The sequence below is a fragment of the Acutalibacter sp. 1XD8-36 genome (assembly GCF_009917525.1).
In the GTDB taxonomy this organism is placed as follows: Bacteria; Bacillota; Clostridia; order Oscillospirales; family Acutalibacteraceae; genus Acutalibacter.
On the sequence record NZ_QZDU01000003.1, the window covers coordinates 1 to 56,480 of the forward strand.

Annotated in this window: 60 protein-coding genes, 2 tRNA genes, 1 pseudogene and 1 other annotated feature (1 of these 64 running past the window's edge); of the genes and pseudogenes, 53 read left to right on the forward strand and 10 right to left on the reverse strand. The window is 56.3% G+C overall.

The window, feature by feature from the left end:
- Positions 1–150: 150 nt before the first annotated feature.
- The 12 genes from D5270_RS06510 (at position 151) to D5270_RS06560 (ending at position 7,677) form a co-directional block, all read left to right on the forward strand.
- Entirely contained in the window at positions 151–768 is a 618-nt protein-coding gene (locus D5270_RS06510) for an ATP-dependent DNA helicase (protein WP_166543342.1), read from the forward strand.
- A 13-nt stretch (positions 769–781) separates the two neighbouring features.
- Positions 782–1,249, forward strand: a complete 468-nt coding sequence (locus D5270_RS06515) for a hypothetical protein (RefSeq protein ID WP_166543343.1) — start codon at positions 782–784, stop codon at positions 1,247–1,249.
- Complete coding sequence (locus tag D5270_RS06520) at positions 1,236–1,913, forward strand: hypothetical protein (RefSeq protein WP_166543344.1); 678 nt, start codon at positions 1,236–1,238, stop codon at positions 1,911–1,913. Before D5270_RS06515 ends, D5270_RS06520 begins: the two co-directional genes overlap by 14 nt.
- Before the next feature lie 17 nt (positions 1,914–1,930).
- Positions 1,931–2,287 carry a hypothetical protein gene (locus D5270_RS06525; RefSeq protein ID WP_166543345.1) on the forward strand — a complete coding sequence of 119 codons (357 nt, stop codon included), beginning with the start codon at positions 1,931–1,933 and terminating at the stop codon, positions 2,285–2,287.
- Positions 2,288–2,311: 24 nt separating this feature from the next.
- The gene (locus D5270_RS06530) at positions 2,312–3,373 is read left to right on the forward strand and encodes a DUF3854 domain-containing protein (RefSeq protein ID WP_166543346.1); all 1,062 of its coding nucleotides are present in this window, start codon (positions 2,312–2,314) and stop codon (positions 3,371–3,373) included.
- A gap of 119 nt (positions 3,374–3,492) precedes the next feature.
- The gene (locus D5270_RS06535; RefSeq protein ID WP_166543347.1) at positions 3,493–4,410 is read left to right on the forward strand and encodes a ParM/StbA family protein; all 918 of its coding nucleotides are present in this window, start codon (positions 3,493–3,495) and stop codon (positions 4,408–4,410) included.
- Between the two features lie 3 nt (positions 4,411–4,413).
- Positions 4,414–4,761 carry a hypothetical protein gene (locus D5270_RS06540; protein ID WP_166543348.1) on the forward strand — a complete coding sequence of 116 codons (348 nt, stop codon included), beginning with the start codon at positions 4,414–4,416 and terminating at the stop codon, positions 4,759–4,761.
- A gap of 380 nt (positions 4,762–5,141) precedes the next feature.
- Positions 5,142–5,459 (forward strand): RNA polymerase sigma factor, encoded by a 318-nt coding sequence (locus D5270_RS06545; protein WP_166543349.1) that lies wholly within the window; start codon positions 5,142–5,144, stop codon positions 5,457–5,459.
- Positions 5,449–5,676 (forward strand): helix-turn-helix domain-containing protein, encoded by a 228-nt coding sequence (locus D5270_RS06550; protein ID WP_166543350.1) that lies wholly within the window; start codon positions 5,449–5,451, stop codon positions 5,674–5,676. Before D5270_RS06545 ends, D5270_RS06550 begins: the two co-directional genes overlap by 11 nt.
- A gap of 398 nt (positions 5,677–6,074) precedes the next feature.
- Positions 6,075–6,287 (forward strand): helix-turn-helix domain-containing protein, encoded by a 213-nt coding sequence (locus D5270_RS06555; protein WP_166543351.1) that lies wholly within the window; start codon positions 6,075–6,077, stop codon positions 6,285–6,287.
- A gap of 105 nt (positions 6,288–6,392) precedes the next feature.
- Complete coding sequence (locus D5270_RS16720; protein WP_243150238.1) at positions 6,393–6,626, forward strand: hypothetical protein; 234 nt, start codon at positions 6,393–6,395, stop codon at positions 6,624–6,626.
- Complete coding sequence (locus D5270_RS06560) at positions 6,619–7,677, forward strand: tyrosine-type recombinase/integrase (protein ID WP_330587420.1); 1,059 nt, start codon at positions 6,619–6,621, stop codon at positions 7,675–7,677. Before D5270_RS16720 ends, D5270_RS06560 begins: the two co-directional genes overlap by 8 nt.
- A 204-nt stretch (positions 7,678–7,881) precedes the next feature.
- Here the strand turns inward: D5270_RS06560 and D5270_RS06565 are convergent.
- A tRNA-Arg gene (locus tag D5270_RS06565) sits at positions 7,882–7,956 on the reverse strand.
- A gap of 168 nt (positions 7,957–8,124) precedes the next feature.
- On the opposite strand from D5270_RS06565, the gene D5270_RS06570 reads away from it, so the two are divergent.
- The 5 genes from D5270_RS06570 to D5270_RS06590 all read left to right on the forward strand — a co-directional run bounded on the left by D5270_RS06570 (position 8,125) and on the right by D5270_RS06590 (position 12,452).
- Complete coding sequence (locus D5270_RS06570) at positions 8,125–9,126, forward strand: glycoside hydrolase family 130 protein (protein ID WP_166543352.1); 1,002 nt, start codon at positions 8,125–8,127, stop codon at positions 9,124–9,126.
- A gap of 90 nt (positions 9,127–9,216) precedes the next feature.
- On the forward strand, positions 9,217–10,113 hold the full coding sequence (locus tag D5270_RS16585) for a DUF3795 domain-containing protein (RefSeq protein ID WP_207709318.1): 897 nt from the start codon (positions 9,217–9,219) through the stop codon (positions 10,111–10,113).
- 77 nt (positions 10,114–10,190) lie between these two features.
- Entirely contained in the window at positions 10,191–11,027 is an 837-nt protein-coding gene (locus D5270_RS06580) for a serine/threonine protein kinase (protein WP_207709319.1), read from the forward strand.
- A 49-nt stretch (positions 11,028–11,076) separates the two neighbouring features.
- Positions 11,077–11,640 (forward strand): hydrolase, encoded by a 564-nt coding sequence (locus D5270_RS06585; protein WP_166543353.1) that lies wholly within the window; start codon positions 11,077–11,079, stop codon positions 11,638–11,640.
- An 11-nt stretch (positions 11,641–11,651) separates the two neighbouring features.
- A complete protein-coding gene (locus D5270_RS06590) occupies positions 11,652–12,452 on the forward strand; it encodes an NYN domain-containing protein (protein WP_166543354.1) in 801 nt (266 codons plus the stop codon).
- A gap of 21 nt (positions 12,453–12,473) precedes the next feature.
- Here D5270_RS06590 and tagD read toward each other — a convergent pair whose 3' ends face one another.
- From tagD to yfbR, 4 genes are all read right to left on the reverse strand, one after another.
- Positions 12,474–12,863 carry a glycerol-3-phosphate cytidylyltransferase gene (tagD, locus tag D5270_RS06595; protein ID WP_166543355.1) on the reverse strand — a complete coding sequence of 130 codons (390 nt, stop codon included), beginning with the start codon at positions 12,861–12,863 and terminating at the stop codon, positions 12,474–12,476.
- 24 nt (positions 12,864–12,887) lie between these two features.
- Complete coding sequence (polA, locus tag D5270_RS06600) at positions 12,888–15,455, reverse strand: DNA polymerase I (RefSeq protein WP_166543356.1); 2,568 nt, start codon at positions 15,453–15,455, stop codon at positions 12,888–12,890.
- A 206-nt stretch (positions 15,456–15,661) separates the two neighbouring features.
- Positions 15,662–16,636: a tRNA dihydrouridine synthase DusB gene (gene dusB / locus D5270_RS06605; RefSeq protein WP_166543357.1), complete on the reverse strand. Its 975-nt coding sequence runs from the start codon at positions 16,634–16,636 to the stop codon at positions 15,662–15,664.
- 11 nt (positions 16,637–16,647) lie between these two features.
- Positions 16,648–17,295, reverse strand: coding sequence for a 5'-deoxynucleotidase (gene yfbR / locus D5270_RS06610; RefSeq protein ID WP_166543358.1), 648 nt, complete (start codon positions 17,293–17,295; stop codon positions 16,648–16,650).
- A 191-nt stretch (positions 17,296–17,486) separates the two neighbouring features.
- Between yfbR and D5270_RS06615 the strand changes: the two genes are divergently transcribed.
- The 12 genes from D5270_RS06615 (at position 17,487) to D5270_RS06670 (ending at position 30,765) form a co-directional block, all read left to right on the forward strand.
- Positions 17,487–20,150 (forward strand): YfhO family protein, encoded by a 2,664-nt coding sequence (locus D5270_RS06615; RefSeq protein ID WP_166543359.1) that lies wholly within the window; start codon positions 17,487–17,489, stop codon positions 20,148–20,150.
- Positions 20,147–21,121 (forward strand): glycosyltransferase family 2 protein, encoded by a 975-nt coding sequence (locus tag D5270_RS06620; protein ID WP_166543360.1) that lies wholly within the window; start codon positions 20,147–20,149, stop codon positions 21,119–21,121. Before D5270_RS06615 ends, D5270_RS06620 begins: the two co-directional genes overlap by 4 nt.
- Before the next feature lie 182 nt (positions 21,122–21,303).
- Entirely contained in the window at positions 21,304–21,837 is a 534-nt protein-coding gene (gene infC / locus D5270_RS06625) for a translation initiation factor IF-3 (RefSeq protein WP_202612323.1), read from the forward strand.
- Positions 21,838–21,893: 56 nt separating this feature from the next.
- A complete protein-coding gene (gene rpmI / locus D5270_RS06630; protein WP_066539144.1) occupies positions 21,894–22,097 on the forward strand; it encodes a 50S ribosomal protein L35 in 204 nt (67 codons plus the stop codon).
- 85 nt (positions 22,098–22,182) lie between these two features.
- Positions 22,183–22,536 (forward strand): 50S ribosomal protein L20, encoded by a 354-nt coding sequence (gene rplT, locus D5270_RS06635; protein ID WP_161472250.1) that lies wholly within the window; start codon positions 22,183–22,185, stop codon positions 22,534–22,536.
- A 126-nt stretch (positions 22,537–22,662) separates the two neighbouring features.
- Positions 22,663–23,466, forward strand: coding sequence for a TrmH family RNA methyltransferase (locus tag D5270_RS06640; RefSeq protein ID WP_166543361.1), 804 nt, complete (start codon positions 22,663–22,665; stop codon positions 23,464–23,466).
- A gap of 1 nt (position 23,467) precedes the next feature.
- Complete coding sequence (locus D5270_RS06645; protein WP_166543362.1) at positions 23,468–24,628, forward strand: DNA-processing protein DprA; 1,161 nt, start codon at positions 23,468–23,470, stop codon at positions 24,626–24,628.
- 4 nt (positions 24,629–24,632) lie between these two features.
- A complete protein-coding gene (topA, locus tag D5270_RS06650) occupies positions 24,633–26,717 on the forward strand; it encodes a type I DNA topoisomerase (RefSeq protein ID WP_166543363.1) in 2,085 nt (694 codons plus the stop codon).
- Between the two features lie 3 nt (positions 26,718–26,720).
- Entirely contained in the window at positions 26,721–28,028 is a 1,308-nt protein-coding gene (gene trmFO / locus D5270_RS06655; RefSeq protein ID WP_166543364.1) for a methylenetetrahydrofolate--tRNA-(uracil(54)-C(5))-methyltransferase (FADH(2)-oxidizing) TrmFO, read from the forward strand.
- Positions 28,016–29,020: a phosphate acyltransferase PlsX gene (plsX, locus tag D5270_RS06660; protein WP_166543365.1), complete on the forward strand. Its 1,005-nt coding sequence runs from the start codon at positions 28,016–28,018 to the stop codon at positions 29,018–29,020. The genes trmFO and plsX overlap by 13 nt, the downstream gene beginning before the upstream one ends.
- A gap of 18 nt (positions 29,021–29,038) precedes the next feature.
- Positions 29,039–29,719, forward strand: coding sequence for a ribonuclease III (rnc, locus tag D5270_RS06665; RefSeq protein WP_207709320.1), 681 nt, complete (start codon positions 29,039–29,041; stop codon positions 29,717–29,719).
- The gene (locus D5270_RS06670) at positions 29,719–30,765 is read left to right on the forward strand and encodes an elongator complex protein 3 (RefSeq protein WP_166543366.1); all 1,047 of its coding nucleotides are present in this window, start codon (positions 29,719–29,721) and stop codon (positions 30,763–30,765) included. The genes rnc and D5270_RS06670 overlap by 1 nt, the downstream gene beginning before the upstream one ends.
- Before the next feature lie 52 nt (positions 30,766–30,817).
- On the opposite strand, the gene D5270_RS06675 is transcribed toward D5270_RS06670, so the two are convergent.
- Complete coding sequence (locus D5270_RS06675; RefSeq protein WP_166543367.1) at positions 30,818–31,252, reverse strand: pyridoxamine 5'-phosphate oxidase family protein; 435 nt, start codon at positions 31,250–31,252, stop codon at positions 30,818–30,820.
- 71 nt (positions 31,253–31,323) lie between these two features.
- Here D5270_RS06675 and D5270_RS06680 point away from each other — a divergent pair, with 71 nt between their 5' ends.
- The 21 genes and pseudogenes from D5270_RS06680 (at position 31,324) to D5270_RS06775 (ending at position 51,323) form a co-directional block, all read left to right on the forward strand.
- On the forward strand, positions 31,324–31,839 hold the full coding sequence (locus D5270_RS06680; protein ID WP_207709321.1) for an AAA family ATPase: 516 nt from the start codon (positions 31,324–31,326) through the stop codon (positions 31,837–31,839).
- Entirely contained in the window at positions 31,829–32,368 is a 540-nt protein-coding gene (locus D5270_RS06685; protein WP_166543369.1) for a GNAT family N-acetyltransferase, read from the forward strand. The genes D5270_RS06680 and D5270_RS06685 overlap by 11 nt, the downstream gene beginning before the upstream one ends.
- Positions 32,319–35,882 carry a chromosome segregation protein SMC gene (gene smc / locus D5270_RS06690; protein ID WP_166543370.1) on the forward strand — a complete coding sequence of 1,188 codons (3,564 nt, stop codon included), beginning with the start codon at positions 32,319–32,321 and terminating at the stop codon, positions 35,880–35,882. Before D5270_RS06685 ends, smc begins: the two co-directional genes overlap by 50 nt.
- 26 nt (positions 35,883–35,908) lie before the next feature.
- A pseudogene (gene ftsY / locus D5270_RS06695) lies at positions 35,909–36,811 on the forward strand (signal recognition particle-docking protein FtsY); the annotation flags it as partial.
- A 313-nt stretch (positions 36,812–37,124) separates the two neighbouring features.
- Entirely contained in the window at positions 37,125–37,700 is a 576-nt protein-coding gene (rdgB, locus tag D5270_RS06700) for an RdgB/HAM1 family non-canonical purine NTP pyrophosphatase (protein WP_166543372.1), read from the forward strand.
- A gap of 7 nt (positions 37,701–37,707) precedes the next feature.
- Positions 37,708–38,004, forward strand: coding sequence for a YhbY family RNA-binding protein (locus D5270_RS06705; protein WP_166543606.1), 297 nt, complete (start codon positions 37,708–37,710; stop codon positions 38,002–38,004).
- On the forward strand, positions 38,001–38,603 hold the full coding sequence (gene nadD / locus D5270_RS06710) for a nicotinate-nucleotide adenylyltransferase (RefSeq protein WP_166543373.1): 603 nt from the start codon (positions 38,001–38,003) through the stop codon (positions 38,601–38,603). The genes D5270_RS06705 and nadD overlap by 4 nt, the downstream gene beginning before the upstream one ends.
- Positions 38,604–38,606: 3 nt before the next feature.
- Entirely contained in the window at positions 38,607–39,551 is a 945-nt protein-coding gene (rsfS, locus tag D5270_RS17110) for a ribosome silencing factor (protein ID WP_166543374.1), read from the forward strand.
- Positions 39,541–40,056 carry a hypothetical protein gene (locus tag D5270_RS06720; protein ID WP_166543375.1) on the forward strand — a complete coding sequence of 172 codons (516 nt, stop codon included), beginning with the start codon at positions 39,541–39,543 and terminating at the stop codon, positions 40,054–40,056. Before rsfS ends, D5270_RS06720 begins: the two co-directional genes overlap by 11 nt.
- Positions 40,053–40,607 (forward strand): DUF2441 domain-containing protein, encoded by a 555-nt coding sequence (locus tag D5270_RS06725; protein ID WP_166543376.1) that lies wholly within the window; start codon positions 40,053–40,055, stop codon positions 40,605–40,607. Before D5270_RS06720 ends, D5270_RS06725 begins: the two co-directional genes overlap by 4 nt.
- A gap of 87 nt (positions 40,608–40,694) precedes the next feature.
- Positions 40,695–40,835, forward strand: coding sequence for a hypothetical protein (locus D5270_RS17235; RefSeq protein WP_442858596.1), 141 nt, complete (start codon positions 40,695–40,697; stop codon positions 40,833–40,835).
- Positions 40,836–41,049: 214 nt separating this feature from the next.
- On the forward strand, positions 41,050–43,581 hold the full coding sequence (leuS, locus tag D5270_RS06730) for a leucine--tRNA ligase (RefSeq protein ID WP_166543377.1): 2,532 nt from the start codon (positions 41,050–41,052) through the stop codon (positions 43,579–43,581).
- Positions 43,582–43,724: 143 nt separating this feature from the next.
- Positions 43,725–43,800: transfer RNA gene (locus D5270_RS06735), tRNA-Pro, on the forward strand.
- A 349-nt stretch (positions 43,801–44,149) separates the two neighbouring features.
- A complete protein-coding gene (locus D5270_RS06740; RefSeq protein ID WP_166543378.1) occupies positions 44,150–45,049 on the forward strand; it encodes a hypothetical protein in 900 nt (299 codons plus the stop codon).
- 209 nt (positions 45,050–45,258) lie between these two features.
- Positions 45,259–45,446 (forward strand) — a sequence feature (ribosomal protein L10 leader region).
- Between the two features lie 20 nt (positions 45,447–45,466).
- Complete coding sequence (gene rplJ, locus D5270_RS06745) at positions 45,467–46,003, forward strand: 50S ribosomal protein L10 (RefSeq protein WP_166543379.1); 537 nt, start codon at positions 45,467–45,469, stop codon at positions 46,001–46,003.
- 84 nt (positions 46,004–46,087) lie between these two features.
- On the forward strand, positions 46,088–46,468 hold the full coding sequence (rplL, locus tag D5270_RS06750) for a 50S ribosomal protein L7/L12 (RefSeq protein ID WP_161472268.1): 381 nt from the start codon (positions 46,088–46,090) through the stop codon (positions 46,466–46,468).
- A 228-nt stretch (positions 46,469–46,696) separates the two neighbouring features.
- Complete coding sequence (locus tag D5270_RS06755; RefSeq protein ID WP_161472269.1) at positions 46,697–47,047, forward strand: Trp biosynthesis-associated membrane protein; 351 nt, start codon at positions 46,697–46,699, stop codon at positions 47,045–47,047.
- A gap of 338 nt (positions 47,048–47,385) precedes the next feature.
- Entirely contained in the window at positions 47,386–48,537 is a 1,152-nt protein-coding gene (locus tag D5270_RS06760; protein ID WP_161472270.1) for an ABC transporter ATP-binding protein, read from the forward strand.
- Positions 48,527–49,354, forward strand: a complete 828-nt coding sequence (locus D5270_RS06765) for an ABC transporter permease (RefSeq protein WP_161472271.1) — start codon at positions 48,527–48,529, stop codon at positions 49,352–49,354. Before D5270_RS06760 ends, D5270_RS06765 begins: the two co-directional genes overlap by 11 nt.
- Positions 49,351–50,166 carry an ABC transporter permease gene (locus tag D5270_RS06770; protein WP_161472272.1) on the forward strand — a complete coding sequence of 272 codons (816 nt, stop codon included), beginning with the start codon at positions 49,351–49,353 and terminating at the stop codon, positions 50,164–50,166. The genes D5270_RS06765 and D5270_RS06770 overlap by 4 nt, the downstream gene beginning before the upstream one ends.
- Positions 50,163–51,323 (forward strand): ABC transporter substrate-binding protein, encoded by a 1,161-nt coding sequence (locus D5270_RS06775; RefSeq protein WP_330587424.1) that lies wholly within the window; start codon positions 50,163–50,165, stop codon positions 51,321–51,323. The genes D5270_RS06770 and D5270_RS06775 overlap by 4 nt, the downstream gene beginning before the upstream one ends.
- 61 nt (positions 51,324–51,384) lie before the next feature.
- Here D5270_RS06775 and D5270_RS06780 read toward each other — a convergent pair whose 3' ends face one another.
- Both D5270_RS06780 and dtd read right to left on the reverse strand, forming a co-directional pair.
- On the reverse strand, positions 51,385–52,272 hold the full coding sequence (locus D5270_RS06780) for an acyltransferase domain-containing protein (protein WP_166543380.1): 888 nt from the start codon (positions 52,270–52,272) through the stop codon (positions 51,385–51,387).
- Entirely contained in the window at positions 52,269–52,727 is a 459-nt protein-coding gene (gene dtd, locus D5270_RS06785; protein ID WP_166543381.1) for a D-aminoacyl-tRNA deacylase, read from the reverse strand. The genes D5270_RS06780 and dtd overlap by 4 nt, the downstream gene beginning before the upstream one ends.
- A 127-nt stretch (positions 52,728–52,854) precedes the next feature.
- On the opposite strand from dtd, the gene D5270_RS06790 reads away from it, so the two are divergent.
- Positions 52,855–54,042, forward strand: a complete 1,188-nt coding sequence (locus tag D5270_RS06790; RefSeq protein WP_166543382.1) for an aldose epimerase family protein — start codon at positions 52,855–52,857, stop codon at positions 54,040–54,042.
- A gap of 2 nt (positions 54,043–54,044) precedes the next feature.
- Positions 54,045–54,899 carry an HAD-IIB family hydrolase gene (locus D5270_RS06795; RefSeq protein ID WP_166543383.1) on the forward strand — a complete coding sequence of 285 codons (855 nt, stop codon included), beginning with the start codon at positions 54,045–54,047 and terminating at the stop codon, positions 54,897–54,899.
- Here the strand turns inward: D5270_RS06795 and D5270_RS06800 are convergent.
- Positions 54,868–55,482 carry a flavin reductase family protein gene (locus tag D5270_RS06800; protein WP_166543384.1) on the reverse strand — a complete coding sequence of 205 codons (615 nt, stop codon included), beginning with the start codon at positions 55,480–55,482 and terminating at the stop codon, positions 54,868–54,870. The genes D5270_RS06795 and D5270_RS06800 overlap by 32 nt on opposite strands.
- A 38-nt stretch (positions 55,483–55,520) precedes the next feature.
- Positions 55,521–55,952 carry a MarR family transcriptional regulator gene (locus D5270_RS06805; RefSeq protein WP_166543385.1) on the reverse strand — a complete coding sequence of 144 codons (432 nt, stop codon included), beginning with the start codon at positions 55,950–55,952 and terminating at the stop codon, positions 55,521–55,523.
- A 179-nt stretch (positions 55,953–56,131) separates the two neighbouring features.
- On the opposite strand from D5270_RS06805, the gene D5270_RS06810 reads away from it, so the two are divergent.
- Positions 56,132–56,480, forward strand: the beginning of a protein-coding gene (locus D5270_RS06810; RefSeq protein ID WP_243150242.1) for a hypothetical protein. 455 nt of this gene lie beyond the right edge of the window; the window shows 349 of its 804 coding nt (coding positions 1–349); its start codon is at positions 56,132–56,134; the stop codon falls past the right edge of the window.

Below are 56,480 nucleotides of genomic sequence, written 5' to 3' on the forward strand. Positions count from 1 at the left end.
TGGATATATTTCCATCACAAATGACGGTCATTTTTTTGTGTCTCCTGTTAGCCATATGTAAGGTAACACACGGGAAGCCGGATCGCGGTCAACGCGAAAGCTATCCGCAAGGGCGTTCGTAGTCTGGAGTTCGGTGACGATTTCCAGTTTGTGGACTCGCCTGACATAGCAGCGTCCGCAGACAAGGTGGTAACGCTATATCTGCAGGAGGTCAAGAAATATGGCCTGGACAATGTTGCTCTGCTTACCCCCTACCGCAAAAAGACGGAGACCGGGGCCAACGCACTCAACCTCCGTCTGCGCGACTTGGTGAACCCGCCCGCGCCCGGCAAGCCTGAGGCTGCACATGGCAAGCGGGTATTCCGGGTTGGCGACAGAGTGATGCAAACCAAAAATCTGGGCGAAGTGAACAATGGCGACGTGGGTTATATCAAGGATATATTCCGCGATACCGATGGTACCACTATCCGGGTCAACTTTGGCGGCGGCAGAGAGATGGAGTACGACTCCACTCAGCTTCCCATGCTGGACTTGGGATATGCCTCCACTGTCCACAAGTCCCAGGGCTCGGAGTACCAATCGGTCATTGTCAACCTACAGCGCTCCCACTACATCATGCTGACCCGCCCACTGGTCTATACGGCCATTACCCGGGGTAAGAGCCGGGTGATTCTGGTGGGAGAAAAGCGGGCGCTGTACACTGCCATCAGCCGGACGGACGCGGAAAAGCGCGGCACCTGCCTTGCAAAAAGAATCCGAAATTCATAAAGGAGAGTCGAAAATGAGTGTTCTCACAACCTTCAAGGAGAAGCAGTCTGAGTACAATTCGCGGATTGCGGCGCATATCATCCAGCCCAGAGAAAACCTGGTCCTGCAGGAGCTGAACTACCGTATTTGCGTGCTTGAGACGTTCCAGGCGTTTTCCAAAAGCGCCCCCATGGGCATGAAAGGGGACGCTCTGAGCTATCACTATCAGTTGGTGGATGCCTATGTTAAGTCTGTGCTCAGCGAGCGGCAGTTTGGAGCCAAAACGGATGCCGATGGCAAGAAGCGCCGGGAGGCGGCTCACCAGTCCCTGGAAAAGGTGGTAGAGTCCGGGCGCAAGCAGTTCTCCAGTTTCTCCCCCAGTAAGCCCGAGCAGTACAGCCAAGCGGTTAGCAAGTATATCAACGCGCTGCTGCCGGTCTGGATGCAGTACCGGGACACATACATCAATCTGCAGGAGGTTTTCCAGAATGGAAAGCAATAGTATTCTATACACAATCAATGCCGTGGAAGGCTTCGACCCGACACCCTATGCGGTGGATTATACCGATTTGACCACCAACGAAACCCGCAAGCGCCTGCCTGTTATGGCGCAGATAGCCTGGTTCCGCTTGAGGTATCCAGAGGGGAAAATCTCTGTGCAGGCTAATCCTGGCAAGGACTGCTTCGTGGCGACGGCTAAGGTATACCCCAGTTACAAAGACCCCGCAGACTGCTTTCTGGCAGAGGCCACGGCTTCCCGGGGGTTTTTGGAGGACAAGCCGTCCGTTTCGCCCAGAGAGTGGGCACAGACTGCGGCAGTTGGTATTGCCCTGAGAAATGCGGGCTTTGGCCTGCAGTTCTCCATGGCTGGGGACGAGTTCCCGGACACGGTTTCCGAGGGTGCGCCAATGACTAATGCGGCGGCACCCGCCGAGCCCTATGCCGTTGAGGAACCCACTCCTCCTGAGCTGACCCCGGAGGAAAAGCTGGCGCAGGCCATGAAGGTGCCTTGCCCCATTACCAAGTTCAAAGGCAAGACCCTGGGCGAGGTTCTTCAGCTTGACCCCGGAGCCATAAAGTGGGTCGCGGAGAAGTTCCCCGCAACAGAGAAAGTGGGGGCAGCCGCCCAGCTCATCCGGGACTTTGCTCTGCAGCAGTCTGCATAACATAGGAGGAAATCAAAATGGGTCTTAGAATAAAAGATAATATACCGATAGGTCGGCTTCGTGAGTTCGGGTTTGCGCCCGGCAAAGAGCTTGCGCAAAATCGGATGTTCCAGGGTGAGTTCGAGGGCGCTGCGTATAGTCTGACATGGTGGCACAAATTTGCGTGCGATGGCGGTGAGATCTGCCGGAACGAGAATGAAATTCCCATGGTCCATGCTTGGATTGATACCCGGAACGGAAAAAATTTGCTTTGGTTTGATGTAGCCCCATGCTGTACTTACCACATTGAGATGGAGGAGCTGGATATGGTGACAGAAACTGTCTTTGAGCTTACAAAAGCTGGACTACTGGAGAAAAGCGAGCATAAATACTAAAGAATAGGAACGGGGGTATTTTGCATGGAACGAATCCGTATGACGGACGTGGTGTCCCTGCTGGGCCTGCCCCAGCCCCCTGCCAGCCGGAGATCCTACTATGTCCGCTGCCCCTGCTGTGACGGAGAGCATAACAGGCACCTGAACATCAACCTGAAAAAGGAGGTGTTCCGGTGCGCGAAATGCGGGGTGTCAGGCGGAATTTTTGACCTGTATGCCCTGTTCACCGGCACAGACCGTGACAGGGTATGGCGGGAGCTGACAGAGCGGCTGCGTCTGAACGAGCGGCCCCCGCTGCCGGAGCAGAGAGGTTATCAGCGGCACGCTGATACTGTCCTGGCAGACGCCGGCGCCCGCCACCGTACCTACTCGGCGCTCCTCTCCATGCTGGGGCTGGCGAATGCTCACCGGGATAATCTTCACAGGCGCGGCCTTAGTAACCGTGATATAGCCCAGCTGGGCTACAAGTCCATGCCAATGGTGAACAACTCCGAGCTGGTTCAGCATGTGCTGGAAACCGGCGCTGACCCTCAAGGGGTGCCGGGATTCTTCCGCACGAAAGCCGGATGGTGGTCGTTCGTCCATCAGCGGTCGGGGGTTCTCATTCCGGTCAGAGATATGCGGGGAATGATTCAAGGCTTACAGCTGCGGCTGGATAACACAGAGAACCGGAAATTTCGATGGATTTCCAGCGTGGAGCTGGCAGGCGGCTGTGGGTCGCCTGCCTGGACACACTTGGCCGGAAAGCCGGGTAAGATGGTAGTTCTCACCGAAGGCCCTATGAAAGCCGACGTTATCCATGCCCTCTCCGGGCTGACAGTTCTGGCGGTGCCGGGAGTGAACGCTTTGCAGCGGCTGGAAGAATCCCTGACAGAGCTGCGGGCGCAGGGCGTTCGGGAAATCAAGACGGCGTTTGATATGGACTACATCACCAATTTCCATGTGCAGAGCGCTTACGACAAGCTCATGGCCCTGCTGGGCCGGATGGGGTTCCGGTATGGAACCTATGTCTGGGATTCGAGATATAAGGGGCTGGATGATTTTATCTGGGCTAAGCTGAAAGCAAATCTGGATAGGAATCGTTGACAAACGAGGGGTGACGCATTGCGCCGCCCCTTTGATTATGAAAAATTTGCGTATTTCGGTTGCAAATGCGCACAGTAATGGGTGTAATCCCAGCAAATGAAATCTTTGGAGGTATACTTATGCTAATCGCTATCGACCATGGCAACTACGCCATCAAGACGCCCCGGTTCACCTTTGTGTCCGGTCTGACCGAGCACTCAGTCAAGCCGCCCATGACCGACGAGATTCTGGAATACGGCGGCCGGTTCTGGACACTTTCCAGCAAGCGACTGCCTTATATGCGCGATAAGACCCAAGACGAACGTTTCTTTATCCTGACTCTGTTCGCCATAGCCAAGGAGCTGGAGCGCAAGGGCCAGTATTCGCCCAATGAGCACATCCAGCTGGCAGTGGGCCTGCCGCCCGAGCACTACGGCGGGCTGAAAGAGAAGTTCGCAAACTATTTCAAGCGTAGTGCCCCAGTGCGTTTCAGTTATCGGGACAAACCGTACTCGGCTCTTATCACTCAGGTGATGGTGTTCCCCCAGGCTTTCGCGGCAGTAGTGCCCCAGAGCGGCATGGTGCTTAACACCTCCCGGCTCTTTATCATCGACATCGGCGGCTATACCACGGACGTGCTGCTCCTGCAAAACGGCAAGCCAGACCTGCAGTTCTGCCGGTCTCTGGAGACTGGCGTTATCACCATGAACAACGAGGTCATCCGCAAGGTCAGCTCCCAATACGACATGAAGATTGACGATGAACACATTACCAATGTCTTGCAAGGTAAAGAAAAGTATCTGCCTGATGAAGTGAAAGAGGAGATTTTCACCGCCGCCCGGCACCACGCCAACGACATTCTGAACCAGCTCCGGGAGCTGCAGGTTGACCTGCGCTCCAATCCGGCTGTCTTTATCGGCGGGGGCAGCATCCTCCTGCAGCCATATTTAAGCGGGTCTCCGCTGGCTGGCAAGGCGGAGTTTATCGACTCGCCCAACGCAAACGCTGTGGGCTATGAGATGCTGGGTGAGAAGCAGCTGGCAAGATTGCGGGGGTAGCGTATGCGCAAGAATGGGAAGTACAGGTTCTCTCTCCAATTCCCTGCTGAGACCGAGGAGCAGATACAAGCCGGGGAACTGCTGGAAAGGCTGGGCAACCGAAAGAGCGCCGTCGTGGTGGCGGCGCTGGGGGAGTATTTGGCTGCCCACCCGGCCTTGCTCAGCCCGGAGTGCAGGGTCGAAATCAAGACGGTACAGAGCCTTTCGTCAGACTCACTGAGGGAAATGGTCCGTAATTTGTTGGAAGAACAGCTTGCGGCAACTCCAAAAACGGAGGTAAATACTGAAGATGGTGTGGATTTTAATGGCAAGATAACAGAAATGCTGGATAATTTAGATATGTTTCAGTAAAACACACGATTTCTTTATCGCTTAATCTAAAGAGATTATAAGTGCTCCTTTACAACACTTTCTTTTTGAAAATGAAAGCAGTAAAATTATTGTGCAGTAAGAAATAGCTTTTCTGTATATCTGCTGATACTTCTATTTCGGACTGCTCGCATGAAGGCCGTTCTACAGAAATGTAGCCCGGCCTTTTTGTCTTTTTATATCATTTTGTCCAGGCATACCATTCAGGTGTGTCTGGTTTTTTCGTTCCGCGCTTTGCCCTGATGGTGTGCTCTGGGAGAAAGGAGCGCACCATGCGCGAGAAAAATCAGGAACGAGATGAACTGAGGGCGAGTTTTACGGTTTGGATGAAAACCATAGCTTAGCGGACGAGAAAGAAGTATTTGGCAGCCCGATCCAACGAGGCAAACCGTGTACCTCTGGAAAATGTCCCGGAGGAAAACTTCATTTCAACTGACACACCGGAGACAGCTTTATTTGAAGCAGAGTTTGACTTTGAGGAGGAGACGCTTGCAAAAGCATTTTATCAGCTGCCATACCGGAAGCAAGAGGTGCTGATAAAGATTTTTGTCTTAGATTTGACTCCGGACGAAATTGCCAGGGAATGGGACTGCCAGATCCATAACGTATATAAGCAGCAGTCTTTGGCTCTCAAAAGCCTTCGGGAATTTCTGAAAGAGGGTGAGACGCATGAACCGTGAAGAATTTCGCACGACACTCTCCCTGGCGGTTTCAGGCAATATTGACGCATTGGCTGATTTGACAGAACTCTATATGCCGCTAATCAATAAGTATAGTTATGTCAACGGAAAACTTGACGAGGATCTGCGCCAAAACATTCTCTTGGAGCTAGTGCGGAGCATCTCTCGTTTTGAAATAAAACTTTTGAGTGAAGGGAACATTTCGCGTTACGAATAGCATTTTATCTTTTTGAAAGGCATTTCCCCATGCCCCGAACCTTGACAATCTCATAATCTGACCCGGTACATATCCATGTGGGTGAGCGGCTATCCGTCAGTTTGGCAAGCTGAACAAGAGCACTCATAGGGCAGCGGCACCGCCCCAACGCGATGATGCCCGCAGAGGATATGGGAGAACCGACCACTCCACAGTCCGCCAGCCACGGACATCGGGAAAGATATTTTTCTTTTTTAGTTGCAAGTAATACTCAATCTCTGTGTAATATCAGTGTTAATCAGAACCCAACTAAATAATTCAGAAAACTGTAGCCATAACCGGGCAGCATAGTGTATAATGGAACTCAATGGAGGGCCAAGCCGTGCTACCAGCTTCAGGCTGCAGGGAAAGGAGAAATCATGGCAGCCGAGAATTATCAAAATACCAACGTCTGTCAGGTCTATCAGGAGAAGCGAACCTATTCCGTTCAAGAGGTGGCGGATATGCTGCAAATCAGCAAAAGCAGAGCTTACGCCCTGTGCAAGCAGGCCCAGTTTAAGACCGTTAAGATTGGGAAGTATGTGCGTATCTCTAAAACCTCCTTCGATAACTGGCTTGACAGCGCTGAATAAAAAGGAGCAATCAGCATGGCATCAATTATCAAACGAGGCAAATCATATTCAGTTGTTCATTATGAAGGCGAGGGTAAAGACCGGCATCAAGTCTGGGAATCCGGTTTGAGTTATTCCGCCGCCAAGACCCGCAAGGTGCAGTTAGAGATGGAAGAAGCTAACAACACCCACATCGACCAGAACAACATCACCGTCTGCGAGTTCCTGCATGAGTTTTTGCAGAAGTATGGGGAGAAAAAGTGGGTGGCCTCCACTTACGACGGCAACGTGGGACTGCTGGAGAACTATGTCTACCCCTACCTAGGAGACAAGAAGCTGCGGTCTATCCGCGGTGGATGATTACTACCACTTCCTGCTCACCGAGGCCGAACCTGCTATGAACCCCGGCAGGCCGAAGCGGGAGCACATCTCTCCGTCCACTATCCACGACATCCACAAGGTGCTTCGCTGTGCCTTTAACCAGGCCAAGCACTGGGAACTGATTGCCAAGAACCCATTTCTGGACGCCACTCTGCCTGAACATAAGGAGCGTAAGCGCGGTGCTTGGACCCCGGAACAACTCTATAAGGTTCTGGAGTTCACCGACCGGCCGGAAATCTATGACCGGTTTCTTATCCACTGCGCTATTCACCTGGCCCTGCCCTGCACCATGCGGGGCGGGGAAGTGGGTGGTCTCCAGTGGGACCGGGTATCCATCGAGCACCAAGCCATCTACATCGACAGAGTGATTGACCGGGTTGATAAGAAACTCATCGAGAAGCTATCAAAGATGGACATTATCTACACCTTCCCGAATCTTATGATGGGCACAAGAACCGTCATCGTGCTGAAGCAGCCAAAGACCGAGGGCAGTATCCGCACGGCCTATCTACCGGAAACAGTAGTCCATAAGCTGGAAACCTTGAAACAGCTACAAAACCAGCTCAAGAAAGATTTTGGGGAGGACGGCTATATGGACTACGGGCTGGTGATCTGCCAGGCCAACGGCAGACCGCTGATGACCGAGCACCTAAACAAGCGGTTCAAGGAAGTGCTGGCTGACATGAACGACCCGGATATCGACGTGGATGACATCGTGTTCCACAGTATTCGTCACACCAGCGCCAGCACCAAGTTGGTGCTCTCCGGCGGTGACCTAAAGGCTGTCCAAGGTGACGGCGGGTGGAATACTCCGGATATGGTCACCAAGCGCTATGCCCATATCCTGGACGAGAACCGCCGGATGATAGCGGACAAGATGGAGACGGAGTCCTATGGCAAAAACCGAGAGAAAAACGAGCCCCAAGAGAGTCAAACTGCTCAAGTAGATACTCTCTTAAAGCTCGTTCAAGACAACCCGGATTTGTTGCAACAATTCCTACAGTCCGTCCAGCTTGCTAATAAACCTTAAATTATTAGCAAAGAAATCCGACCGGCAGGAAAATCGTATTAGCAAGTGTGATTGCAAAATCACGAAATCCGCTCCAATCGGGGCCGCTGTATTAGCAAGCTCTTTTGCTAATACAAGGGGATAAGTTACTCCAATCTGCTAATACCAAGGTGAAAGTTATTAGCAGAGGGAAAAGCTAGGAACCCGCATAAAATCTGGGTTTTTTGGCACCCCCTGGGGGAATCGAACCCTCAACCCGCCCTTAGGAGGGGCGTATTATATCCATTTAACTAAGGAGGCTTCTGCTCCACTATTGTACCCTATTTGGGGGCGTTTGTCAAATGAAATTCTTAAAAATCTGAAATTTTTGAAAAATTTACCTTTCTGGGCAAAATACTCCTTTCTTTCTGGGCAGGTATGAGTTATAATAGCCCTAAGCCCGGATTATTTATTTTAGGAGTGATTTCTATGGCAAAGATAATCGGCAGGCCCGCTCTGCCCAATATGCCCTGGCAGGACAAGCCCGCAGGGTATGAGAAACCCGTATGGCGCTATACGGAGAATCCGATTATAAAGCGCGACGCCATCCCCACCTCAAACAGTGTTTTCAACTCCGCGGTGGTGCCCTTCGGGGACAGCTATGCCGGGGTCTTCCGCTGCGATAACAGGGGCGTGGAAATGGATATCTTCGCCGGCTTCTCCAAGGACGGCATTCACTGGGACATAAACCATGAGCCCATCGTGTTCGAGGGGGAGAAGGACGTTATCCGTAAGGAGTATCGCTATGACCCTCGGGTATGCCTTATTGACGGCAAATACTATATCACCTGGTGCAACGGCTACCATGGCCCCACCATCGGCATTGCCTGGACCGAGGACTTTAAGACCTTCCACCAGCTTGAAAACGCCTTTTTGCCCTATAACCGCAACGGCGTGCTGTTCCCCAGGAAGATAAACGGGAACTACGCCATGGTGAGCCGCCCAAGCGACACAGGCCATACCCCATTCGGCGACATATTCTACAGCGAGAGCCCGGACCTCTGCTACTGGGGCCGCCACCGCTGGCTCTTCGGCACCGCCAACGGCTGGCAGAGTAAGAAGGTAGGCCCAGGGCCAACCCCCATTGAGACCGACGAGGGCTGGCTGATGATTTATCACGGGGTGCTCAATTCCTGCAACGGCTTTGTGTACCGCTTCGGCACGGCCCTTTTGGACATTGACCGCCCCTGGATAGTGAAGGAGCGCGGGAGCTTCTATGTGTTTGGCCCCGAGGTGGATTACGAGCTCACCGGCGACGTGCCCAATGTAACCTTCCCCTGCGCCACGCTGACCGACCCCGAGACCGGGCGCATTACCATCTACTACGGCGCCGCGGACACTGTTACAGGCCTTGCCTTTACCACGGTGGACGAGCTGTTTGCCTATATGCGCAAGTACCCCATGGAGGTCGGGGACCAGGAGAACAAGTAAAGCTTTGCCCTATTGGGCTTGACTTTTTTCGACATATATGCTATGCTCTTTATAGAACGCACGTTCTATATTTGAAAGGAGCGTAAGCATATGCCGAAAGACCAGTGCAGGGACTACAGCTATGAGAGCGAGCATTTCATTCTGCGCCAGGTAAAGAAGGAGGACGCGCCAGAGCTGCTCCGGTGCTACAGCGACCCTGCCGCCGTGGAGCTGATGAACAGCGACAACTGCGTGAGCGGGTTTCTCTTTCAGACCCTTGAGGAGATGGAGCGGGCTATCCATTTTTGGAATAACGACGTTTGGGCCTACGCCCGCCCCGCCGTTATAGACAGGGCGTCCGGTGAGGCCGTGGGCACACTGGAGGTATTCGGCGGGGACACAGGGGTGCTCCGGGTGGATTTGCGCCGGGACTACGAGAGGCCGGAAGTGCTTCGGGAGCTCTATACCCTGGCAGTCGAGCGGTTCCCCGGGGATTTCCCCATGGGGGCCATGGTCACGAAGGCTGTGCCTGAGGCCGTAGCAAGGCGCGAGGTGCTGAAGGAGCTGGGGTTCTCAGGTCCTGAGGGGTTCCGGGAGTATGAGGACTACTACCGGAAGGCTTTCCCCACGGTGAGGCGGGAGCTGGGGATAGCCTATTGCGGCCTGGCCTGCTGTATATGCAGCGAAAATGCGGGCTGTCCAGGCTGTAAGCAGAACGGCTGCGCGGCGTATGCCGAGTGCGCGAACTATGGCTGCGTGACTGGGCGGGAACTTGAAGGCTGTTGGGAGTGCAGGGAGTTCCCTTGCGGAAGGGGGCTGCTTCAGAAGCCAAAGGCGCGCGCCTTTGCAGCCTTTGCCAAGGAGCATGGCGTGGAGAGGCTTATGGACTGCCTTGAGAGAAACCAGCGGGCGGGGATAGTCTATCATTATCCCGGGGGATTTACCGGGGATTATGACCTGCCCACAGAGGAGGAGGTACTGGACCTGCTGGAGAACGGCAGGAGGTGACCTCCATGGAAGAAAACAACTGCGGAGGACGCGCCGGGCTTGCGCGTCCTCTTGACTTCTAGCGAAAGGGGGAGGCTATGGTACAGCATATTGACGGCGTGGCTTTTCAGATGGGGGAGCCCTTCGACTTCGGATTCCTCTCGAAATACGGCAGGGTGTTTAAGGTATTTGACGACCAGGACTCCGGTAATATCTGCTTTGGCACAGAGATGGACGGACAGCGGTACTTCGTGAAGTTTGCCGGGGCCCCCACAGCACGGTGCCCGGGTGAGCCGGAGGAGGCTGTTAAGCGGCTCAAGGCCTCGCTGCCGGTATACAAGGACTTGAGCCACCCAAACCTTATCCGGCTGATTGAGGCGGAGGATATGGGCGGGGGCTTTGGGATGGTGTTTCGCTGGGCAGAGGGGGACTGCATGGGCAGGATGTACCAGGAGGAGCACAGGCGCTTTATGGCCCTGCCTATTGGGGGCAGGCTGGAGGTTTTTGACAGGGTGCTGGACTTCCTCGGGCATGTGCACTCCATGGGTTATCTGGCGGTGGATTTTTATGACGGCAGCATTATGTATGATTTTGCCAGCGGCAAAACCACCTTCTGTGATGTGGATTTCTTTGTGAAGAAGCCCTATATTAACACAATGGGCCGCATGTGGGGTAGCTCGAGGTTTATGTCGCCGGAGGAGTTCCGGCTGGGAGCGGAGATAGACGAGGTGACGAATGTGTACACCGCCGGGGCCATGGCCTTTGCCCTCCTGGGCAATTACAGCCGGGAGCAGAAGGACTGGACCCTGGGGGAGGGGCTCTTTAAGCTGGCGCGCAGGGCGGTAAGTGACAACAGGGCCGAAAGGCCCGGGACCATCCGGGAGCTGCGGGAGCTTTGGCAGGAGCAGCTCGAGCTGTACAATAATCAAAAATAATTATTAATTAAATTATAAATTAAACTTAACGGAAAGGAAGACTGATGATATGAGAGAAAAAGCCCTGGCGCTTTTAAGAGAATATAACGGGAGCGAGGACCTTGTAAAGCACGGAATGCAGGTGGAGGCTATAATGCGGTACTATGCCAGGGAGGCCGGGGAGGACCTTGCACCGGAAGGGGCCGAGTATTGGGGCTGCGTAGGGCTGCTCCACGACGTGGACTATGAGAAGTACCCGGAGGAGCACTGCAGGAAGGCCGTTGAAATATTGGAAGCGGCGGGGTATGACGGGGCTTTCATACATGCGGTTGTGAGCCATGGCTATGGGCTTGTCAGCGACGTGAAGCCGGAGCTTTATATGGAAAAGGTGCTGTATACTATTGACGAGCTCAGCGGGCTGATAAACGCCACGGCTATTATGCGGCCATCAAAGTCCGTGATGGATTTGGAGGTAAAGAGCGTGAAGAAGAAATTTAAGGACAAGAAGTTTGCCGCCGGGGTGGACAGGCAGTTAATTTTGGACGGCTGCGAAATGCTCGGCACGGACATAGATACGGTTATCGGACAGTGCATTATGGGTATGCGGGAAAACCATGACGAGATTGGGCTTTAAGGGTGGATAATATGGCAAACAACGACAGCCGCTTTGCGGTGCTCATAGACGCGGACAATGTTTCTGTCAGGTATATAAAGCTTATAATGGACGAGATTTCAAAGGAGGGTATAGCCACCTATAAGCGGATATACGGCGACTGGACCAACCCGGCGCTTATCTCCTGGAAGAGCACATTGCTTGACAACTCCGTGCTGCCCATACAGCAGTACAGCTATACCACCGGGAAGAACTCGACGGACTCGGCAATGATAATCGACGCCATGGACATACTGTATTCCGGCAATGTGGACGGCTTCTGCCTGGTGTCCTCGGACAGCGACTTTACAAGGCTCGCCGCAAGGCTTAGGGAGTCCGGCATGATAGTGGTGGGCATGGGGGAGAGCAAGACGCCCAACTCCTTTATCGCCGCATGCAACTCCTTCAAATATCTGGACATTTTACATGCCGCCGAGGAGGAGGAGCCCGAGGAGCCCCAGAAGCCTGCTGCGAAGAAAAAGCCTGCGGTACAGAAAAAGGCTCCTCAGAAGCCCGTGAAGGCTAAGGAGGAGCCGAAGGAAGAGCCTAAGACCAGCCTCAAAACCATACGGAAGGCCCTTAGGAGCATTGTAAGGGAGAACTCCGACGAGGAGGACTGGATATTTATCGGCAAGGTGGGGAATATCCTTGGAAAGCGGTATCCTGACTTTGACGTGAGGAACTTCGGCTTCTCTAAGCTCACGCCCTTCCTCGACTCCCTGGACATGTTCGAGATAAAGTCTGAGCGCAAGGATAAGGACAGCTCGCCGCAGATGTACGTGCGCCTGAAGTGATATTATAGTTAAATGTTCTTGCTATTGCTTTAGGTCCTGCTTTATCTGGGTGGTGGATATTTCGGGGGTGCGAGGCAGGTAGACAACCTTGCAGTAGTCCTTCAAAAAGTCGAACTTGCCCTCCCAGTCGTCGCCCATTACAAAGGTGTCCACCTTATAGAGCTGCACGTCCGTGACCTTCTGCTCCCAGTTCTCCTCGGGAATCACCAGGTCCACGTAGCGTATCGCCTCAAGGAGCCGCTCCCGCTCCTCGTAGGTGAAGTAGCATTTTTTATTCTTGCTGTTCCAGTTGAATTCATCTGTTGACAGGGCGACTATAAGGTAGTCGCCCAATTCTTTTGCCCTCTTCAGAAGGTTGATATGTCCGTAGTGTATCAGGTCGAAGGTGCCGTAGGTTATTACTCGCTTCATACTGTTATTCTCCTCTCCGGGCGCTCAGCCCTTTGCGTCGTACCAGGTCTTGCCGGCGTTGGCCTCAGCTACCATGGGCACGCTGAGATTTACCGCCTGCTCCATCTCCTCTGTGAGCAGGGCCCGGACCTGCTCCTGTTCATCCTCCGGGCACTCCACTATCAGCTCATCGTGGACCTGGAGTATCATCCGGGCCCGAAGGCCCTCCCGCTCCAGGCGGCGGCTCACCCGAATCATGGCTATCTTGATGATGTCGGCTGCCGCGCCCTGTATGGGCATGTTACGGGCCACGCGCTCGCCGAAGGAGCGCATATTGAAGTTGCTGCTCTTGAGCTCGGGCAGGTACCGGCGCCGCCCGAACATGTCCTCAACATAGCCGCGCTCACGGGCGGAATCGGCCACCTCCTTCATGTAGGCGTCCACGCCGGAGTAGTTGCGCAGGTACTCCTTGATATAGGCGTCGGCCTCCTTCACGCTGACGCCTATATCCTGGGAAAGGGAGTAGGCGCCGATACCGTAGACAATGCCGAAGTTCACGGCCTTGGCCCGGCTGCGAAGCTGGGAGGTGATGAGCTCCTGGGGCATATTGAACACTCTTGCGGCGGTGGAGGCGTGAATGTCGTGGCCTTTTAGGAAATCCTCACGCATAGCCGGGTCGTTGGCCACGTGGGCCAGTACCCTGAGCTCTATCTGGCTGTAGTCCGCGTCCACCAGCACGCCATGCTCGGCTGCGAAGAACTTGCGCAGCTCCCGGCCTATGGGGGTGCGCACGGGGATGTTCTGCATATTCGGCTCGGTGCTGGATATGCGCCCGGTGCGGGTCTCGGTCTGGTTAAAGCTGGAATGTATGCGCCCGTCGGGGCCTATCACCTTAAGGAGCCCGTCGCAGTAGGTGGATTTCAGCTTTGCTACGGTGCGGTAGCGGAGTATCTCGTCAACTACCGGGTTCATGAGCCGCAGAGACTCCAGCACGTCGGCGCTGGTGGACCAGCCGGACTTGGTCTTCTTGCCGTGGGGCAGGCCGAGCTTTTCAAAAAGGGCCTCGCCAAGCTGCTTTGGGGAGTTGATGTTAAAGTCATAGCCCACCTGCTGGATTATAGAGCCATGTAGGGCCTCGACCTCGGCCTGGAGCTTTTCGCCGTACTCCCTGATACTCACGCTGTCCACATAGAAGCCGGTATGCTCCATCTGGGCCAGTACGAAGCTCAGGGGTATCTCGATGTTCTCCAAAAGCTCCTGCTGGTTATTGCCATCTATGGCCTTATGCAGGGCTTCGCAGAGCCCGGGCATTACGGCGGCGCAGTTATACTCCTCCTCCTCAAAGTCCGGCAGAGGCACGGAGTATTCCGCGGCAAGGCGCAGCAGGTCGTAGCCTGAGGCCGAGGGATTCAGAAGGTAGGCGGCAAGGGCCGTGTCCATAGCCACGGACTCTATCCGGCATCCCATGGCAAGGGCCAGCCGGTGCAGGGGCTTGACGTCGTGGGTGTGCTTTTTAATGAGCGGGTTGGTGAAGAAGGCCAGCAGAAAGGCGCTGTCGGGAGTTACGCGCCAGAGGATGTCCTTATGGGCGAATACAATGGACTCTAGCTCCCCGGACTTCCCCCACTGGCAGAAGAAATAGGCGGCTCCCGCGTCCTCAAGTCTTGCCAGCATGGGCGCGCCGTCGGGAAGCTCTATGGTTTCGGGACGTCCGGCAGTTGCCGCGGCCTTCTGCACGGGGGCGGCGGTGAGGCCAAATTTCTCTATAAGTGAGAAGAGCTCAAGGCGGACCATCGCGGCCCCGGCGCGCTGGGGGTCCCCGGAGGTGGGAATGTATTTTTCAAGCTCCGTATCAATAGGGGCGTCCCGGCGGATGGTGCCGAGCTCGTAGCTCATAAAGGCGTTTTCCCTTGAGGCCTCGAGCTTTTTGCGGGCGGCGGGCTTCATCTCCGGGTCGTCAAGACTGTTGTAAATGTTCGTGAGGGAGCCGTACTTCTGGACCAGCTCCCCGGCGCCTTTTGGTCCTATGCCGGCGACTCCCGGTATGCAGTCGGAGCTGTCCCCCTGGATGGCCTTCAGGTCTATCATCTGAATGGGGGTGACGCCGTACTCCTCCATTATCTTTGCCTCGTCGTATACGGTCACCTGGGGCTGGCCGAACTTGGTACTCATAAGCCGGATGGTGGTGGCGGGGGAGACAAGCTGCAGGCTGTCCCGGTCGCCGGTGGCTATGACGCAGGAATTGCCCTCCCGCTCACAGGCGGCTGAGAGGGTGCCCAGGATGTCGTCGGCCTCCCAGCCCTCGCAGGTGACTATGCGGTAGCCAAGGTCCTGTAAAAGCTGCTGCAGAACAGGGAGCTGCTGGGCAAGCTCATCGGGCATGCCCTTGCGGTTTGACTTATAGCCGGCATACTGCCTGTGCCGGAAGGTAGGGGCGCGCATGTCGAAGGCGATGGCTACGGCGTCGGGCGAGGTTTCGTCGTAGATTTTGCGGAACATGGTGAGGAAGCCGTAAATGCCGTTGGTGAAGTCGCCGGACTTGGTGGAGAGGAGCTTAATGCCGAAAAAAGCCCGGTTAAGAATGCTGTTGCCGTCTAAAACCAGTAGTTTCATGAGGATACTCCTTTTGGGAAAATAGCGCGGTCCAGGTGCGCCAGGCACCTGGCAGGGTTCTTAGGGGCGGCGCCCCTAAGCTGCCGGAGGCCGTAAATATACCTATACAAAGAAACCCCGGAGTGCCGTCTCCGGGGTGAAGCCTTGCGCTTTACAAGTATATTTTAACACATATAAGCCCAAAATGCAAGGATAATTTTGGCAGTTTACTCCTCCTGTAGAGAGGAAATATACACATCCTGAATGAGCCTATCAAGGTCCTCCATTGTGCAGAGCTCCCCGGAGCGCCGCCTGAACTCCGCAGCCCCGCGCATACCCTTTAAATACCAGCCCACGTGCTTGCGGGCCTCCAGCATGGCGCGGCGCTCGGTCTTGTATTCGCACATCATGGCGATATGCCTGCGCATGGTCAACAGGCGCTGGCTAAGGGGCGGGGGCGGCATGATAAGGCCCGAGTCCCGGATATGGGCGTTGACGTCCCGGAATATCCACGGATTGCCAAGGGCCGCGCGGCCTATCATGAGCAGGTCGCAGCCGGTCTCGGAGAGCATACGGCTGGCTGAGAGGGGGTCTATAACGTCGCCGTTGCCTATTACCGGGACGGACACGGCATCCTTGACGGCCTTTATCACAGCCCAGTCGGCTGAGCCTGAGTAGAACTGCTCCCGGGTGCGGGCGTGGACGGCAATGGCGTCGGCCCCGGCCTCTTCACATATCCTTGCGACCTTTACGGCGTTTATGTGGTCCTTATCCCAGCCGGCGCGGAGCTTCACTGTTACGGGCAGGCCAGCCGCCTTAACAGCCCGGACTATCTCTCCGCACCTCTCGGGGTCCTTTAAGAGGGCGCTGCCCGCGCCCGAGCCCACTATCTTCGGGACTGGGCAGCCCATGTTTATGTCAAGGCCGGCGGGGGAGAACCGGGACATCCTCTCTGCGGCCCGGCCCATACAGCCTGGGTCGTCGCCGAATATTTGGATGAACACCGGGCCCTCGTCGTGGGTGAGGTCCGCAAGCTCAAGGCTCTTGCGGTCGTTAAAGTCCAGGGCCCGGGAGCTTATCATCTCGGTGACGGTATATGCCGCGCCGATGTCCTCGCATATGCGCCGGAAGGCGGCGTCGGTGACCCCTGCCATGGGGGCCAGTGCCACCGGGCCGTTTATCTCTATGCTTCCTATCTTCAATGGGATACCTCCTATTTCAGGACCTTTGAGAACACCATCTGAGATGACTGGGAGAATTTGAGCCCGGCCTGGCGGGTATAGTCCTGCTCCTCGATGGTGAGGCCGTAGCTGGGCAGGAACTCCTCAAGGAAGTGGTCGGCCTCGGGAAGGTTCATGTCCCGGATGTTCTGGATGATGGTGCCCTCGGCCTTGCTGAAATCCAGGTTGCCGCTCTGACGCTCCTCAACACATTTTATCACGGCTGAGATACGGTCCGCGGCCTTTAGGAGGGGCTTTAGGTCCTGGTCGCCGGGGGCGCTCATGGTCATTATCTCCCTGTAGGCGGGGCGAAGGTCCTCGGGGAGCATGGAGACAAGGTGCTCCACAGCCAGGTCCTCCACCTCGGCGTATGCCTTCCTTATCTCCTCCGAGTGGTATTTTACGGGGGTGGGCATATCGCCGGTGATAATCTCAGAGGCGTCATGCAGCAGGGCCAGGGCGGCGGCGCGCTGGGGGTCGTAGCTTCTGCCGAAGCGCGTATTGCCTATGACGGCCAGGGCGTGGGCGATTATCGCCGTCTCTAAAGAGTGCTCGGAGAGATTCTCGCTGCGGGTGTTGCGCATGAGGCCCCAGCGGTTTATATACTTCATGCGGGAGAGCATGGCGAAAAAATGATACATTTTCAGAGGCTCCTTCATCTTTTTCTGCTTTCTTCTTCCTTTGGGCAGGTGTATTAGGCATATACTATTATACTATTTTGCAGAGCCATGTCAATGCGTGTTATATGAAGTCAGTAAAAAAGGCTTCCCCCGGGAGGGAGATTGTGGTATAATATAAAAATAAAATATGAAATTACTTCGGGGTTGATACTATGGCGATACAGACCGCGCGAAAGACCGGATGGCGGGATAACTATTTTCTAAAGGCTTTTCTGTTGGGGCTGGGGCTCTCCTTTACCATATTCCTGCCGTTTATACTGGTGGACGGCGGGCGCTTCCTGTTTTACGGTGACTTCAACGTGCAGCAGGTGCCCTTCTACCGCCTGGCCCACGACGCCATACGCTCAGGCAGCTGGGGCTGGAACAGCCGCACGGACTTGGGGGCAAACTTCATAGGCTCATACTCTTTTTACCTTCTGGGCAGCCCCTTCTTCTGGCTGACAATACCCTTCCCCTCGGAGTGGGTGCAGTATTTTATGGGCCCGTTGCTCATACTGAAATTTGCCTGCGCTACATTGACCGGCTACATCTATATACACCGCTATACAAAGAGCGGCGACTCGGCGCTTATAGGAGCGGTGCTCTACGCCTTCTCGGGCTTTTCGGTGTATAATGTGTTCTTTAACCATTTCCATGAGGCCATAGTATTCTTCCCCCTTTTGCTGAGCGCCTTGGACGAGTATATGTACAGGCGGCGCAGGGGGGTGTTTGCCCTGGCGGTATTCGCCTGCTGCCTTGTGAACTATTATTTCTTTGTGGGCATGGTAACCTTTACTCTAATATACTTCTTCCTGCGGCTTATCTGCGGGAGCTGGCGGATATCCGTGCGCGATTTCCTGCTGCTGGGGCTGGAGGCCGTGCTGGGGGTGGCGCTGTCTGGGGTGCTGCTGGTGCCGTCCGTGCTGGCGGTGATACAGAATAACCGGGTATCGAACCCCATAAACGGCTGGAACGGAGTGCTCTATAACCGCAACCAGAGGTACATGCACATAATCGAGTGCTTCTTCTTCCCGCCGGACCTTCCAGCAAGGCCGAACTTTACACCGGACTCCGAGTCAAAGTGGTCCTCATTAGGGGCCTGGCTGCCACTCTTTGGGATGACCGGTGTTATCGGCTGGCTCCAGCTTCGGCGGAAGCACTGGCTGAAGAAAATGCTGTGGGTGCTGTTTACCATGGCATTAGTACCGTTTTTAAACGCCTCCTTCCAGCTGATGAACTCGGCGTATTACGCCAGATGGTTTTATATGCTCACGCTGATGATGTCCCTGGCGACGGTGCTGGCCCTTGAGAATGAGAGGGTGAACTGGCGCAGGGCTGTTGTATGGAATTTCACTATTGTGACAGCCATAGCGGGGGTGATAGGCTTTATGCCCGCAAAGGAGAACGTGGACGGCGTTGAGAGCTGGTCATGGGGGCTGATGGACTACCCCACCCGATTCTGGAGCTATGTGGCTGTCTCCCTTATATGCCTGGGGCTGGTGGTGTACCTGTTCATGTTCTGCAAGAGCCGCAAGGCCTTTAAGAGGGGGGCCTTCGGCTGCCTGTCCGTTGTGACGGTGCTCTACTCCATCTACTTTATATCCCTTGGCAAGACCCAGTCGGACTATACCTGGGACCACCTGATACCCTATCAGCTTAACGGCGGCGTAAACGTGCCGCTGACGGACCTGCAGGTCTGCCGCTCGGATTTTTATGAGTCCATAGACAACGCGGCGATGTTCTGGCAGATACCCAGTATCCAGGCCTTCCACAGCATTGTGCCCGGGTCGGTGATGGAGTTCTATGATTCTATAGGTGTGCAGCGGGACGTGGGCTCGCGGCCCAAAGTGAGCCACTACGGTATAAGGGGCCTGCTCTCCGTGCACTGGCTCTTTGACGACGACTCCGACGGGGAGTATTTCGCCGGCAGGGAGATGGACGAGACCTCCATGCCCGGCTGGGCGTATTACGGCAATGCCAACGGATATGATATATGGGAGAACGAATTCTATGTGCCCATGGGCTTTACCTATGAGTACTATCTCCCAAGAAGCGAGTATGAGGAGATGTCAAAGGGCAGCGACACCGCTGTGGGGCATAGGGAGCTCTCCATGCTCCGGGCGCTTGTAGTTGAGGATGAGGATGTGCCGAAGGTGGAGGGGCTTTTGGAGCTGCTGCCGGAGGATATGCGGCACTTCAGCGAGCGGGGGTATATGGACGACTGCCTGGAGCGGGCCGCGGAAGCCTGTAAGGACTTCGGGTACAGCAGCTCGGGTTTCTCGGCGGAAATAGACACCCGGGGGGACGAGATGGTGTTCTTCAGCGTGCCATATGAGCCGGGCTGGAGCGCCAGGGTAAATGGCCAGGAGGCAGAGATACTGAGGGTGAACGTGGGCTTTATGGCCGTGGCCGTGCCCGGCGGGGAGAGCGTCAGGATAGACTTTACCTATGAGACCCCGGGGCTTGCCCTTGGGCTGGCCCTGAGCATACTGGCCCTGATGGGTATAATCGCCTATTTCTCCATACTGAAGAGAATGCCGGAGCGCGGCGGGCCAAAGTACCCGAAGCTCATGCGGTCGGGGAACGTCCCGGGCTGGGCCAAGAAGAACGGCGTGGCGGCACAGAGGCCCATAAGATTGAGGCGCAAGCCAAAGCGGGCGCCGGCGCTGCCTCCCAGGGCACCGGCACGGCCTGTGCGCCCGGAGCCGCCGAAGGAGCAGGAGGAGAAGAGAGAGCAGGCACCAAAAAGGCTGCAGCCAAGGCCCTGGCCCCAGTTCGACGGGCCGGAGCACGGGGAGGCCCCTGAGACTGAGCAGAAGGAGGACAACGAAGAATGAGCCCTACAGTATATTTCGTAATACCCTGCTATAACGAGGAGGAGGTGCTGCCGGAGACCGTGCGGCGGCTGACGGAGAAGCTGCGTTCGATGGAGGAGAGCGGCCTTGCCGGCAGTAAGAGCCGTATGCTTCTGGTGGACGACGGCAGCAAGGACAGTACCTGGGAAATAATCTCCGGGATGAACAGGGAAAACCCCTATGTCGAGGGGGTGAAGCTGGCGCATAACAGGGGGCACCAGAACGCCCTGCTCTGCGGGCTGATGACCGCCAAGGAATACTGCGATTGCGCCATAAGCCTGGACGCCGACCTGCAGGACGATGTGGACGCTCTGGACAGGTTTGTGGAGAAATATCTTGAGGGCTGCGACGTTGTGTACGGAGTGAGGAACAAGCGGGAGACGGACACATGGTTTAAGCGCACCACGGCGGAGGGCTTCTATAAAGCCATGAAGCTTTTGGGGGTGGATATTGTCTTTAACCATGCGGACTACAGGCTTATGAGCAAAAGGGCGCTGGAGGGCCTTGGGGAGTACAGGGAGGTGAACCTGTTTTTAAGGGGCATTGTGCCCCTTATAGGCTACCGCAGCGACTATGTGTATTATGACAGGCACGAGAGGTTTGCGGGGGAGTCTAAGTACCCCTTAAAGAAGATGATAGCCCTGGCTCTGGACGGCATTTCAAGCTTCAGCGTGAAGCCACTGAAGCTTATCTCAAACTTCGGGATACTGGTGTCGGTGCTCAGCGTGTTCGGGCTCCTGTATGCGCTGATATCCTATTTCGCAGGGCTCGCCGTGTCCGGCTGGACGGCTATTGTCTGCTCCATATGGCTTTTGGGCGGGCTTCAGATGCTGTGCCTTGGAGTTGTGGGCGGGTATATCGGCAAGATATACAGCGAGGTGAAGGCGAGGCCCAGGTACAGGGTAGAGGAGCATTTGAGAAATACTGAGAAACCCCTTGACAAAGGGGAGTAAATGGTGTAAAATATTTGAGGAAAAGAAAGAGGGAGGTACTTCTTCCCCACCCCTGGCGCTTTCATGCGCCATAGGTCAATACGGTATGAAGGCCCTGCTTTCGGGCCCTTATGTAATGTGTTGATTCTGCGGGTGGAGTGCGTTCCACCCGCTTTTTCCGTAAGGACTGAGGATATCGCTTGATGGAGGTGCTGAACATTAGCAGCAAGGAACTGCAGATTAACGAACAAATCCGCGACAGGGAAATCAGGGTCATCGATTCCGACGGCTCCCAGCTGGGGATAATGCCGTCGAAAAAGGCTATGGAGCTCGCGGAGCAGAAGAATCTGGACCTGGTGAAGATTGCCCCCCAGGCGACCCCGCCTGTGTGCAAGATTATCGACTACGGCAAGTACCGCTTCGAGCAGAGCAAGCGGGAGAAGGAGCAGCGCAAGAACCAGAGGGTGGTGGAAATCAAAGAGGTGAGGCTGTCGCTGAACATCGACACCCACGACTTTGAGACAAAGAAAAACCATGCCCTGCGCTTTATTGCCGAGGGAAACAAGGTCAAGGCCTCTATCCGTTTCAGGGGCCGCGAGATGGGCCATCCGGAGCTGGGGCAGGAGATAATGAAACGCTTCGCCGAGGCCATGGAGGAAGCTGCCAACGTGGAGCGCCAGCCGAAGCTGGAGGGGCGCACCATGCTGATGTTCTTGGCGCCTAAGCCGACAAAGTAAGCCGCCCGACCCCTTTAAGCCGGGGAGGGGCGCTTAAGATTAAGGAGGAATAAAGTATGCCTAAACTGAAGACTCACAGCGGCGCTAAAAAGCGCTTCAAGCTCTCGAAAAACGGCAAGGTGATTCGCGCCCATGCGTTCACCAGCCACCTGTTCAACGGCCACGGAAAGACCCCTAAGGTCAAGCGCCACGCAAGGGGCACCACTGTTACCGACAAGACCAACACTGCCGCTGTCAAGCGGATGCTGCCCTATAAATAAGAGACAGGGAAACTGCGAATCAAATTGGAACATGCTCCGGGCCGGATAAGGGGCCCCGGGCAGGCCGGGAAAGGATTGAGAAGCTATGGCAAGAGTAAAGGGCGCGATGATGACGCGCAAGAGAAGGAAAAAGGTACTGAAGCTGGCGAAGGGATACTGGGGTGCAAAAAGCCGCCACTTTAAAATGGCCAAACAGGCCGTAATGAAGTCCGGCAACTATGCCTACATCGGCCGCAAGCAGCGTAAGCGCGACTTTAGGCGCCTGTGGATTACCCGCATTTCCGCGGGCTGCCACATGAACGGCACTAACTACTCCACCTTTATGAACGGACTGAAGAAGGCCGGGGTAACGCTGAACCGGAAGATGCTTTCCGAGATCGCCATTGCCGACCCTCAGGGCTTTACCGCCCTGGTGGAGAAGGCCAAGGCAGCACTGTAAATTGCCCGCCGCGCCATGCGGCACCCGCGCCTGAGGCTCTCTGCCTTGGGCGTTTGTATTCCTGCCGGAAGGAGCGGGACTGCGCCGCGCCGGTTTCGGCTAGTTTCCTGAGGAAGGAGAAGGCCTATGGAGACCATAACCAGCCGCCGCAACCCTGTTATAAGGGCCGCGGCGGGGCTGCTGGGTTCACCCAGGGAGCGCCGGGAGCGCCGGGAGTTCATCTGTGAGGGGGCCAGGCTCTGCCGTGACGCGGCGGCGTCTGGCGTAAGGATAAAGGCCTGCTTTTTTACACCGAAGGCCGGGGAAAAGTACAGGGAGTACCTTGAGCCGGTGCTGAAGGCTGCGGGGGCTGGATACATGATAGAGGAGCCGGTGGCGGCTCTGCTCTCGGACACCAAGCACCACCAGGGGGTTTTCTGCCTGTGCGCCTGGCCGGAATGGAAGCAGGCCGGTCCCGGGGGGCCGTGCCTGGTGCTTGAGAACATACAGGACCCGGGGAATCTGGGGACTATCCTCCGGACAGCCGAGGCTCTGGGGCGGTACAGGGTCTTCCTGCTGGGGGACTGCTGCGACCCGCTTTCGCCGAAGGCCCTGCGTGCGTCTATGGGCGCGGCCTTCCGGCTGGGGCTTGGCGCTGAGAGCTCCGCCGGGAAGCTTTTAGGGCGGCTCAGAGCCGAGGGCTATAGAACCCACGGGGCGGTGCCTGACAGCGGGGCACTGCTGGTCACCGGCATAGACTTTGGAAGCGGGCTGCACGCGGTGCTCATCGGCAATGAGGGCAGCGGGCTTATGGAGGGGACCGCCGGACTCTGTGACGACCTTATCACCATACCCATGGGAGGGCGGGCAGAGTCCCTGAACGCGGCGGCTGCGGCTACGGTGCTCATGTGGGAGCTCAGCCGCGGCAGTATGAAGGGAGGCGTATCCTGAGTTGGAAAATATAGTATTTTGGATGTGGGCCCAGCAGGCCTTCGGGGTGGGGAGCGGCAGGCCATGGCATATTTATAAGAGCTTTCCCGGCGGGCTTGAGGGCTTCTATAGAGAGGGTGCAAGGTGCTGGAACAGGCTTGACTATGTGTCCGAGTCCCAGGCGGCGGCACTGGCGGCCTGCACCCTTGAGGAGGCCATGGTGCGCCTGGACTGCGCCATGAGGCTGGGCTGGCAGGTGGTAACGCCGGAGTGTGAGCAATATCCCGGGGAACTGAGGAATATTTCTGACCCTCCTGCGGTACTGTATAGTAAGGGCGCGAAGCTCGGGGAGCTTTCGGGGCCGAGGATAGCGGTGGTGGGCGCGAGAAAGGCCGTGCCCGAGAGCCTTGACGCTGCAAGGGGCATTTGCTACAGGATTTCAATGTCCGGCGGCACGGTAGTCACCGGGGAGGCCTCGGGAGTGGACGGCTGCGCCATGGAGGGGGTCATAAGCGCCAGGGGCAGGGCGGCCTGCGTCCTGGCGGTGGACCTTACAAGCTCCTATATGGCCACGACCAGCCATCTGCGAAAAAAGATTTTAGACCTGGGCGGAACGCTTATTACAGAGTATTTCTCCCAGAATAAGCCGGACAGGGGCGGGTTCCAGCTGCGCAACAGGCTGATAACCGGGCTCTGCCGGAAGGTGGTGCTTGTGCAGGCGGCTGAGAAAAGCGGCACGATGATATACGCCCGCCACGCCGCGAAGCAGGGCCGGGAGCTTTTTGTGTTCCCGGGGCCTGAGGATGCTGAGGAATTTGCCGGGAGCAGGAGGCTGCTTAAAGAGGGGGCCTCCCCGGTAATTACAGGCGGCGAGGTGCTGGGGGCAGGCGCGCCGGCTGAAGGGCCCGGGCCAGCGATAGCCGAGCCGGCTTTTCAGGAGGCGCCGCCGGGCAGGGAGGAGCCTTCTGTGAAGGGGCTGCCTTCGGAGCAGCAGGCGGTGCTTGACATGCTATATGGCGGGGAACGGACCGTGGACGAGCTTGCAGAGGGCTGCGGCATGGAGGCCGGGAAGCTTTTAAGGCTGCTCACCCGCATGGAGCTTGCAGGGCAGATAGAGAGCGCACCGGGGCGCAGGTACCGGCGGCTGGCAGCCCGAAAATTTAAGAATAAAGGAAACGGATAGATATATGTCTAAACTAGTGATTGTGGAGTCGCCCTCAAAGGCGAAGACCATTCAGAAATATCTCGGGCCCGACTATGAGGTAGTGGCCTCTATGGGCCATGTGCGGGACCTGCCGAAAGCCAGGCTCTGCGTGGATGTGAAGGACCATTTTAAGCCCAAGTACACCATAATAAAGGGCAAGGAGGCGCTGGTAAAGGAGCTGAAGGCGGCGGCGAAGAAGTCCGACGGCGTGCTGCTGGCTACCGACCCTGACAGAGAGGGCGAGGCCATCTCCTGGCATTTGGCGTACATTCTGGATTTGCCGGAGGACGCCCTTGACAGGGTGACGTTTAACGAGATAACCAAGACCGGGGTGGCCGACGGCATGGCTAACCCCCGGGCCATTGACATGGACTTGGTAAACGCCCAGCAGGCCCGCAGGATTCTTGACAGGCTGGTGGGCTATACCCTAAGCCCATTTTTGGTGAAGACCATCAGGAAGGGCCTCTCCGCCGGGCGGGTGCAGTCTGTGGCGGTGCGCATGATTGTGGACCGGGAGGAGGAGATAAGGGCCTTTGTGCCGAAGGAATACTGGAGCATTGACGCGAAGCTCACGGCCCCCCCGGCAAGGGTCGTGTTCCCCGCGGCTTTCTATGGGGATGAGAGCGGGGAGATTGAGATTGCCAATAAGGAGCAGGCGGACGGTATTTTAGCCGAGCTCCAAAATGAGGAGTTTATAGTGGGGCCGGTGAAGAAGGGCAGGCGCAGCCGCCAGCCCGCGCCGCCGTTTATCACCTCTACCATGCAGCAGGAGGCCTCCAAGCGCCTGGGCTTCCAGGCCTACCGCACCATGCGGGCGGCCCAGGAACTCTATGAGGGCGTGGACATTGAAGGCCAGGGGGCTGTGGGCCTTATCACCTATATGCGTACCGACTCGCTGAGGGTTTCTGAGGACGCCATAAGGGACGCGGCCCAGTTCATAGAGGGGCGCTGGGGGGAGAAGTACCTGCCGCCAAAGCCCAGGCACTATAAGTCCCGGGCAGGGGCCCAGGACGGGCACGAGGCCATACGGCCCTCCACTATCAGCCTCACCCCCGAGCAGGTGAAGGACTCCCTCACTGCCGACCAGTATAAGCTGTATAAGCTCATATGGGAGAGGTTTATCTCCAGCCAGATGGCAAACTGCGTGCTGAATACCACCCAGGCCACTATAAAAGCGGGGAGGTATATCTTTAAGGCCAGCGGCTTTAATGTGAACTTTGAGGGCTTCACGGCCTTGTATGAGGAGACCAAGGAGGACGACGAGAAGGCAGGGAAGGATTTGCCGCCGCTTGAGGAGGGGATGAAGCTCAGGGTGCGGGAGGTCTTGGGCAACCAGCACTTTACACAGCCGCCCCCAAGGTACACAGAGGCCTCGCTGATAAAGACCCTGGAGGAGAACGGAATCGGCAGGCCCTCCACCTATGCAGCCACCATCTCCACCATCACCATGCGGGAGTATGTGACAAGGGAGGGCAAGGCCTTTAAGCCCACAGAGCTGGGTGAGGTCATCACCGGGCTTATGAAGGAGCAGTTCCCGAAGATAGTGAACGTCCGGTTTACCGCCCAGGTGGAAGACGATTTGGATGCGGTACAGCGGGGGGACGAGGAGTGGGTGGACACCCTTCAGAGCTTCTATGACGACTTTGACAAGACCGTGCAGAAGGCAAAGAAGGCCATGGACGGTGTGAAGATACACCTGAAGGAGGACGAGACCGACGAGATATGCGATAAGTGCGGGCGGCCAATGGTGGTAAAGCACGGGCGCTTCGGCAAGTTCATCGCCTGCTCGGGGTATCCGGAGTGCCAGAATATAAAGAAGATAGTGAAGCCCACCGGGGCGGAATGCCCCAAGTGCGGGGGGAATATTATAGAGCGCAAGTCCAAAAAGGGCAGGGTGTTCTACGGCTGCGACAGATACCCCGAGTGTGACTTTGTGAGCTGGGACCCGCCAAGCCGCGAGAAATGCCCGGTCTGCGGCAAGGTGCTTTTGCAGAAGAAGACTAAGGATAAGCGGCTCTACTGCGTAACAGAGGGCTGTACATTCCCGGGCAGGGAGCCCAAGGAGTAGATTATGGAGAGCATAACCGTTATAGGCGGGGGACTGGCAGGGTGTGAGGCCGCCTGGCAGATTGCGAGGCAGGGCGTGGGGGTGAGGCTGCTTGAGATGAAGCCGGAGAAATTTTCCCCCGCCCATAAGAGCCGGGGGCTGGCGGAGCTGGTCTGCTCAAACTCACTAAAGGCCGCGCGGACAGAGAGTGCGGCCGGGCTCCTCAAGGAGGAAATGCGGCGGCTGGGCTCTCTGCTGATGGACTGCGCCGGAAAATGCCAGGTGCCCGCAGGGGGTGCGCTGGCAGTGGACAGGGACGAGTTCTCAAGGCTGGCAACTGAAGCCATAGAGAATGAGCCGCTTATAGAGCTATGCAGGCAGGAGGCCGAGAGTCTGCCCGAAGGGGTGGCGGTCATAGCCAGCGGGCCCCTGACTTCGGACGGGCTGGCAGCCGGAATAGAGAGGCTCTGCGGCGGGAGGCTGAGCTTTTTTGACGCGGCAGCTCCTATTGTTACGGCGGAGAGTATAGATATGTCAAGGTGCTTTGCCGCCTCAAGGTACGGGCGGGGGGACAGCGACTATATCAACTGCCCTATGAACAAAGAGGAGTACGAGAGCTTTATGGGGGAGCTTTTGAAGGCGGAGAGGGCGCCCCTGCACGGCTGCGACACGGCCTCCCCAAAGGTCTATGAGGGCTGTATGCCCATAGAGGTGCTGGCCTCAAGGGGGCTCGACGCTGCCAGGTTCGGTCCGATGAAGCCGGTGGGGCTTGTGGATCCAAATACCGGGCACAGGCCCTGGGCCGTGGTGCAGCTGCGCACGGAGAACAGGGAGAAGACCCTTTATAACCTGGTGGGCTTCCAGACAAATTTGAAGTTCGGGGAGCAGAAGCGGGTGTTCGGAATGATACCGGGGCTTGCAAACGCCGAGTTCATGCGCTATGGCGTAATGCACAGGAATACGTTCCTGGATTCCCCAAGGCTCCTGAACGGGGATTTTTCCATGAGAGAGAGGCCGGAGCTTTTCTTTGCCGGGCAGATGACCGGCGTTGAAGGGTATATGGAGTCGGCGGCGTCGGGAATGCTGGCGGGGCTGAACGCCGTGAGAAGGCTTAGGGGGCAGGACAGCCTTGTGCTGCCAGATACCACCATGATGGGGGCGCTGAGCCGGTATATATCCGGGTATGAGGGGAAGGATTTCCAGCCTATGGGGGCGAACTTCGGCATACTGCCGCCCCTTGGCGCCCATATCAGGGACAAGCGGGAGAGGTACAGTGAGCTTGCACAGCGGGCTCTCAGGGACCTGGAAAGGAGCGTAATATGCGCATTATAGTTGACGGTTTCGGCGGGGACAACGCCCCGGGGGAGATACTGCTGGGCTGCGCCCGGGCGATGGATGTGCTGGGCATAGATATAAGCGTGTCGGGGGATAAGGACAAGCTTTTGAGGAGCGCAAGGGAGCTGGGGATTGAGGGCAGCTTTAACAAAATGGAGGTCCTGCACTGCACGGATGTGCTCACCATGGAGGACGACCCGGAGAGCGTACTCAAATCAAAGTCCGAAAGCTCCATGGCTGTGGGTATGCAGGCCCTGAGAGAGGGCAGGGGCGACGCCTTTGCCAGCGCCGGGAACAGCGGGGCCCTGGCCTTTGGGGCCACAATGATAGTCAAGAGGATTAAGGGCGTGAAGCGGATAGCCTTCGCGCCGGTGCTGCCCACGGCAGGCACGCCATTTATGATATCCGACGGCGGGGCGAACGTGGTGTGCCGGGCGGATATGCTGCTGCAGTTCGGGATTATGGGCTCGGTGTACATGGAGAAGGTCATGGGGGTCAGGAGCCCTCGGGTGGGCCTTGTGAACGTGGGCACAGAGGAGCATAAGGGGGACGACCTGAGAAGGGAGGCCCACGAGCTTTTGAAGGGCTGCGGCGGGATAAACTTTATCGGGAACATAGAGCCGAGGGACATTCCCTATGGCGTGTGCGACGTGGCTGTTGCCGACGGCTTTACTGGGAATACCGTGCTGAAGCTCTACGAGGGCACGGCCCTTGCCATGATGGGCATGGTGAAGGATATCTTCAAAAAGTCTTTAAAGAACAAGCTGGCCGCTGGTATGATATACGGGGATTTGCAGGGGCTCAAAAAGAATATGGACTATAACTCATATGGCGGCGCGCCCCTTATAGGGGCCTCGAAGCCGGTGTTTAAAATGCACGGCAACGCCAAGGCCTACGCGGTACAGAGCGCCCTGAAGCTTGTGCGGGATTGCACGGAGTCGGGGTTTGTGGAGGCTATAGCAGCGGAGCTTGGGAAGAAGGAGCAATAAGTTTTGGGAGGTGCCGGGATGAGGCCACTGGAGGAATACGAGAAGCTGATAGGCTATGAGTTCAGGGATAAAAAGCTGCTGGAGACGGCGCTGACCCATTCCTCATATGCCAACGAGCATAAGACCGACAGCTATGAGCGGCTGGAGTTTTTAGGGGACTCGGTGCTGGGATTTGTCACAGCTGAATATCTCTACGGGAACCTGGAGGGCCTTTCCGAGGGCCAGCTCACGAAAACCAGGGCGGCTTTGGTGTGCGAGAAATCCCTCTGCGGGTTTTCAAGGTCTCTGGAGGTGGGGAGCTTCCTGCGGCTGAGCCACGGCGAAATGCACTCCGGCGGGCGGGAGCGGTCCAGCATACTGGCGGATGTGTTCGAGTCCACCACCGCCGCCATCTATCTTGACAGCGGGGGGATTACAGCCGCAAAGGAGTTTATTCTGCGATTTATAATCCCTGCCGCAAAGACCAGGGGGCAGAAGGCCTTTAAGGACTATAAGACCACCCTGCAGGAGATAATCCAGCAAAACCCGGAGGAGCGGCTTGTGTATGTGCTCACAGGGGAGAGCGGGCCGGACCATCAGAAGCATTTTACAGTTGAAGTGCACCTTAACAGCAACGTGATAGGCAAGGGCGGCGGCAGGAGCAAGAAGGAGGCCGAGCAGCAGGCCGCCCGGGAAGCCCTGGAGCTGATGGGCTACTGATGGGCAGGCACGCGAATATCGCAATATTTGTGCCCCATTTAGGCTGTCCGCGCCAGTGCAGCTTCTGCGAGCAGAGGACAATCACCGGGCAGGTGAGGGAGCCGGGGCCGGAGGATGTGCTCTCGGCGGCAGATACGGCAGTCAGGTTCCTTAAGAACTGCTCAGAGGCCGAAATAGCCTTCTTTGGTGGGAGCTTTACTGCCATTGACCGGGGGTACATGCTCTCGCTGCTGGAGGCGGCCAAATTGGCCGTGGAGCGGTACGGCTTTAAGGGGGTCAGGTGCTCTACCCGACCGGACGCCATAGACCATGAGGTGCTGGACATCCTCAAGGAGCATAGGGTCACTGCCGTGGAGCTGGGGGCTCAGTCCATGGACGATGGCGTGCTCACAGCCAACAGGCGGGGGCATACCGCCGGGGATACAAAAAGGGCTGCCGGGCTTATACGCCGGGCGGGTCTGGAGCTGGGCCTTCAGATGATGACCGGGCTCTATACCGATACGGACGAAAAAGCCCTTGAGACTGCCCGGGAGCTCATAGCGCTGGGGCCGGTGACCGCGAGGGTATACCCCACCATGGTGCTGCCGGGGACAGAGCTGTGCAGGCTCTATAATGAGGGGCTTTACAGGCCGCAGGAGCTGGGCGAAGCTGTGGAGCTCTGCGCGAAGCTCCTGGAGCTCTTTGAGGGCGCGGGAGTGAGTGTGATACGCATGGGCCTGCACCCCGGGCAGGAGCTGGAGGAGCGGATGGTGGCGGGGCCGTACCACCAGGCTTTCCGGCAGCTGGTGGAGAGCAGAAGGTTTCTTAAAAGGCTCCTTGCAGGGCTGGGAGAGCCGGGGGAGTATAGGGTGTCGGTAAACCCCAGGGACATCTCCACGGCGCTGGGCCAGGGCAAGGAGAACGTAAGGCGGCTGAAGGCCGAAGGTTACACGGTGACGTTTATACAGGACGAGAGCGTCCCGCGAAGCGGGGTAAAAGTTTCGTCAACCTTTTTAAAGGTTGCAGGGGTCTTGGGGGCAGAGCCCCCGAGCCGCCGGAGGCCGTAACCCTACACAAAAAATTCAGGCATTTCACAGAGTGAAATGCCTGGCAGAAACCTTAAAACGCCCCTTTAACTTCCGTATAGTCCACCCATAAGCTATAGCTTTTAGTGGTGAACCTAAGCACCGCGAAATTCTCAGCCTCCGGCCCAGAGAAATGGTCTGCAAGGCCATCGTACCACATTTCGCGCTTGGTCTCTAGGTCGGTGCATACCTGGACCTCGCCCATAAGCGCGATGTGGTACATGTGGTCGCCGTCCAAGTTAAGGCATAAGCAGGCTTTAGGGTTTGCGCGGAAACGCACAGAACTGGGCGCGCCAACCCCGGTGCAGAGGGTGAGCCAGCGGATGCCGTCGTGCTTAGAGATACTGATGGTGGTGGTGGCCGGGCAGCCGTCGGAGTCTATGCCGGTAAGAGTGCAGTAGTTGGCAGCGCGGATGCGCTGGTCGATGATGGCTCCGGCTTTTTGGATGATTTCCTGAGTGTTTGGCATTGTAATGCCCTCCTTTATGGGTTTATGCTTGTATTATAGAGGATGAAACATGACAACAGTATGTCGTGTTTATGAGAGGAGAAAAAATAATGGGCAGACAGAAGCTGATAATTTTAAGCGGCTCGCCCTGCGTGGGCAAGAGCACAGCGGGTGATTTGCTGTTTCAGATGTATGAGAACTCAGCGTATCTTGACGGGGACTGGTGCTGGTGCGTAAACCCTTTTAAGCTGGACGACCCCAGGCTCCGGGAGGGGGACAGGGCCATGTCCGCGGTGCTGTCCAACTATCTCAGGCTGAGCTTTGACTATGTGGTGTTCTGCTCAGTAGTTGCAATGTATGAGAATATCCGCGAGGGCATACTCGGGGATATCACTGAGGAGGGCTATCAGGTGATAGGCTTCACGCTGACCTGTTCGGAGGAGACCCTGAGGGAGCGGCACAAGCATAGGGGCGATAAGAACGAGTGCTCCATGGAGTGGCTGAGGCTGCCAAGCTATCCGGGGGACCATGTGATTTATACCGACGGAAAGTCCCCGAAGGAAGTGGCGCTGATGATGAAGGAAATAATTGACGGCTATGGAGATTAGGACCGGGGACCTTATCCTGCGCACAGCGGGGCCTGAGGATATAGGGGAGATATCCCGCATGTGGGACTTTGAGAAGGGGGCTATTTCCCGGGACGAGGCCGTGAAGGTGCTGGAGCGCATGGGGGAGAACCATAGGAGGAATACCCCCGGAAGCATATGGCATTTATGCCTGGCGGTCACAAAAAGGGAGGAGTCCGGAAGGATAATAGGCTGGTGCGGGCTGGACGGCACATCGGGGGAGGAGCTGCACATTTTCTACTCCATTGAACCCGATTACAGGGGCAGGGGATATGCGTTCCAGGCCGCCCGGGCAGTGCTGGGCTATGCCTTTACCAAGGCCGGGGCGCCATTTGTGAACGGCGGCTGTGACAAGGACAACCGGGCCTCATACCGGGTGATGGAGAAGGCCGGTATGAGGCGGGCGGGGGAGAATGAGAACGGCGACCCGATTTTCTATTTGAGCAAGGAGACTTACCTAGATGATATTAAAATCGCTGGAGCTGCAGGGCTTCAAGACCTTCCCGGATAAAACTACGCTCTCCTTTGAAAGGGGCATCACCTCGGTGGTGGGGCCTAACGGCAGCGGAAAGAGCAATATAAGCGACGCCATGCGCTGGGTGCTGGGGGAGCAGTCACTAAGGTCCCTGCGCTGCTCCAAGATGGAGGATGTTATCTTCGGCGGCACGCCTGAGAGGAGGGCCCAGGGCTTTGCGGAGGTCACCCTCACCATAGACAACGCCGACCGGGCGCTGCCCTTTGACAACGACCAGGTGGCTATAACCCGGCGTTACTACAGGTCCGGGGAGAGCGAGTATCTTATCAATAAGAGCACCGTAAGGCTTAGGGACATAAACGAGCTGTTTATGGACACGGGCCTTGGCCGGGACGGCTACTCCATCATAGGCCAGGGCAAGATTGACAGTATCGTGGCGGCGAAGTCCGAGGATAGGCGGGAGATATTTGAGGAGGCGGCGGGGATTTCCCGCTACCGCTACCGCAAGGAAGAGGCCGAGCGCAGGCTCTCGAGGGCCGAGGAAAACCTGGTGCGCCTAAGGGATATTCTCAGCGAGCTTGAGGGCCGGGTGGGCCCCCTTAAGGAGCAGGCGGAGAAGGCCGAGAAGTTTATAGAGTACGACAGCGAGAAGAAGGGCCTGGAGATAGGGATTTGGCTGGAGACCCTGCGGCGGTCCGCCCAGGGCATTAGGGAGCACCAGGACAAGATAGCCCTTGCCGGGTCCCAGCACAGGGAGATAGAGAAGGAGCTGGAGAGGATATCCCAGCGGGCCGAGGAAAACCTGCGGGAGGTCAACGGCTGTACGGCGGCTATGGACGAGGCGAGGACCCAGGCGGCCTCCTTGGACGAGCAGGCTGTCAGGGCCGAGGGCGAGGTGGGGCTTCTTGAGAGCGAGATTGCCCATAACGCCCAGGACGTTTTGAGGCTTGAGGGGCAGATAGAGGCGGCAAGGCAGTCCAGGGCCGACACAGAGCGGGATATAGCCGGAAAGCGCGTCCAGGCCGGGGAGCAGGAGCGGCGCATAGCCGAGAGCCAGCAAAAGCTCAGCGATTTTACCCTCACCCTTGAGGAGCTTAGAAAGGGTGCGGACCAGGCCACAAGGGAGATAGAGCTGGCTGCGGCGAAGCTGGCGGGGGTCAACGCAAGCCTCTCTGAGGAGCGGGTGCGGATAAGCTCGGCCCAGTCCTCTATGGAGGAGATACTGCGAAGGGCCGAGGCCGTGGATGAGAGCGTCCGGCAGGCGAAGGAGCGTGAGGAGGCCGCCGAGAGGGAGGGCCGGGAGCTCACGGAACTGCTGGAGGGCATAGAGCGGGAGATAGCCGCAAAGGAAAACGCCGTTAAGGGCTACCAGATGAGGCTTGAGAGCCGCAGAAGGAAGGTGCAGCAGAACAAGGACGAGGTGGACAGGCTGACCCTCGACACCAACGAACAGCTCCGCCGGGCAAAGCTCCTGGAGGACCTGGAGCGGAGCATGGAGGGCTTCGGGCAGAGCGTTAAGGCCGTTATGCGTGAGGCCGGGCGGGGAATGCTCAGAGGAATCTGTGGGCCGGTGACAAGGATAATCAAGGTGCCGGGGGAGTACGCGGTGGCTGTTGAGACTGCCCTTGGCGTGGCAATGCAGAATGTGGTGGTTGAGACCGAGCAGGATGCCAAGGCAGCTATCGGGCTCTTGAAGCAGAGGGATTTGGGCAGGGCGACCTTCCTGCCGCTGACTACGGTGAAGGGCCGGACCATAGACGCCAGGGAGATGGAGCAGATTCCGGGGTTTGTGGGCGTGGCCTCAGAGCTCTGCAGCTGTGAGGAGCGGTTTGCAGGGGTCAAGGACTCCCTGCTGGGCCGGGTGGCAGTTGCGGAGGATTTGGACAGCGCCGTTGCCATAGCCAGGCGCACCGGGTACAGGTACAGGGTGGTGAGCCTTGACGGCCAGGTGGTGAACGCAGGGGGCTCGCTGACAGGCGGCTCCAGGGCAAAGAACTCCGGACTGCTCAGCCGCGCCGGGGAGATTGAGAGAATTAGGGCGAAAGCGGCGGGGCTAAAAGAGCAGACGGATAAAGCTGCCCAGGCGTTGAAGGAGAGCCAGCAGGAGCTGTCCTCCTGCGAGGCCCAGCTGGACGCGGCCCAGGGTGAGCTTGGCACGCTGCAGGACGAGCGCACCAAGGTGGGCGCGGAGCTTGCCCAGGCCGGACGTGAGCTGGCGGCTGTGCGGCAGAGCGCGGGCGAGCTTCTGAAGGAGCGCTCCACTGCCCGGGAGCGTCTGGAGGCGCTGAATAAGTCCCAGGCCGAGAGCAGGGAGCGTCTGGAGGCGCTGGACAGGGAGGCGAGGGAATGGCAGGAGAGGAGCCAGGCCCTCACCGGCAACAGGCAGGAGCAGCTCGACAGGTGTGACGAGATAGGCGAGACTGTGCAGGCTTTGCGCATGGAGGAGTTTTCCGCGAGGAAGGACCGGGACGCGCTGCTTGAGGGGATTGCGGAGCTTGAGGCCAGGCTGAAGGACTCCACCGGGGAGCAGGAACGGCTGAAGGCCGAGATAGCGGTCCTTGAGGAAAAGAGCAGCGGGCTCAGGGAGGATATCTCAAGGCGTAAGGAACAGATAGAGGACCTGAGGGGCTCAGCCAGGGACAGGCGGGCCCAAATCCAGCAGCAGGCCGAAAGGCGCGCGGAGCTTGAGCGGGAGTCCTCGGAGCTGAGAAATGCCGAGAGGGACACACTGGCCCGAAGGGAGAGCGCCGCCGGGGAGCTGGCAAGGCTCCAGGAGCGGGCGGGGAACCTTCAGAAGGAATATGACGGGCTGATGAACCGGCTCTGGGAGGAGTATGAGCTCACCAGAAGGGAGGCCGAGGAGGTCGCCGAGGAGATAGAGGACCTGCCGAAGGCACAGAGAAGGCTTTTGGAGCTCAAGAACATGATAAAGTCACTGGGCGCGGTGAACGTGGGCGCTGTGGTGGAATATAAGGAGGTGTCGGAGCGCTATGACTTCCTCGGCAAGCAGGTGGGCGACGCAGAGAAGTCCAAAAAGGAGCTGCTGGATTTGATAACCCAGCTTACCGGGGCCATGCAGGAGCAGTTCATAGAGCGCTTCGGGAAGATAAATGAGAATTTCGGGCATATCTTCAGGGAGCTTTTCGGCGGGGGAGCGGCGGAGCTCAGCTTCTCCGACCCTGAAAATGTACTTACCTCGGGGATAGACATAAAGGTGCACCCGCCGGGGAAGATAGTCACACATATAGAGTCACTGTCCGGCGGTGAAAAGGCGCTGGTGGCAATATCCATATATTTTGCAATCATGCGGGTAAACCCGCCGCCTTTCTGTGTGCTGGACGAAATAGAGGCGGCCCTTGACGATGTGAACGTCACAAGGTTCGCCCAGTACCTGAGGAGGATGACAGGCAAGAGCCAGTTTATCACCATCACCCACAGGCGCGGCACTATGGAGGGGTCGGACATGCTCTATGGGGTGACTATGCAGGACCAGGGCATATCAAAGCTTCTGGCGCTGAGGACGGACGAGGCGGCGGAGTACGGGTCGTAGGGTAAAATCGGAAAAGGAGAGTCATTATGGGAATCTTTGAAAAAATACGGCAGGGCCTTAAAAAGACCCGGGACAGCATATCCGGGCAGATAGCCCAGATGGTGAACTCGTTCACCAGGATTGACGAGGAGCTTTTTGAGGAGCTGGAGGAGCTTCTGGTCATGGGGGACGTGGGCATGGACACCGCGGAGTTTATCACCGGGGAGCTGAGAAGGGTGATAAAGGAGAAGGGTATCACGGACCCGGCGCTGATTATGGACGAGCTGCAGGGGATAGTGGCGGAGATGCTTTCCGGGGACTGCTCCCTGCATACAGACACAAAGCCCTCGGTGATACTGGTGATAGGCGTGAACGGCGTGGGCAAGACCACGGCTATAGGCAAGCTCTCGGCAATGCTGAAGGTCCAGGGGAAGTCTGTGATACTTGGCGCCGCCGACACATTCAGGGCGGCAGCTATAGAGCAGCTTGAGGTATGGGCACAGCGGGCAGGGGTGCCTATGATAAAGCAGGGTGAGGGCTCGGACCCGGCCGCGGTGGTGTTCGACACCATAGCCGCCGCGAAGGCCCGGGGCTGCGATGTGGTCATCTGCGACACGGCGGGCAGGCTGCACAATAAGAAAAACCTTATGGACGAGCTGGGCAAGATTTCCAGGATAATCGATAGGGAGCTGCCCGGCTGTGACAGGGAAAACCTGCTGGTGCTGGACGCGGCTACAGGGCAGAACGCCGTAAACCAGGCCAGGGAGTTCATGGGCGCGGCGGGGATAACCGGAATCGTGCTCACAAAGCTGGACGGCACCCCGAAGGGCGGCGTGGTGCTGCCAATAAAAAGGGAGCTGGGCCTGCCGGTAAAGTTTATCGGCGTTGGGGAGCAGATAGACGATTTGCAGCCCTTTGACCCCGGGGCATTTGCGGCGGGGCTCTTTAATATGGAGGAGCCGAAGGCGGCGGAGCCTGCCGCCGTACAGGAGGCCGTGGAGGTCCGGGAAGAGCCCGCCCAAGCTGAGCCGGAGCCGGTGCCTGCTGAAGCCGAGAGCCCTGAGGAGAGGCACGCCCGCTTCAGGCGGTTTGCCGAGGCGCTTATGGCGCGGCTGGATGAAAATGAGGGCGTCCGGGATATGCTGCCGGAGCTCAGGTCCTGGCGGGACGACAGGGAGCTTGACAGGGACGACCAGAGGCTTGTGAGGAATCTGCTGCTCACGGCTGAGAAGCGTGAGCGGTAATATAGAGGAGGGTGATTTCATGAAATATGTTATAGCGACACATAATAAGGGAAAGCTCGTAGAGTTCCAGCGGCTGCTGGAGCCCATGGGCATAGAGGCCGTGACCATGGACATTGAGGAGCCAGAGGAGACCGGGACTACCTTTAGGGAGAACGCCTTTATAAAGGCAGAGGCCGCCTGCCGGGAGACCGGCCTGCCGGCTGTTGCGGACGACTCCGGGCTGTGCGTGGACTATCTGGACGGCGCGCCGGGGATATACTCGGCAAGGTTCGCCGAGCCGGGAAAGAGAAGGCTGACTGTGCTGGAGAAGCTTAAGGGCGTGCCGGAGGAGCAGCGGGGGGCCCACTTTGTGAGCGCGGTATGCTGTGTGTTCCCCAACGGCGACAGGATAGAGGCCGAGGGGAAGTGCTTTGGCAAAATAGCCTTTGAGAGCCGGGGTGAGAACGGCTTTGGCTACGACTCCATCTTCCAGCAGGGGGAGGTCACCTTCGGGGAGCTGAGTGCAGAGGAGAAGGACGAGCGCAGCCATAGGGGGCATGCCTTTGCGGAATTTGAGAGGAAGCTGAGGGAATACCTTGGGAAAACTGAGAAATGAGGGATATATTTTGACAAGCAAGCAGCGGGCGTATCTGCGCTCATTGGCCGTAAACGAGGATACGATACTCTATGTGGGCAAGGCGGGGCTGGGCCCGGAGGTCTTTAAGGAGGCCGGGGACGCTCTGAAAAAGCGGGAGCTCATAAAGGGCCGGGTGCTGCCGGAGACCTGCCCCAGCTCGCCCAGGGAGGCCGCCGAGGAGATAGCGGGGGCCACAGGCAGCGAGGTCGTCCAGGTGATAGGCAGCCGGTTTGTGCTCTATAAGCCGGACCCGAAAGAGCCTAAAATAAAGCTGCCCAAATGAGAATAGGGGTTTACGGCGGGACATTTAACCCCATACACCTGGGGCATTTGCATATTTTAAGGGAGTTCATAAAGCGGCTGGAGCTACAGAAGGTGCTGCTCATCCCCGACGGCACGCCCCCCCATAAGGCGGCGGAGGACCTTGCGGCTCCTGAGGACAGGCTGGAGATGTGCAGGATAGCCACAAGAGAGCTTCGCATAGTTGAGGTAAGCCCTATGGAGCTGGAGCGCCCGGGGAAAAGCTATACAAGCGACACACTGACAGAGCTCCATAGGCTCTGCCCCGGGGACGAGATGTACTTCCTCATGGGGGAGGACATGTTCCTGACGGTGGACAGATGGCACGACGCGGGGACGATACTCCGGCTGGCGGTGCTCTGCGCCTCCCCCAGAAGTCCCGAGGGCCTTGGGCGGCTGCTTGGGAAGGAGCGGGAGCTCATTGAGCTGGGTGCAAGGTGCAGGGTGGAGGATATACCGTTTCTGGATGTGTCGTCAACTAGGGTGAGGGAGCTTGCCGGGGCCGGCGGGGATATATCCGGGCTTGTGCCTGATGGCGTGGCGCGGTATATCAGGGAGAAGAGGATATATGGAGGTATATAAATTATGAAGCTTGAGGAATATGAGCCGAGGGTAAAGGAGCGGCTGAGCGAGGGCAGGTTCTACCACAGCCAGTGCGTGGCTGAGTGCGCGGCACGGCTTGCGGAGAAATACGGCGCGGACGTGGAGAAGGCGCGGCTTGCGGGGATACTCCACGACGTGATGAAGGACACGGAGCCTGGGGAACAGTTGAAAATCATAGAGCAGTCTGGTATAATACTCACAGAGGCCCAGCGGCGCAACACGAAGCTCTGGCACGCCATATCCGGCGCGGCCTACGCTGAGCACGTTCTGGGGGTCTCCGACAGGGAGGTTCTGGACGCCATTGCCTGCCATACCGGCGGCAAGGCCGGAATGACTGTTTTGGACAAGGTGCTCTTTGTGGCGGACTATATCTCCGACGACCGGGACTATGATGGCGTTGAGGAGATGAGGATGGACGCTGAGAGCAGCCTTGAGGAGGCGATGGTTGAGGGGATTACCTTCACCATGCAGGAGCGCATGGGGGAGCGTATGACTATGGAGCCCAGGTCCATTGACGCTTATAATGAGGCGGTATGGATACTGGAGGAAAGAGAAAGGATTAAGCAGATGGAAGGCTATGAGATTGCAAAGAACGCGGCCAGGCTCCTGGACGAAAAGAAGGCGGAGGACATCGTAGTGATAAAGATAGACGACATTACGAGCCTTGCGGATTATTTCGTCATAGCCAGCGGGCGCAGCAGCACACATATGCACAGCCTCTCCGACGAGCTGGAGGAGAAGCTGAAGATGAGGAAGGTTGAGCCCCTGAGGGTGGAGGGCTACCGCTCGGACAACTGGGTGCTGATGGACTATAATAATGTTGTGGTGCACATATTCACCCAGGAGGGCAGGGATTTTTACAGTATAGACAGGCTGTGGTCCGACGGGGAAAAAATGAAGTGGCAGGATATTTGTAATGAGGACTGAGAAGCAGCGGGAGCTGGTAGAGAGCCTCTTGGAGCCGCTGGACCCTTCGGCCAGGGACGTTTATATGGAGCTTATATCTCACCTGTCGGGCATGGGGTACAGCCCGAAAAAGCAGAGGGCTGCAATAGTGTTCACCTGCAAGGAGCATAATAAGCAGCTGGTGAAGATAGGCCATGACAAAAAGGGGGAATTGTATTTCGCCCTGAGGTTTTCGGCCTGCAAGGGGTACTCGGAGCGCTTTGGGGAGATAGTGAAAAAGGTCCTGGGCGGGGAAAACTATAAGGCCCCGGGCTGTATGGAAAATGGCGAGGACTTCTGCAAGGGCCCGATAGAGCAGCGGCTGTATACCTATGAGCTCCCCGACGGCAGCAAGCGGTATTACTGTGGGGCGAAGGCCCTGGCAATACCGGATATTTCCAGGGAGGACATCCCGGAGATAGAGCGGCTGATGGAGGAGGAGCACAGGTTTTTGATGAAGTACGAGGCGGCAGGGAAGGATTTATGACGGAAAGGGAATTTTACCATGTAGTGACGGAGCGGCCCATGAAGCCGGGCAAGCTCATACTGTTTGAGGGCACAGGGCACAGCGGGGTGTATACCCGGGTTATGGACAAGCTGGGGATGGTGGAGAAAATATACGCCGACCCCAGGGCCTTCAATGGTGTGGAGCTGGAGCACCACACGGCGGTGGCCCTTAGGGAGCTTGCAATGGAGCAGGTGCGAAAGGAGTCCTTTCCGCAGTACCCGTCCAGGATGGCCTGCCTGTATGTCTCCGAGACCCTGAAGGAGGCGGAGGATTGGGCGGAGTTTTTCGCCGGGGACTGCCAGCGGCCCACCTACAGTATAGTGAGGCTGACTGTCCGGGGCAGGATATTTGCGGGGGATGCCTGCAACTGCTTTGACGGCACGCCTGACAGGGAGCGGAACCTGGAGCTTGCCAGGAACTACTGGCTCAATGGGCCGAATAGCGCGGGCAGGCCGGTCAAGGAGCTGCTGGTGGACGGAGACATCGAGGTGGCAGAGATTGTCCGGGAGATAAACAGGAATATTCCATAGAGAAGGGGCCCGGGGCAGGGGACTGCCGCGGCGTTCCGGTCTCCATCTATTTGCAGCTTGACAAACTCCGCGGAGTAGTGTATAATCATGAAAATAGTTAAAGACTGTGATGGGAAGAAGGCGCCGGGGGCCGCTTTTCAGAGAGCCTGCGGAGGGTGCGAGCAGGCAGGGGGCGCGGCGCGTATACTGGTCCCTGAGTCTCCCTACCCAAAGGCACGCCTGTCTTAGGCTTCGCTTAGTAGGTTTGGGACGCGTGGCGGCGTTATTGGCCCAGCCTTGTTTGAGGCTATGAGGGGACATGTGTGAGCGTGTTCCGAAATCACGGGTGGTACCGCGAGATTTGTAATTTTTCGCCCCGGATGCTTTTGTTAGCGTCCGAGGCTTTTCTTCTGCCGCCCGTCCCCAGAGCGGGGGTGAAATTTATAAGGAAGGATGATACAGGATGAAATACGACCACAGGGCTGCGGAGTCCAAATGGCAGAAAAAATGGGAGGAAAAGGGGGTGTTCCACGCCTCCAACGAGTCTGATAAGGAGAAGTTTTTCGCGCTTATCGAATTCCCTTATCCATCGGGAGCGGGCCTGCATGTGGGGCACCCAAGGCCATATATCGGTCTGGACGTGGTGGCTAGGAAGCGGCGGCTGCAGGGGTATAATGTGCTGTACCCCATCGGCTGGGACGCCTTCGGCCTGCCCGCTGAAAACTACGCCATAAAAAACCATGTGCACCCGGAGGGGATTACCCGGCAGAATATCGCAAGGTATAAGAGCCAGATACAGTCCCTTGGAATCTCCTTTGACTGGAGCCGGGAGATAAGCACTATCGACCCGGAATATTATAAGTGGACCCAGTGGATATTTTTACAGCTCTATAAGCATGGGCTGGCCTATAAGAAGGAGATGAATGTCAACTGGTGCACAAGCTGCAAGTGTGTGCTGGCAAATGAGGAGGTCGTCAACGGCGTATGCGAGCGCTGCGGCAGCGAGGTGGTCCACAGGGTGAAGAGCCAGTGGATGCTGAAAATCACCGAGTACGCCCAGCGGCTTATAGACGATTTGGAGCTGGTGGACTATCCCGAGCGGGTGCGCACACAGCAGAAGAACTGGATAGGCCGCTCCACCGGCGCGGAGGTTGACTTTGAGACCAGCGCAGGGGATAAGCTGACGATTTATACTACCAGGCCGGATACCCTCTATGGCGCGACATATATGGTCATCTCCCCGGAGCACCCCTATATAGAGAAGTGGGCCGGTAAGCTCACCAATATGGAGGAGGTGAGGGAGTACCAGGCGCAGGCGGCAAGGAAGTCAGACTTTGAGCGCACGGAGGTCGCCAAGGAGAAGACTGGCGTGAGGCTCCAGGGGGTCACCGCTATAAACCCGGTGACCGGCGGGGAGATACCGGTTTTTATCTCGGATTACGTGCTTGTAAGCTACGGCACCGGGGCAATTATGGCTGTGCCCGCCCACGACGACAGGGACTGGGATTTTGCCAAGAAGTTCCGGCTGCCCATTATAGAGGTGGTAAAGGGCGGCGACGTACAGGCGGCCGCGTTTACGGACTGTGAGACCGGAGTGATGGTGAACTCCGGGATTCTGGACGGCCTGAGCGTTGAAGAAGCTAAAGCCAAGATAACCGGGTTCCTGGAGGAGAAGGGCATAGGCCACGCGAAAGTGAACTATAAGCTCCGGGACTGGGTATTCTCCCGCCAGAGGTACTGGGGCGAGCCCATCCCCATGGTGTATTGTGAGAAGTGCGGATGGCAGCCCATCCCTGAGAGCGAGCTGCCGTTGAAGCTGCCACAGGTGGAGAGCTATGAGCCCACGGACACAGGCGAGTCGCCCCTGGCTAAGATGACCGAGTGGGTGAACACCACCTGTCCCTGCTGCGGCGGACCCGCCAAGAGAGAGACGGACACAATGCCCCAGTGGGCGGGCTCCTCCTGGTACTTCCTAAGGTATATGGACCCACACAATGACGGGGCGCTGGCCTCTAAGGAGGCCCTTGAATACTGGTCCCCGGTGGACTGGTACAACGGCGGCATGGAGCACACCACCCTGCACCTGCTGTACAGCCGCTTCTGGCATAAGTTCCTCTATGATATCGGCGTTACGCCTACGCCGGAGCCCTATGCCAAGCGCACCAGCCACGGCATGATACTGGGCTTAAACCCCCATAATTTCCAGAACCTGCCGGCGGCTGAGCAGAAGAAAATGCTTGAGGAATACGGCAGCCGTGAGAAGGCCCAGGCGGCCCTTAGGGAGCAGTACGGCGAAATGGCCGACCACCCCATTGTCAAGATGAGCAAGTCCCTCAACAACGTGGTAAACCCCGACGGCCTGGTGGAGGAGGTGGGCGCGGACACTGTGCGCCTCTATGAGATGTTCATAGGTGACTTTGAGAAGGCCGCCCCCTGGAGCACGGCAGGCATGAAGGGGTGCAGGAGGCTTGTGGACAGATACTGGGCTCTGCAGGACAATGTCACCGGCAGCGACAGTATCAGCCCGGAGCTTGAGGCCTCCTTCCATAAGGCCATAAAGAAGGTGGGCGAGGATATAGAGACACTGAAGTTCAACACCGCTATCGCTACCCTTATGGCCCTTATAAACGAGATAGGCCAGAACGGTAAGGGGATAACTCGGGAGGAGCTGAGGGTGTTCACCCTGCTGCTGAACCCATTTGCGCCCCATGTCACCGAGGAGGTCTGGGAGGCCTGTAAGCTGGGCGGGGGCATGGCCTGCGAACAGGCCTGGCCCAAGTATGATGAAGCCAAGACCAAGGACAGCATGATTGAGATTGTAGTGCAGATAAAGGGCAAGGTCCGCTCCAGGATAAACGTGCCCGCGGATATGGGCAAGGAGGAGGTTATTGCCGCGGCAAAGGCCGAGGAAAAGATAGCCGCTGAGCTCTCGGGCAAGGACATAGTCAAGGAGATATATGTGCCCGGCAAGCTGGTAAACCTTGTGACAAAGTAATAGAGATAAGACCCCCGGTTTGGAGCCGGGGGTTTTTATCTGGAAATATTTCTGTATTTTCTAAAATTTTCGCGGGACACGGTTGACACCCCGGCTTTTATCATATATAATAGTAAAGCCCCTGTAAAGGGGGCATGAAATATCGGGGTATAGCGCAGTTGGTAGCGCGCGGCATTTGGGATGCTGAGGCCGGGAGTTCGAGTCTCCCTACTCCGACCAAAAATCGACGAGTTTCGACAGAGGCTTGTCGATTTTACTTTTTCACTCTTCACTATCTCCGGGAATGATTTTTGGAGGGAATAGGTAATAGTGAAAAGTGAAGAGGTTCGTGTCCCTGCGGGACAATTGAAATTGTCGCCTACGGGCGGGACGGGGACTGCTCTGAATGGGTGCATCTAAAGTGTTGATGAAACACAACCAAAAGTGAGTCCTTATTGGACTCACCTTCTTTCTCGAGATTTAGGTGGTTATGCAAGGCTTTTATACTTATTCGGAAATTAATTGACTTTAAATCAAATCTATTGTAAACTTATTGCAAACGAATAATTGAATTGATAGTAACATAGAGGTGAACAACATGTATACGCCCTCAAAAGAATGGTGTGAACCCTTTATACTGCAAGAGCAGCATATTCGGAAGATTATTGAAATTATAGAGAATAGAAGGATTGAAAATGCTAGTTCTGAATATGATCCCATTTATAAGTATAAACGTTTAGATGATTATGAGCGTAAAACTAATGATATTAACGATCTTTTTAAAGAAGATAATTGTGGCAGAGTCCGCATAACAAGTTTGAAAATTTCATGCAAAGATTATTTATTTGCGGGCTCCGGTTTAAATTATGAAATAGAATTTAATAGTTGTGAAGGCTCAGAAACATTTGATATGGGATTCATGTTTTTTAAGAGTATTTCTTTAGGAGTTAAAGGAGAAGACCGCGATATAAGCGAATTGCTTTTCAATGAATTAGATGCTTATATTACCAATACAATCATTTCCCATAAGCATCGATGGCTGGTTAGAATTTTAAAGAGAATAACGCCCTTGGGTTTTATGTCTGTTATGATGTTTTTTCTGATTATATCTTCGTTTACTTCGCTCCTTTTAAAAAAGGGACCAAGCAATCGACAGGAAATTATCAATAATGCTGTTTCATCTAAAGATATTTCTCAAAAGTTAGACACGCTTCTACAATTACAACAAAGCGAAGACGTTTCAAATGGAGTACGACCTTTTATTGTAATTGCGCTTTTAATAACGCTTGTTGTATTTTTTGTACTTATGTCCAAAAAAATTAGGAAGAAAATTTATTCTTATTATCCTTTCGTTTTTGACTTTGGAGTGTCTTCAGAAGATTATAAAACACGCACCAGTAAAATTAAGTGGTTAATAGGTATTATTGGAACTTTGGCTTTAAGCGTATTGGCAAATTTTTTGTATAACATTATTTCAAGTGGTTTGTGATAAAACTCAGATAAACCCTCTTATTGACGGCCAGTAAACCGTTGATATTACTGCATTTCTTTAAGTCATATAATTCCACTCCGACCAGCGGCGTGAGAGTTGGCAAAGCCAACTCTTTTTGTCTGTGCCGGGCAAGCTTTTTCTGTCTGACTGGCAAAACCAGGTTTTGGGGAAATAAGGGGCTTGACACACGGCACAAGATATGCTATAATATTACAGCTGTCAGACCATAGACAGCAGGTGCGCCCGGGGTACCGGGAGCTGAAACGGATGTTTCCGGCCTGCCGAGGAAAGATGAGCGTTTGATTTCGGGTGCAGCCCATGCGGCTGTGCCGTTTATCCAGCGTTTCGCGCCTTTCCGCGGTCTTTCCCCGGAAAGGCGTTTTCATTTGATTTTGAGTACGGAGGTGAAAGAATTTGCCCAGCGAGAAGATTTTAGAGCAGAAGAAGCAGCAGGTGGCTGAGCTCAGCGAGGCTTTTAAGGCGGCTAACGTAGGCGTGCTGGTGGACTATACCGGCATCAGCGTTGAGAAGGACACAAAGCTCCGCAAGCAGCTGCGCGAGGCCGGCTGTGAGTACAAGGTGGTCAAGAACACCCTGCTGTCCCGCGCCTTTAAGGAGGCGGGTATTGACGGGCTGGACGAGGTGCTCAACGGCGCCACGGCTATTGCCTACAGCGACAAGGGTTACACCGAGGCCCCCAAGATTTTTGCCGACTACGTAAAGGCCAACCCCACAGGGAAGTTTGCCATTAAGGCGGGCTTTATCGACGGCGGCGCGGTTGACGCGAAGGGTATCGACCAGCTTGCAAAGCTGCCTCCCAAGGAGGTTCTGGTGGCCCAGGTGCTTGGCGGCCTGAATGGGCCCATCCAGGGCTTCGCCAATGTGTGCAGCGGCGTAATGCGCGGCCTGGTGATAGCGCTGAACGCTATCGCGGAGAAGCAGGGTGCATAAGTTTTGTGCCTGAGTTTCTTGTAAAGCTACAAGGTTTTTGTATGAATAGCTAGAAAACAACTATAAAAATTGGAGGAAATTACAATGTCTGAGAAAGTAACAAACCTGATTGAAGAAGTAAAGGCTCTTACCGTTCTGGAGCTTTCCGAGCTGGTAAAGGCCCTGGAGGAGGAGTTCGGCGTGTCCGCTGCCGCTCCCGCCGCTGTTGCCGTGGCTGCCGCCCCTGCCGGCGACGCTCCCGCTGCTGAGGAGAAGACCGAGTTTGACGTTATCCTGAAGGCCCCCGGCGCCAACAAGATTAACGTCATCAAGGTTGTTAAGGAAGCCACCGGCCTTGGCCTGAAGGAGGCCAAGGAGCTGGTTGACGGCGCTCCCAAGGCTGTTAAGGAGGGCATCTCCAAGGACGACGCCGAGGCTCTGAAGACCAAGCTGACCGAGGCCGGCGCTGAGGTTGAGCTGAAGTAAGATAGGCCAGCAGGCAAGGTATACTGTATATAGTAGCAGGTCGGAAGTCAAACACATCCGGCCTGCTTTATTTTACCGTAGTTGTGAACAAATTGTGAATCTTTCAAATAACACTTGCTTTTTCAGAAAAATGGAGCTATAATGTAACCAAATTGTAACACTTGAGATTAAAATGTAATTTTCAATAGACATAATCGGGCCGTCAAAGGGATGGCGGGAGGACATAATATGGGTAAGAAGGCAAGGTTTCTGATATCGTTTCTCTTGGTGCTGGCGGGGACGCTGGCGTTGGTAGCTGTGCTGAGCGCTATGACCCAGGACAGCCCCCAGGCTGCCGCCGACAAGTACATGGAGGAGCTGCACAGCCGGCAGCAGGTGCAGGAGCTCTCCGCGCCGGCTACAGGCCAGCAGGGTATACCGTTCTTCGCAAGCATGGGGGGCTTTATCTTCATCCTGCTCATACCTGCGGCGGGCTGGCTGATGATAGCAAAGGCCAGGCGCACCAGCCAGCGGGCACAGGAGCGTAGGCGCTCAAGGCCCCGGAGGGCGGTGTCTGAGGCACTAAAACTTCGCGTATAAGGGTTTTCGTCCTTTCATATTTTACCTCGAATTGGGCCGGCGTAACTGCCGGTCCGATTTTTGGTTTTTGGGAGGGAGAGTCCCCTGTAAAAATAAGTCTTGACAAAATGCCGCTTTTTTCGTATAGTAAGGGTATTGCGTTTGCATCTGAAAACGGCCGTGCGTTCAGGAGGTCACGGCTATAAAAGCGGCCCGGTTTACGCTGCTCCGGCCTGCCCCAGGTATGGGGAGGACCTAAAATCCTTTGCGGGAGGCAGCGGGTGACCGTCCGGGCTGGGTTATGTTGTGAATAACGAAAGACACGCAACTAATTTTTTCGCAAAGGGGATGCACCCAAGATGAACAATCCAAACAGCACTATCATTTCGCTTAAAGACATCACCGTTTCCTACGACGGCGAGCAGGTGCTGTCAAGCTTTTGCCTTGACATCCACGACGGCGAGTTCCTCACCCTGCTGGGACCCTCCGGCTGTGGCAAGACCACCGTGCTCAGGACCATCGGCGGCTTTATTAAGCCGGACGCGGGGGACGTCTTTTTTTATGGCGAAAACATCACAGCCCTGCCCCCCCATAAGCGGGAGGTGAACACCATCTTCCAGAAGTATGCCCTGTTCCCACACCTGAATGTCTATGACAATATTGCCTTCGGCATGAGGCTGAAGGGCAGGAGCGAGCGTGAGGTGAAGGAGACCGTGCACCAGATGCTTTCAATGGTGAACCTCTCGGGCTACGCCCATAGGGGCATTGGGCAGCTCTCCGGCGGGCAGCAGCAGCGGGTGGCCATGGCAAGGGCCCTGGCAAACGAGCCGAAGGTCCTGCTGTTGGACGAGCCCTTGTCGGCGCTGGATTTGAAGCTCCGCAAGGATATGCAGGTGGAGCTGAAGAAGATTCAGCAGCAGACGGGGATAACCTTCGTCTTTGTCACCCACGACCAGGAGGAGGCGCTGTCTATGTCTGACCGGGTGGTCGTGATGGACGGGGGGAATATCCAGCAGATTGGCATGCCTACGGACATCTATAATGAGCCTGAAAACGCTTTTGTGGCGGACTTTATCGGCGAGTCAAATATCCTCGATGGCCTGATGCTGGAGGATTTTGAGGTCAGGTTTGCCGGGCATAAGTTCAGGTGCCTTGATAAGGGCTTCGGAAACAACACCCCGGTAGATGTGGTAATACGCCCTGAGGACATCGACGTAGTTGCGCCGGACTCCACCCATATCACCGGTGAGGTTACAAATGTCACCTTTAAGGGGGTGCATTACGAGATAATCGTGGACGTGGCCGGGTTTAAGTGGATGATACAGTCCACGGACTACAGGGCTGTGGGGGACCGGATAGGCCTGTCGCTGACGCCGGACGATATACATGTTATGGGGAAATCGGAATACTCCGGCATGTTCGGCGACTACAGCACCTTCTCCGACGAGATGGAGGAGGATATCATCGCCACCGAGGAGGCGCAGCAGGAGGTGGTTGGGGATGAAGACTAACTCCAAGCTCCTGTCGGCCCCATATACTGTGTGGATGACCATATTTATAGTGCTGCCCATGGTGCTTGTGGCGTACTTTGCATTTACCGACAAGCAGGGGAGCTTTACACTTGAGAATATACTCAGCGTGGGGCAGTATTCAAACGTGTTCCTGCGCTCCATCTGGCTGGGGGCGGTGGCGACGGCTATATGCCTGGTGCTGGGCTATCCCCTGGCGTACATAATCGCAAAGCTCCCGGCGAAGCGCCAGAGTGTGATGGTCATGCTGGTAATGCTGCCCATGTGGATGAACTTCCTCCTTCGGACCTATGCCTGGATGACACTCCTTGAGGATAACGGGCTGATAAACGCGGCGCTGAACGCTGTGGGGATGCCGAAGGTGCATATGATAAACACTGCGGGTGCTGTAGTGCTGGGGATGGTGTACAACTATATACCGTATATGGTGCTTCCCCTCTACAGTGTGTTGACGAAGATAGACCAGAGCGTGATAGAGGCTGCACAGGATTTGGGGGCCAGCGATAGCAAGGTGTTCCTGAAAGTGGTGGTGCCCATGAGTATGCCCGGGGTGATAAGCGGGGTTACAATGGTGTTTGTGCCGGCGGTCTCCACCTTTATCATCTCAAAAATGCTGGGCGGCGGGGGGAACCTGCTTATAGGCGACCTTATAGATATGCAGTTTCTGGGCAGCGCCTATAACCCCAACCTGGGCTCAGCCATCTCACTGGTGCTAATGGTGATAATCCTTATCTGTATGGGCATTATGAACCAGTTTGATGACGGGGAGGACAGCGGGAAAGGGGGTATAATGCTATGAGCCGTACAGTAGGCAGGCTTTACACCTTCTTGATATTCCTCTTCCTATACGCGCCTATTTTGGTGCTGATAGTGTTCTCCTTTAACGATACCGAGACCGCCAGCCGGACGGTGTTCAGCGGTTTCTCCCTGAAATGGTATGAGAAGCTATTTGAGGACAGGCTGATACTGGAGGCACTGAGGAACACGCTGATAATAGCGGTAGCTGCGGCTGCGGCTTCCACGGTGCTGGGGACCATGGCGGCTATCGGGATAAACTCTTTAAAGCGGCTGCCCAAAAGAGTGATGATGAATATTACCAATTTCCCGATGGTTAACCCGGAGATAGTAACAGGCGTGTCCATGATGCTGCTTTTCGTGTTTGCGGTGGGGGTGTTCGGCGGAAGGAGCCTGGGGATGGGCTCTATAATTGCGGCACATATCACCTTCTGCCTGCCCTATGTGATACTCCAGGTGCTGCCAAAGCTCAGGCAGATGGACCCGGCGCTGTATGAGGCGGCCCAGGATTTAGGGTGCCCTCCGGTAAAGGCTTTCTTTAAGGTGGTGCTGCCGGAGATAATGCCGGGGATAGTCACCGGGATGATTATGGCCTTTACGCTGTCTATAGACGACTTTGTAATAAGCTATTTCACCAGCGGAACTACCCAGACGCTGCCAATTTACATCTACTCCATGACCCGCAAGCGGGTGAGCCCGGAGATAAACGCCCTCTCCACAGTGATGTTCGCGGCGGTGATGGTGCTGCTTATTATTGTGAACGTGCGCTCCTCAAACAGCGGGGAGCGGGCCGGGAAAGGGGGCGGGCAGGGGTGAAAAGGATTTTTGCTTTACTGCTGGCTATGCTCCTGCTGGCGCCTGGGGCCGCGGCTGCTGAATACGACCCGGATGTGACTATAAATGTATACAGCTGGGGGGAGTACATCGCCAACGGCACGGACGGCTCGATGGATATAAACGCTGAGTTTACCAGGCGCACGGGAATCAAGGTGAACTATACTACCTTTGACAGCAACGAGTCTTTGTACTCCAAGCTGGTGGGCGGGGGCGCGGATTACGACGTGATAGTGCCCTCGGACTATATGGTGTCAAGGCTGATTGACGAGGGAATGCTGCTCCCGCTGGACTATGAGAATATCCCGAACTATCAGTATATTGACGAGCAGTTCAGGAGCCCGGGGTATGACCCTGAGGAGAAATACTCTGTGCCGTACACCTGGGGCGTGGTGGGGGTGTTCTATAATACCCGGTATATTGACGAGGTCACCAGCTGGGAGAGCCTGTGGAACGATGAATATGCCGGGAAGATACTCATGTTTGACAACCCTCGGGACAGCTTTGCCATAGCCCAGTTCCTGCTGGGCCAGGACGTGAACACCACGGACCCTGAGGAGTGGCGGGCGGCGGCGGACCTTCTCAAGGCCCAGAAGCCCCTGGTGCAGGCCTATGTTATGGACCAAATCTTTGACAAGATGGAGAGCGGCGAGGCGTGGATAGCGCCATATTATGCCGGGGACGCGGCAATTTTGGTGGACAACTCAGAGGACATAGACTTCGCCGTGCCAAAGGAGGGAACAAACTTCTTTGTGGACGCAATGTGCGTGCCAAAGACCGCCAGCCATAAGCGGGAGGCTGAGGAGTACATCAACTTCCTGTGTGAGCCTGAGATATCCGGGGCCAATATGGACTATGTGGGCTACTCCACGCCTGAGACGGCGGCCCGGGAGTATCTGGACCCGGAGGTGGCTGAGAGCCCCTTGCACTACCCGGATGCGGAGACCATAGCCCGCACGCAGATTTTTGTAAACCTGCCGGGGGAGACGTCAAAGCAGGTGGACCAGCTCTGGGCAGAGGTGAAGATGGGCGGCCCGGGTGAGTCGGCGGTGCTGGTGGCGATAATCCTGGGGTTCCTGGGGGTATATATTGCCATAATTGTTTATAAAAGGCGTAAGAGGAAAAGAGAGCTGGCGTAGAATATAAGAAACAAAAAGGGCCTCCGGAAAATTCTTCCGGGGGCCCAAGCTGTTGGAGCCGTTACTTTAAGAGACGCTCTCCGTCAAACACCAGCACCCCAAGGGCGCTGCCGTTCTTTCCTCCGGTCAGCAGGTGCTTTTTAAAGGCGCGCTGCATACTGGTGTCCTCGGGAAGCTGAGCGGTGGGGCCGTCGGCGGCGGGACCGAAGACCCGCCAGGCGTCGTCGAAGGCGCCGTCATCTATCTCCAGGATAGTGAAATCGTCCTGGAAGCCGATGATGTTTGAGGCGTCGGAGAGCACCTTGCGGTACTCGGGGTAGAGCAGCCAGGAGTGACAGATACAGACTAAGGGACCGCCCTGCCGCAGGTCTTTAAAGAAGTCGTAGGCCAGTTTATAGGACTGGAGGCGGGCATTGAGGTCGAAGGGCTCGCCGCTGGAGGGGATATGGATGTTTGCAATTTTCTGCCCCGGGCGCAGGGTGACTCCGGCAACCTCCCGGGCGGGATGGTCGTAGGTGATGGTCTCGTACTCCAGCCTGCCGAGCTTCACGATGTCGCAGCGGTAGAAGATGGGGTACCAGAACTGAACGAAGGTGCCGTAAACACCCTTATTATGCATACACTCAATGGCCTTGTACCGCAGGTCGCTGAAGGTGGCGAAGAAGACCTCCTCGCTGATACCCTGGGCGAGATAGTCACCCCGGGCGCGCTCAGCGGCAAAGGCCAGGAAAAGGCCCCAGACAGTATGTACGCTTACGCCGGAGGTTTCGGCAATGTCCTCGATTAGAGGGGTGAGCTGGGCAATGTCAAAGTCGTTTTCATAGAAAAAACTGATTGCGCCGTCCACAGCCCCGGGGTCCAGCCTGCCGGCGGCCTCCATATAGGCGGTCTTGGCCTCGTCGGGGAAGCCTGTGCGCTCCATTAGCAGCTGCAAAAAATCCTTGTTCATTTTGTGCCTCCTAATTTTTCAGTATCGAGAATGATGGTGACAGGTCCGTCGTTTTCCACAGGCACCCGCATATCCGCGCCAAACTCCCCTGTGACTACTGGCACGCCCAGGCCGGAGAGATAGTCCGCAAAATAGAGGAACAGCTCACGGGCCGCAGCGGGCGGGGCGGCCAGGTCGAAGGAGGGCCTGCGGCCCTTTTTGCAGTCGGTGCCCAGGGTGAAGTTGGGGATAAGGAGCACCTGTCCGCCGGTGTCGGAGAGGGAGAGGTTCATCTTATCCTCTGAATCGGAGAAAATGCGCAGGCCTGCAAGCTTGTCTGCAAGCTGGCGGGCCTCAGGCTGGGCGTCGCCCTTCACAACGCCCAGGAATACGGCAAGGCCCGGGCCGATGGAGCGGGTCTCGCCGCCGTTTATTGTGACTGAAGCGGACAGGGCCCGCTGGATTACTGCACGCATATTTTATACCTCCGGAGTGTTCTTGCTATAGTTTAGCATATATTTTGGAAAAGGTAAAGGGCAAGGTTGCATATTCAGAGGCATTTTGTTATAATGTAGGAAAATCTTCCGCGAAAGGGGCGGCAGCATGATTTACGAGATTAGCAACGGAGTCTTTACGGCAAAGGTGGACAGCCTGGGGGCGCAGCTTGTGTCGTTGAAGGGGACAGATGGTTTTGAACTCTTATGGGTCGGGGACCCGGGGTACTGGCGTGAGCACGCGCCGGTGCTGTTCCCCATTGTGGGCGCGCTGAGGGATGGGCGCACCCGCATAGACGGCAGGTGGTACGAGATGTCCCGCCACGGCTTTGCCAAGAATATGGAGTTTGCCCTGGAGGAGCAGGGGGAGGGGTATTTGTCGCTGGCCCTCAGCGCTAGTGACGAGACCAGGAAGGAGTACCCCTTTGACTTTGAGTTTGCCGTTACATATGAGCTGAGCAGTGAGGGGATTACCACGCGGTTTACTGTGCGCAATACCGGAAGCCTGCCGCTGCCCTACTCTGTGGGCGGGCACCCGGGGTTTAACCTGCCGATGGGGGAGGACGCCCGGTTTGAGGATTACACCATACAGTTCCCGGAGCAGGAGCGCCAGGAATGTCCGGCGATAGATTTGGAGACCGGGCTAATACACGGGGATAAGAAGGCCTTCCGGCTGGATGGAAAGGAGATACCTTTACAGCACTCCCTTTTCTATCAGGACGCCCTGGTGTTTGAGGGGCTGAAATCCAACTCGGTGCGGGTGGTGAACAAAAAGTCCGGCAGAGGGGTGGAGATGGATTTTACAGGCTTCCCCATGCTGGGTATCTGGTCAGCGGTGAACGACGGGCCCTATGTGTGCCTGGAGCCCTGGACAGGCTGCGCGACCCTGACTACAGAGGGCGACGAGTTCGTTGAGAAGAAGGGCATGGCACAGCTGGCTCCGGGCCGTGAGGCTGAGCACAGCTTTACGGTGCGCTTTCTGGGGATGGATAAGAACGTGAGCTGGAAGCAGCTGCAGAAGGATGTGTACAGGAACAAGCTGGACCACGGCTTTAATGTGACAGACGTGAATCTGGAGTTCTGCTACCTATACGGCGAGCTCTCCGAGGCCCATGCTGCCTGGCGCACTAAGGACGAGGGGCTGGGGCAGGAACTGGCGGATGTTGCCATATATCTGCTGGGGCTCAGCGAGATACTTGGCTATGATTTGGACGCAGAGGTCAGGAAGAAGATGGAGATAAACAAAAAGCGCCGCTATACCTCTGTGGATGGTGTGATGCGCCGGGTGGAGGAGTAGGGATGGATATAAGGCTGCTGGCCTTTGATTTGGACGGCACCACGCTGCTGAAAAACGCCGTGCTGCCGGAGAGGAACCGGGAGGCCCTGCTGGAGGCACACAGGAGGGGGGCTGTACTTGTGCCCGCCACGGGCCGTATGCGGGGATTTATACCCCACTGTATAACTGAGTTGCCGGTCAGGTATATCATAACCTCAAATGGGGGAGTGGTGTACGATATGGCTAATAATGAGCATATTATAGAAAATCTGATAGATAACGAAACTGCCATAGACGTGCAAAATATTTTGGACAGCTACGATGTGTACATAGAGTACTATACCGGCGGCGAGGCCATTACGAAGACGGGGATGCCGGAGAAGTCCCGGACACATTACGGTATGCCTGAGGTGAAGTGGACCTTTGTGGACAGTAAAGGCTATACCTTTACAGACGACTTCGGGCGGATGCTGGTGGAGACGGGGCTCTGCCCGGAGAAAATAAACCTGCCATACCTGCCGAAGCGGGTGCGCGGGGAGATATGGAAAAGGCTGTCCAGAATAGATGGTATACGCCTCACGTCTTCTGTGCCGGATAATATAGAGATAAACAGCGCAGCTGCCAATAAGGGCGGGGCCCTGAGGGAGCTCTGCCGGATGCTGGATATCCCCATGGAGCAGGTGATGGCCCTGGGGGATAACGGCAACGATGTGACAATGCTGGAGGCTGCCGGGGTGTCTGCGGCTATGAAGGACGGCAGCGAGGACGCTAAAGCGGCGGCAACACTTGTTACCGCCGCGCACGATGATAGCGGGCTTGCAGAGGCTGTATGTAAAGTGTTTGGCTTTACAGTGACTTCATCGGCTCACCCCATTTAGCAAGCTCCTGCCCAAAGAAGTTTACATAGGCCTCCTCAGCCATAGAGCTGACAGGCTGGGAGAGCTTCATGCGCTCAATAACCGGCAGGGACTTGTCCGTCAGCCTCTCGTCGATGGTAACATTGACCACCTCACAGAGGAACAGTGTGCTTTCGGAACATTCCGGGCCGAGCCGCCCCTTTGACAAGGACTCCTCCTTTACAACCTTTAACTCAAGGCTCACCGGGCTCTCGGCTATGGTGGGCACATCCAGCGCCTGCCCGCGCTCAACAGTGGGAAGGCGCTTCATCTTGTCCGGGACGTCCCGGCCGCTGACACAGCCGTAGTAGTCGGCCAGGGGGAGCAGGGGCTCGTTTACCAGGTTAGCCGAGAACATGCCGGTCCTGCGGATAAGGTCCTTTGTGCGTTTTTCCTCGCCGATGCAGGCCATTACACCCAATTTTCCGTTGCCCTCGCCCAGCCAGCACCAGCCGTACCAGCAGAAAAGGCCGAAATGGGGTGTGCCGTCCTCTTCGTAGTTGCCGTAGAGGTAGAGGGCCTGGGGGCAGAAATCATTGCTTATCTCACCTTTTATCTTTGCCATTGTAATTATCTCCTTCCTAAATGTAAAGCAGGTGGACTTTACAGAAGCTTTTGCAGGTTTGCCAGAATGCGGTCTAAAAGGGCGTCAAGTGTGCAGGCGTCCTCCTGGGTCATGCCATCATAAAACAGGCTGTTCATCTGCTGGGAGACCTGGTCATACTTCTGCCGGAGCCCCCGGGCCCTGGGGGTGAGCTTGATGATGACCTGTCTGCCGTCGCTTTCGCCGGGGCCGCGGGTTATGAGCGACGCCGACTCCATCCGGGCCAGCATTGCTGTGAGGGTGCTCTTTGCAAGGCCCGTCTGCTGGACCAGCCTGGCGATGGGCACGCCGTCTTCCTGCCAGAGCACATAGAGAATGCGCCCCTGTGGGCCGTTGAACTCCTCCACGCCGCTCTCCGTGAGCAGCCGCTGGAACACCCGCCCCTGGAGCTGCTTTATCTGGGTTATGAGAAAACCTGTCCTGGTCTCCATAAGTCCTCCTTTCAAAGATATAGTACTATATAAAACTAATCTTGTCAAGTACTATATAGAACTTTTTTGCTAAGTATTCCTGTAATGATTATATACCAGAGCGGCGTCCCATGCAAGTACCGCGCACACATAACGGCTTCGGGCATAGTATAAGGTAGAACTCAAAAGGAGGAGATATCATGCCAGAAATGGAAGGCTTCCCTGAGGTTGAGGGCAGGGATTGCTTTAAGGAAGCGGTCTGTATCGACGCTATGAGGATATATGACTCATGCGGTGATAAGGACTGTGTCGAGGACATACGAGTGCTGTTCCCCACCGCCCGGCAGCCGATGATAGATAGCGCTACCAACGTGCGAATCAAGGACGTGAGCGTTATCACCGTGTATATCGACCTGCAGCCCATACCGTTTAATAAGGGCTTTTACTCGGTGGATATGACCTACTTCTTTGATGTTTGCGTGGAACTGTTCGGCGGGCCTGCCGCCTGCCCGGTGCCGGTGAATGGTGTGGCGGTGTTCAACAAGAAGG

Coding starts and splice junctions, on each gene's coding strand:
- D5270_RS06515 (WP_166543343.1), top strand. CDS start 782: ATGAGTGTTCTCACAACCTTCAAGGAGAAGCAGTCTGAGTACAATTCG.
- D5270_RS06520 (WP_166543344.1), top strand. CDS start 1,236: ATGGAAAGCAATAGTATTCTATACACAATCAATGCCGTGGAAGGCTTC.
- D5270_RS06525 (WP_166543345.1), top strand. CDS start 1,931: ATGGGTCTTAGAATAAAAGATAATATACCGATAGGTCGGCTTCGTGAG.
- D5270_RS06530 (WP_166543346.1), top strand. CDS start 2,312: ATGGAACGAATCCGTATGACGGACGTGGTGTCCCTGCTGGGCCTGCCC.
- D5270_RS06535 (WP_166543347.1), top strand. CDS start 3,493: ATGCTAATCGCTATCGACCATGGCAACTACGCCATCAAGACGCCCCGG.
- D5270_RS06540 (WP_166543348.1), top strand. CDS start 4,414: ATGCGCAAGAATGGGAAGTACAGGTTCTCTCTCCAATTCCCTGCTGAG.
- D5270_RS06550 (WP_166543350.1), top strand. CDS start 5,449: ATGAACCGTGAAGAATTTCGCACGACACTCTCCCTGGCGGTTTCAGGC.
- D5270_RS06555 (WP_166543351.1), top strand. CDS start 6,075: ATGGCAGCCGAGAATTATCAAAATACCAACGTCTGTCAGGTCTATCAG.
- D5270_RS06570 (WP_166543352.1), top strand. CDS start 8,125: ATGGCAAAGATAATCGGCAGGCCCGCTCTGCCCAATATGCCCTGGCAG.
- D5270_RS16585 (WP_207709318.1), top strand. CDS start 9,217: ATGCCGAAAGACCAGTGCAGGGACTACAGCTATGAGAGCGAGCATTTC.
- D5270_RS06580 (WP_207709319.1), top strand. CDS start 10,191: ATGGTACAGCATATTGACGGCGTGGCTTTTCAGATGGGGGAGCCCTTC.
- D5270_RS06585 (WP_166543353.1), top strand. CDS start 11,077: ATGAGAGAAAAAGCCCTGGCGCTTTTAAGAGAATATAACGGGAGCGAG.
- D5270_RS06590 (WP_166543354.1), top strand. CDS start 11,652: ATGGCAAACAACGACAGCCGCTTTGCGGTGCTCATAGACGCGGACAAT.
- tagD (WP_166543355.1), bottom strand. CDS start 12,863: ATGAAGCGAGTAATAACCTACGGCACCTTCGACCTGATACACTACGGA.
- polA (WP_166543356.1), bottom strand. CDS start 15,455: ATGAAACTACTGGTTTTAGACGGCAACAGCATTCTTAACCGGGCTTTT.
- yfbR (WP_166543358.1), bottom strand. CDS start 17,295: ATGTATCATTTTTTCGCCATGCTCTCCCGCATGAAGTATATAAACCGC.
- D5270_RS06615 (WP_166543359.1), top strand. CDS start 17,487: ATGGCGATACAGACCGCGCGAAAGACCGGATGGCGGGATAACTATTTT.
- D5270_RS06620 (WP_166543360.1), top strand. CDS start 20,147: ATGAGCCCTACAGTATATTTCGTAATACCCTGCTATAACGAGGAGGAG.
- infC (WP_202612323.1), top strand. CDS start 21,304: ATGGAGGTGCTGAACATTAGCAGCAAGGAACTGCAGATTAACGAACAA.
- rpmI (WP_066539144.1), top strand. CDS start 21,894: ATGCCTAAACTGAAGACTCACAGCGGCGCTAAAAAGCGCTTCAAGCTC.
- rplT (WP_161472250.1), top strand. CDS start 22,183: ATGGCAAGAGTAAAGGGCGCGATGATGACGCGCAAGAGAAGGAAAAAG.
- D5270_RS06640 (WP_166543361.1), top strand. CDS start 22,663: ATGGAGACCATAACCAGCCGCCGCAACCCTGTTATAAGGGCCGCGGCG.
- topA (WP_166543363.1), top strand. CDS start 24,633: ATGTCTAAACTAGTGATTGTGGAGTCGCCCTCAAAGGCGAAGACCATT.
- trmFO (WP_166543364.1), top strand. CDS start 26,721: ATGGAGAGCATAACCGTTATAGGCGGGGGACTGGCAGGGTGTGAGGCC.
- plsX (WP_166543365.1), top strand. CDS start 28,016: ATGCGCATTATAGTTGACGGTTTCGGCGGGGACAACGCCCCGGGGGAG.
- rnc (WP_207709320.1), top strand. CDS start 29,039: ATGAGGCCACTGGAGGAATACGAGAAGCTGATAGGCTATGAGTTCAGG.
- D5270_RS06670 (WP_166543366.1), top strand. CDS start 29,719: ATGGGCAGGCACGCGAATATCGCAATATTTGTGCCCCATTTAGGCTGT.
- D5270_RS06675 (WP_166543367.1), bottom strand. CDS start 31,252: ATGCCAAACACTCAGGAAATCATCCAAAAAGCCGGAGCCATCATCGAC.
- D5270_RS06680 (WP_207709321.1), top strand. CDS start 31,324: ATGAGAGGAGAAAAAATAATGGGCAGACAGAAGCTGATAATTTTAAGC.
- D5270_RS06685 (WP_166543369.1), top strand. CDS start 31,829: ATGGAGATTAGGACCGGGGACCTTATCCTGCGCACAGCGGGGCCTGAG.
- smc (WP_166543370.1), top strand. CDS start 32,319: ATGATATTAAAATCGCTGGAGCTGCAGGGCTTCAAGACCTTCCCGGAT.
- rdgB (WP_166543372.1), top strand. CDS start 37,125: ATGAAATATGTTATAGCGACACATAATAAGGGAAAGCTCGTAGAGTTC.
- nadD (WP_166543373.1), top strand. CDS start 38,001: ATGAGAATAGGGGTTTACGGCGGGACATTTAACCCCATACACCTGGGG.
- rsfS (WP_166543374.1), top strand. CDS start 38,607: ATGAAGCTTGAGGAATATGAGCCGAGGGTAAAGGAGCGGCTGAGCGAG.
- D5270_RS06720 (WP_166543375.1), top strand. CDS start 39,541: ATGAGGACTGAGAAGCAGCGGGAGCTGGTAGAGAGCCTCTTGGAGCCG.
- D5270_RS06725 (WP_166543376.1), top strand. CDS start 40,053: ATGACGGAAAGGGAATTTTACCATGTAGTGACGGAGCGGCCCATGAAG.
- D5270_RS17235 (WP_442858596.1), top strand. CDS start 40,695: ATGAAAATAGTTAAAGACTGTGATGGGAAGAAGGCGCCGGGGGCCGCT.
- leuS (WP_166543377.1), top strand. CDS start 41,050: ATGAAATACGACCACAGGGCTGCGGAGTCCAAATGGCAGAAAAAATGG.
- rplL (WP_161472268.1), top strand. CDS start 46,088: ATGTCTGAGAAAGTAACAAACCTGATTGAAGAAGTAAAGGCTCTTACC.
- D5270_RS06755 (WP_161472269.1), top strand. CDS start 46,697: ATGGGTAAGAAGGCAAGGTTTCTGATATCGTTTCTCTTGGTGCTGGCG.
- D5270_RS06760 (WP_161472270.1), top strand. CDS start 47,386: ATGAACAATCCAAACAGCACTATCATTTCGCTTAAAGACATCACCGTT.
- D5270_RS06765 (WP_161472271.1), top strand. CDS start 48,527: ATGAAGACTAACTCCAAGCTCCTGTCGGCCCCATATACTGTGTGGATG.
- D5270_RS06770 (WP_161472272.1), top strand. CDS start 49,351: ATGAGCCGTACAGTAGGCAGGCTTTACACCTTCTTGATATTCCTCTTC.
- D5270_RS06780 (WP_166543380.1), bottom strand. CDS start 52,272: ATGAACAAGGATTTTTTGCAGCTGCTAATGGAGCGCACAGGCTTCCCC.
- dtd (WP_166543381.1), bottom strand. CDS start 52,727: ATGCGTGCAGTAATCCAGCGGGCCCTGTCCGCTTCAGTCACAATAAAC.
- D5270_RS06790 (WP_166543382.1), top strand. CDS start 52,855: ATGATTTACGAGATTAGCAACGGAGTCTTTACGGCAAAGGTGGACAGC.
- D5270_RS06795 (WP_166543383.1), top strand. CDS start 54,045: ATGGATATAAGGCTGCTGGCCTTTGATTTGGACGGCACCACGCTGCTG.
- D5270_RS06800 (WP_166543384.1), bottom strand. CDS start 55,482: ATGGCAAAGATAAAAGGTGAGATAAGCAATGATTTCTGCCCCCAGGCC.
- D5270_RS06805 (WP_166543385.1), bottom strand. CDS start 55,952: ATGGAGACCAGGACAGGTTTTCTCATAACCCAGATAAAGCAGCTCCAG.